At 72.0% G+C, this 57,340-nt stretch carries 51 protein-coding genes and 1 pseudogene (1 of these 52 cut by a window edge); 26 read left to right on the top strand and 26 right to left on the bottom strand.

The window, feature by feature from the left end; translation table 11 throughout:
* On the top strand, positions 1-571 hold the 3' portion of the coding sequence (locus Actob_RS09695; RefSeq protein ID WP_284919724.1) for a hypothetical protein. Its footprint begins 623 nt before the window's first position; the window shows 571 of its 1,194 coding nt (coding positions 624-1,194); its start codon lies off the left edge, out of view; its stop codon occupies positions 569-571.
* Between the two features lie 281 nt (positions 572-852).
* Here Actob_RS09695 and Actob_RS09700 read toward each other — a convergent pair whose 3' ends face one another.
* Positions 853-2,379: a CocE/NonD family hydrolase gene (locus Actob_RS09700; RefSeq protein WP_284919725.1), complete on the bottom strand. Its 1,527-nt coding sequence runs from the start codon at positions 2,377-2,379 to the stop codon at positions 853-855.
* A 165-nt stretch (positions 2,380-2,544) separates the two neighbouring features.
* Here Actob_RS09700 and Actob_RS09705 point away from each other — a divergent pair, with 165 nt between their 5' ends.
* Positions 2,545-3,117 carry a TetR/AcrR family transcriptional regulator gene (locus tag Actob_RS09705; RefSeq protein WP_284919726.1) on the top strand — a complete coding sequence of 191 codons (573 nt, stop codon included), beginning with the start codon at positions 2,545-2,547 and terminating at the stop codon, positions 3,115-3,117.
* A 328-nt stretch (positions 3,118-3,445) separates the two neighbouring features.
* On the opposite strand, the gene Actob_RS09710 is transcribed toward Actob_RS09705, so the two are convergent.
* Positions 3,446-4,456, bottom strand: coding sequence for a DUF2278 family protein (locus Actob_RS09710; RefSeq protein WP_284919727.1), 1,011 nt, complete (start codon positions 4,454-4,456; stop codon positions 3,446-3,448).
* Positions 4,457-4,614: 158 nt separating this feature from the next.
* On the opposite strand from Actob_RS09710, the gene Actob_RS09715 reads away from it, so the two are divergent.
* The gene (locus tag Actob_RS09715; protein WP_284919728.1) at positions 4,615-5,250 is read left to right on the top strand and encodes a hypothetical protein; all 636 of its coding nucleotides are present in this window, start codon (positions 4,615-4,617) and stop codon (positions 5,248-5,250) included.
* A 27-nt stretch (positions 5,251-5,277) separates the two neighbouring features.
* On the opposite strand, the gene Actob_RS09720 is transcribed toward Actob_RS09715, so the two are convergent.
* Both Actob_RS09720 and Actob_RS09725 read right to left on the bottom strand, forming a co-directional pair.
* Entirely contained in the window at positions 5,278-6,516 is a 1,239-nt protein-coding gene (locus tag Actob_RS09720; RefSeq protein WP_284919729.1) for an SLC13 family permease, read from the bottom strand.
* Positions 6,517-6,530: 14 nt separating this feature from the next.
* Complete coding sequence (locus tag Actob_RS09725; RefSeq protein ID WP_284919730.1) at positions 6,531-7,829, bottom strand: hemolysin family protein; 1,299 nt, start codon at positions 7,827-7,829, stop codon at positions 6,531-6,533.
* A 179-nt stretch (positions 7,830-8,008) separates the two neighbouring features.
* On the opposite strand from Actob_RS09725, the gene Actob_RS09730 reads away from it, so the two are divergent.
* The 6 genes from Actob_RS09730 to Actob_RS09755 all read left to right on the top strand — a co-directional run bounded on the left by Actob_RS09730 (position 8,009) and on the right by Actob_RS09755 (position 14,295).
* Complete coding sequence (locus tag Actob_RS09730; protein ID WP_284919731.1) at positions 8,009-8,968, top strand: hypothetical protein; 960 nt, start codon at positions 8,009-8,011, stop codon at positions 8,966-8,968.
* Positions 8,968-10,581, top strand: a complete 1,614-nt coding sequence (locus Actob_RS09735) for a peptidase M16 family protein (protein WP_284919732.1) — start codon at positions 8,968-8,970, stop codon at positions 10,579-10,581. Before Actob_RS09730 ends, Actob_RS09735 begins: the two co-directional genes overlap by 1 nt.
* A 45-nt stretch (positions 10,582-10,626) precedes the next feature.
* Positions 10,627-11,079: a universal stress protein gene (locus Actob_RS09740; protein WP_284919733.1), complete on the top strand. Its 453-nt coding sequence runs from the start codon at positions 10,627-10,629 to the stop codon at positions 11,077-11,079.
* A 74-nt stretch (positions 11,080-11,153) separates the two neighbouring features.
* Positions 11,154-12,686: a GAF domain-containing protein gene (locus Actob_RS09745; protein WP_284919734.1), complete on the top strand. Its 1,533-nt coding sequence runs from the start codon at positions 11,154-11,156 to the stop codon at positions 12,684-12,686.
* Positions 12,687-12,886: 200 nt separating this feature from the next.
* Entirely contained in the window at positions 12,887-14,002 is a 1,116-nt protein-coding gene (locus Actob_RS09750) for a WD40/YVTN/BNR-like repeat-containing protein (RefSeq protein ID WP_284919735.1), read from the top strand.
* A complete protein-coding gene (locus Actob_RS09755; protein ID WP_284919736.1) occupies positions 13,999-14,295 on the top strand; it encodes a MoaD/ThiS family protein in 297 nt (98 codons plus the stop codon). The genes Actob_RS09750 and Actob_RS09755 overlap by 4 nt, the downstream gene beginning before the upstream one ends.
* A 216-nt stretch (positions 14,296-14,511) precedes the next feature.
* Here Actob_RS09755 and Actob_RS09760 read toward each other — a convergent pair whose 3' ends face one another.
* Entirely contained in the window at positions 14,512-15,060 is a 549-nt protein-coding gene (locus Actob_RS09760) for a pentapeptide repeat-containing protein (RefSeq protein WP_284919737.1), read from the bottom strand.
* A 98-nt stretch (positions 15,061-15,158) separates the two neighbouring features.
* Positions 15,159-15,857, bottom strand: a complete 699-nt coding sequence (locus Actob_RS09765) for a hypothetical protein (protein WP_284919738.1) — start codon at positions 15,855-15,857, stop codon at positions 15,159-15,161.
* 1,206 nt (positions 15,858-17,063) lie between these two features.
* Here Actob_RS09765 and Actob_RS09770 point away from each other — a divergent pair.
* Genes Actob_RS09770 through Actob_RS09780 form a run of 3 tightly spaced genes read left to right on the top strand, consistent with a single transcriptional unit; the run spans position 17,064 to position 21,481 of the window.
* Positions 17,064-17,936, top strand: a complete 873-nt coding sequence (locus tag Actob_RS09770) for an MFS transporter (RefSeq protein WP_284919739.1) — start codon at positions 17,064-17,066, stop codon at positions 17,934-17,936.
* 32 nt (positions 17,937-17,968) lie between these two features.
* Entirely contained in the window at positions 17,969-19,165 is a 1,197-nt protein-coding gene (locus Actob_RS09775) for a hypothetical protein (RefSeq protein ID WP_284919740.1), read from the top strand.
* 51 nt (positions 19,166-19,216) lie between these two features.
* Complete coding sequence (locus tag Actob_RS09780; RefSeq protein WP_284919741.1) at positions 19,217-21,481, top strand: FdhF/YdeP family oxidoreductase; 2,265 nt, start codon at positions 19,217-19,219, stop codon at positions 21,479-21,481.
* Here the strand turns inward: Actob_RS09780 and map are convergent.
* Entirely contained in the window at positions 21,478-22,245 is a 768-nt protein-coding gene (gene map, locus Actob_RS09785) for a type I methionyl aminopeptidase (protein WP_284919742.1), read from the bottom strand. The two genes, Actob_RS09780 and map, sit on opposite strands and share 4 nt — an antisense overlap.
* A gap of 65 nt (positions 22,246-22,310) precedes the next feature.
* Between map and Actob_RS09790 the strand changes: the two genes are divergently transcribed.
* Positions 22,311-22,577, top strand: a complete 267-nt coding sequence (locus Actob_RS09790) for a helix-turn-helix domain-containing protein (RefSeq protein WP_284919743.1) — start codon at positions 22,311-22,313, stop codon at positions 22,575-22,577.
* A gap of 6 nt (positions 22,578-22,583) precedes the next feature.
* Here Actob_RS09790 and Actob_RS09795 read toward each other — a convergent pair whose 3' ends face one another.
* Positions 22,584-23,531 carry a glycosyltransferase gene (locus Actob_RS09795; protein WP_284919744.1) on the bottom strand — a complete coding sequence of 316 codons (948 nt, stop codon included), beginning with the start codon at positions 23,529-23,531 and terminating at the stop codon, positions 22,584-22,586.
* 284 nt (positions 23,532-23,815) lie between these two features.
* On the opposite strand from Actob_RS09795, the gene Actob_RS09800 reads away from it, so the two are divergent.
* The gene (locus tag Actob_RS09800) at positions 23,816-24,385 is read left to right on the top strand and encodes a nucleoside/nucleotide kinase family protein (RefSeq protein WP_284919745.1); all 570 of its coding nucleotides are present in this window, start codon (positions 23,816-23,818) and stop codon (positions 24,383-24,385) included.
* Positions 24,386-24,421: 36 nt separating this feature from the next.
* On the opposite strand, the gene Actob_RS09805 is transcribed toward Actob_RS09800, so the two are convergent.
* The gene (locus Actob_RS09805; RefSeq protein WP_284919746.1) at positions 24,422-25,927 is read right to left on the bottom strand and encodes a substrate-binding domain-containing protein; all 1,506 of its coding nucleotides are present in this window, start codon (positions 25,925-25,927) and stop codon (positions 24,422-24,424) included.
* Between the two features lie 176 nt (positions 25,928-26,103).
* Complete coding sequence (locus tag Actob_RS09810; protein ID WP_284919747.1) at positions 26,104-26,931, bottom strand: SDR family oxidoreductase; 828 nt, start codon at positions 26,929-26,931, stop codon at positions 26,104-26,106.
* A 288-nt stretch (positions 26,932-27,219) separates the two neighbouring features.
* On the opposite strand from Actob_RS09810, the gene Actob_RS09815 reads away from it, so the two are divergent.
* Positions 27,220-27,534 carry a hypothetical protein gene (locus tag Actob_RS09815; protein ID WP_284919748.1) on the top strand — a complete coding sequence of 105 codons (315 nt, stop codon included), beginning with the start codon at positions 27,220-27,222 and terminating at the stop codon, positions 27,532-27,534.
* On the opposite strand, the gene Actob_RS09820 is transcribed toward Actob_RS09815, so the two are convergent.
* The 5 genes from Actob_RS09820 to Actob_RS09840 all read right to left on the bottom strand — a co-directional run bounded on the left by Actob_RS09820 (position 27,531) and on the right by Actob_RS09840 (position 34,509).
* Positions 27,531-29,021 (bottom strand): RICIN domain-containing protein, encoded by a 1,491-nt coding sequence (locus tag Actob_RS09820; RefSeq protein ID WP_284919749.1) that lies wholly within the window; start codon positions 29,019-29,021, stop codon positions 27,531-27,533. The genes Actob_RS09815 and Actob_RS09820 overlap by 4 nt on opposite strands.
* Positions 29,021-29,596, bottom strand: coding sequence for a PilW family protein (locus tag Actob_RS09825; protein WP_284919750.1), 576 nt, complete (start codon positions 29,594-29,596; stop codon positions 29,021-29,023). Before Actob_RS09825 ends, Actob_RS09820 begins: the two co-directional genes overlap by 1 nt.
* The gene (locus tag Actob_RS09830; protein WP_284919751.1) at positions 29,590-31,020 is read right to left on the bottom strand and encodes a PulJ/GspJ family protein; all 1,431 of its coding nucleotides are present in this window, start codon (positions 31,018-31,020) and stop codon (positions 29,590-29,592) included. The genes Actob_RS09825 and Actob_RS09830 overlap by 7 nt, the downstream gene beginning before the upstream one ends.
* Before the next feature lie 93 nt (positions 31,021-31,113).
* Positions 31,114-33,306, bottom strand: a complete 2,193-nt coding sequence (locus Actob_RS09835; protein ID WP_284919752.1) for an ATP-binding protein — start codon at positions 33,304-33,306, stop codon at positions 31,114-31,116.
* Between the two features lie 30 nt (positions 33,307-33,336).
* Positions 33,337-34,509, bottom strand: a complete 1,173-nt coding sequence (locus tag Actob_RS09840; protein WP_284919753.1) for a globin domain-containing protein — start codon at positions 34,507-34,509, stop codon at positions 33,337-33,339.
* A gap of 190 nt (positions 34,510-34,699) precedes the next feature.
* Between Actob_RS09840 and Actob_RS09845 the strand changes: the two genes are divergently transcribed.
* A complete protein-coding gene (locus tag Actob_RS09845; RefSeq protein ID WP_284919754.1) occupies positions 34,700-36,739 on the top strand; it encodes an ATP-binding protein in 2,040 nt (679 codons plus the stop codon).
* 44 nt (positions 36,740-36,783) lie between these two features.
* Positions 36,784-38,010 (top strand): GAF domain-containing sensor histidine kinase, encoded by a 1,227-nt coding sequence (locus Actob_RS09850; RefSeq protein ID WP_284919755.1) that lies wholly within the window; start codon positions 36,784-36,786, stop codon positions 38,008-38,010.
* On the opposite strand, the gene Actob_RS09855 is transcribed toward Actob_RS09850, so the two are convergent.
* Together Actob_RS09855 and Actob_RS09860 are read right to left on the bottom strand one after the other, a co-directional pair.
* Positions 37,998-38,804 (bottom strand): isocitrate lyase/PEP mutase family protein, encoded by an 807-nt coding sequence (locus Actob_RS09855; RefSeq protein ID WP_284919756.1) that lies wholly within the window; start codon positions 38,802-38,804, stop codon positions 37,998-38,000. The two genes, Actob_RS09850 and Actob_RS09855, sit on opposite strands and share 13 nt — an antisense overlap.
* A 9-nt stretch (positions 38,805-38,813) precedes the next feature.
* Positions 38,814-39,785, bottom strand: a complete 972-nt coding sequence (locus tag Actob_RS09860; protein ID WP_284919757.1) for an NAD(P)-dependent alcohol dehydrogenase — start codon at positions 39,783-39,785, stop codon at positions 38,814-38,816.
* Positions 39,786-39,881: 96 nt separating this feature from the next.
* Between Actob_RS09860 and Actob_RS09865 the strand changes: the two genes are divergently transcribed.
* Positions 39,882-40,547, top strand: a complete 666-nt coding sequence (locus tag Actob_RS09865) for a TetR/AcrR family transcriptional regulator (RefSeq protein ID WP_284919758.1) — start codon at positions 39,882-39,884, stop codon at positions 40,545-40,547.
* A gap of 146 nt (positions 40,548-40,693) precedes the next feature.
* Here the strand turns inward: Actob_RS09865 and Actob_RS09870 are convergent, their stop codons facing one another.
* The gene (locus Actob_RS09870; RefSeq protein ID WP_284919759.1) at positions 40,694-40,891 is read right to left on the bottom strand and encodes a hypothetical protein; all 198 of its coding nucleotides are present in this window, start codon (positions 40,889-40,891) and stop codon (positions 40,694-40,696) included.
* A 133-nt stretch (positions 40,892-41,024) separates the two neighbouring features.
* On the opposite strand from Actob_RS09870, the gene Actob_RS09875 reads away from it, so the two are divergent.
* Positions 41,025-41,312 carry a hypothetical protein gene (locus tag Actob_RS09875; protein WP_284919760.1) on the top strand — a complete coding sequence of 96 codons (288 nt, stop codon included), beginning with the start codon at positions 41,025-41,027 and terminating at the stop codon, positions 41,310-41,312.
* Entirely contained in the window at positions 41,309-41,737 is a 429-nt protein-coding gene (locus Actob_RS09880; protein WP_284919761.1) for a PIN domain-containing protein, read from the top strand. The genes Actob_RS09875 and Actob_RS09880 overlap by 4 nt, the downstream gene beginning before the upstream one ends.
* A gap of 10 nt (positions 41,738-41,747) precedes the next feature.
* Here Actob_RS09880 and Actob_RS09885 read toward each other — a convergent pair.
* Positions 41,748-42,397 (bottom strand): annotated as a pseudogene (locus tag Actob_RS09885) (transposase); the annotation flags it as partial.
* Positions 42,398-42,448: 51 nt separating this feature from the next.
* Here Actob_RS09885 and Actob_RS09890 point away from each other — a divergent pair.
* A complete protein-coding gene (locus Actob_RS09890; RefSeq protein ID WP_284919762.1) occupies positions 42,449-42,934 on the top strand; it encodes a hypothetical protein in 486 nt (161 codons plus the stop codon).
* A 676-nt stretch (positions 42,935-43,610) separates the two neighbouring features.
* On the opposite strand, the gene Actob_RS09895 is transcribed toward Actob_RS09890, so the two are convergent.
* A complete protein-coding gene (locus Actob_RS09895; RefSeq protein WP_284919763.1) occupies positions 43,611-44,162 on the bottom strand; it encodes a hypothetical protein in 552 nt (183 codons plus the stop codon).
* A 251-nt stretch (positions 44,163-44,413) separates the two neighbouring features.
* The gene (locus tag Actob_RS09900; RefSeq protein WP_284919764.1) at positions 44,414-44,740 is read right to left on the bottom strand and encodes a hypothetical protein; all 327 of its coding nucleotides are present in this window, start codon (positions 44,738-44,740) and stop codon (positions 44,414-44,416) included.
* Between the two features lie 501 nt (positions 44,741-45,241).
* On the opposite strand from Actob_RS09900, the gene Actob_RS09905 reads away from it, so the two are divergent.
* Positions 45,242-45,460 carry a hypothetical protein gene (locus tag Actob_RS09905; RefSeq protein ID WP_284919765.1) on the top strand — a complete coding sequence of 73 codons (219 nt, stop codon included), beginning with the start codon at positions 45,242-45,244 and terminating at the stop codon, positions 45,458-45,460.
* 447 nt (positions 45,461-45,907) lie between these two features.
* Here the strand turns inward: Actob_RS09905 and Actob_RS09910 are convergent, their stop codons facing one another.
* The 5 genes from Actob_RS09910 to Actob_RS09930 form a co-directional block, all read right to left on the bottom strand.
* Positions 45,908-46,414 carry an FBP domain-containing protein gene (locus Actob_RS09910; protein WP_284919766.1) on the bottom strand — a complete coding sequence of 169 codons (507 nt, stop codon included), beginning with the start codon at positions 46,412-46,414 and terminating at the stop codon, positions 45,908-45,910.
* A 189-nt stretch (positions 46,415-46,603) separates the two neighbouring features.
* Complete coding sequence (locus Actob_RS09915; protein WP_284919767.1) at positions 46,604-48,928, bottom strand: PAS domain S-box protein; 2,325 nt, start codon at positions 48,926-48,928, stop codon at positions 46,604-46,606.
* Between the two features lie 224 nt (positions 48,929-49,152).
* Positions 49,153-49,731 carry a hypothetical protein gene (locus Actob_RS09920; RefSeq protein ID WP_284919768.1) on the bottom strand — a complete coding sequence of 193 codons (579 nt, stop codon included), beginning with the start codon at positions 49,729-49,731 and terminating at the stop codon, positions 49,153-49,155.
* A 19-nt stretch (positions 49,732-49,750) separates the two neighbouring features.
* Positions 49,751-50,944, bottom strand: a complete 1,194-nt coding sequence (locus Actob_RS09925; protein WP_284919769.1) for a GAF domain-containing sensor histidine kinase — start codon at positions 50,942-50,944, stop codon at positions 49,751-49,753.
* Positions 50,945-50,992: 48 nt separating this feature from the next.
* The gene (locus tag Actob_RS09930) at positions 50,993-51,502 is read right to left on the bottom strand and encodes a hypothetical protein (RefSeq protein ID WP_284919770.1); all 510 of its coding nucleotides are present in this window, start codon (positions 51,500-51,502) and stop codon (positions 50,993-50,995) included.
* A gap of 257 nt (positions 51,503-51,759) precedes the next feature.
* On the opposite strand from Actob_RS09930, the gene Actob_RS09935 reads away from it, so the two are divergent.
* From Actob_RS09935 to Actob_RS09950, 4 genes are all read left to right on the top strand, one after another.
* Complete coding sequence (locus Actob_RS09935) at positions 51,760-53,169, top strand: family 2B encapsulin nanocompartment shell protein (protein ID WP_284919771.1); 1,410 nt, start codon at positions 51,760-51,762, stop codon at positions 53,167-53,169.
* Positions 53,169-54,395 (top strand): family 2 encapsulin nanocompartment cargo protein terpene cyclase, encoded by a 1,227-nt coding sequence (locus Actob_RS09940; RefSeq protein ID WP_284919772.1) that lies wholly within the window; start codon positions 53,169-53,171, stop codon positions 54,393-54,395. The genes Actob_RS09935 and Actob_RS09940 overlap by 1 nt, the downstream gene beginning before the upstream one ends.
* A 12-nt stretch (positions 54,396-54,407) precedes the next feature.
* Positions 54,408-55,250: a geranyl diphosphate 2-C-methyltransferase gene (locus Actob_RS09945; protein ID WP_284919773.1), complete on the top strand. Its 843-nt coding sequence runs from the start codon at positions 54,408-54,410 to the stop codon at positions 55,248-55,250.
* Between the two features lie 172 nt (positions 55,251-55,422).
* Positions 55,423-57,222, top strand: coding sequence for a glycoside hydrolase family 15 protein (locus tag Actob_RS09950; RefSeq protein WP_284919774.1), 1,800 nt, complete (start codon positions 55,423-55,425; stop codon positions 57,220-57,222).
* The last annotated feature ends 118 nt before the right edge of the window (positions 57,223-57,340 follow it).

Here is a 57,340-nt window from a genome sequence, read left to right on the forward strand (position 1 = left end):
GTCCGCCGCCTCGCTGGCCGATCAGTTCCGGACGGCCGGCACGCTGCTGGTGGTGGTGGGCACCACCGACCCGGACCGGTACTGGTCGACGGCGGCGGCCGCCACCGGGGGTTTCTTCGCGCCGGCCGGTGACCCGGTGGTGGTGCCGGCGCTGGACCAGGTGGAGACCGCGTTGAGCAGTCGTTGCCTGGTCCGGTTCGCCGGGGTGGTGGAGCCGGGCACCCGGGTGGCGGCGTCGGTGCGGTCCGGAGATCTGGTCCTGTCCGGCGAGACGGTGGCCCGTGCGGCGTCGCCGGGCCGGTCCTCGCTGAGGTACTGGCTGCTCGGGGGCGTGGCGGTGGGCGTACTCCTGGTGGGTTCGACGGTCGTCCTGGTACGCCGCCGGCGGTCGCGGAGCGCGCTGGTCGTGCCCGCCTCGCCCTACGCGGTCCTGCTCGGCGGGCCGCTGCCGCCGGCGGTGTCCCCGCCGACGCCCGGGGCCGATCCGCCGCTGGGTCCGCCCGCTGCCGGGACCATGCGGCCGATGGCCCGCGGTCGCGCGTCGGTCCCCGATCCGCCGACCGACGACTGAAGGCCCGGGCGGATGCTGGAGATCCGCCGGCTCACCCATGCCTCCGGGACAACGTGGCGCTGCCGCTGCGCCGCTGCGGACTGTCCCGGCCGGACCGCCGCGCCGCGGCCCGGTGAGCCGGAAGGCCCGCGCCCTCTCCAGTCGCAGCGGCTCGACGGTGCGGGCGCCGCCTTTCCCTCGCGGGTGGGTCGCTCCAGCCCGCCGGCACCGCCGGACGATCACGAGCGGCAGGCTGAGACGGCGCCGGCTCCTCACCTCGCGACATCGACCTTTTGGGTACGTCAGCCCAGTGGCACGTCCAGGTAGGAACCGCCGGTGACGGTGATCGAGTCGCCGGGTGCGTTCTCGTCGTAGTACAGCGGGTCGGTGGTGTCCACCACCAGCGTGAGCGAGTGCCCGGCCGGCAGGTCGTACGCGGTGGCGAACAGGTCCACGTCGACGCTGCTCGTCGCGTCGAGCCAGCTGACCGGGGCGTGGGTGATCAGCTTGGCGTTGCCGAGGGCGTCCAGGTCGTACAGGTAGGTGACCAGGGTGCCGGTGCGGGCGGCCCCGGACAGCTCCAGGTGCACCTTCGGTACGCCGCGCAGGTGCTGGACGGCCGACGGGCGCTCGGCGGCCCAGACGCCGGCCCGGCCGCGGTCGACGAACGGCAGCCAGATGCTCGGCTGCTCCCCGGTGATCGCCGACGCGCCGTTGGTCAGCAGCACCACGCCGCCGCCGGCCACGGTGTCCTTGTCGGCGGGCAGCCGCTTGGACCAGCCGCCGGAGACCGCCCCGCCGAGCAGGCCGGTGCCGTCCAGCAGGCGGATCCGGCCGAGCCCGTAACGGCGGTTGGTGCCGGTCAGCGCGGACCAGTCCGGATACGACTCGGCGGCGGCGTTCAGCGGCTTGACCTGCACTGCCGGCTCGGACTCGACGCCGTTGGACTGGCCGGCCAGGTAGTGGTCGAACCACTCGGACAGGCTGCGCCAGGCGTCGTTGGGCAGGCCGAGCACGCCGGTGAGCTCGGCGATGGCGTGGTCGCCGGGTCGCAGTTCGAGACGTTTCGGCGTGGTCAGCCCGCCGAAGAAGTCGACCAGCTGGTTCGGCGGGAAGAACGAGTCGCCCCAGCCGTTGGCCAGCAGCACGGCCGGCTGGTTCGCGTTGATGGCGGCCAGGTAGGTGCCCGCCGAGCGGATCCGGCCCCAGTCCTTGACCTGCTCGACGTTGCGGTTGCCGGAGAAGTCGCCGAGCATCCGGGTCAGCTCCGGGCTGGGCTTGCCGACCAGCTGCGCGGCCAGCGACAGCAGCCCGGCGGACTGCTGGTGCCGGGTGTCGCCGGAGTAGAGCGAGTAGACCAGGTCGGACCAGCCGCTGAGGGCGGCCACCGCCCGGATCCGCGGGTCCGCGCCGGCGCCGAGCAGGCTGATCCCGGCGCCGTAGGAGATGCCCGCGGCGCCGATCCGGGCCGGGTCGGCGGGGGTGTTGGCGATCGTCCAGTCCAGGACCTTCGACAGGTCGGCCAGGTCCAGCGGGCCGGCCGTGTCGATGGTGCCGCCGGAGAACCACCAGCCGCGCGGGGTGTAGGAGACCACCACGTAGCCCCGGCCGGCCAGGATCTTGGCCTGCGCGATGTACTCCACGTCGTTGAGGCCCCAGCTGGACGGGAAGACGATCACCGGGTGCCTGCCGGGGCCGGCCGGCGCGATCCAGTTGGCCTTGAGCGTCACGCCGCCGGATCCGGATATGTCGACGGCCTGGAAGCCTGTGGTACCTGCTGCCTCGGCGGGCGCGGCGAGGACGACGACCGCGAGGATCAACCCACTCAATACCGAAAAAAGGCGGCGTAGTGCCATAGCACACTCCTGGGGCGAATCGGGTGGTTATGGCGACGCGTCGTGGCGGCAGCGTAGGAAGCCGTACCGAGAAAGTGAAGGTGATGACATTCTCGTTACCGACCGGTAACGTGACTGGTCGGTAAGGGGGTGATCAGGATGCTCTACGGAACCCCGACGGCGCGTCGCCGCGACGCTCAGCGCAACCGTGCGGCCATCGTCGTGGCGGCCAGCGAGGTGCTCACCGAGGCCGACCCGGTCTCCCTGATGCCGGAGATCGCCCGGCGCGCCGGTGTCGGCCAGGCCACGCTCTACCGGCACTTCCCGGACCGGCACGCGCTCACCGTCGCGGTCCTGGACCACCAGCTCGACCGGCTCGAGCAGTCCGCCGCCGAGCTGGCCGGGCACGCCGAGCACTTCCGTCACCTGCTGCGCTCGGTGCTGCACACCCAGATCGCCATGCGCGGGCTGGTGGTGCTGATCCGGCGGCTGGACAGTGCCACCCAGAACCGCTATCTGCAGCGCGCGCTGACCGCCCTGGGCGGCCCGCTGCGCCGGGCCCGTGAGCACGGGCACGTCCGCACCGACCTGGTGCCGGACGATCTGATCCTATTGTTCACCATGGTCCAGGGCGTGGCCGAGGCCACCCCGGACGCGGCCGCCGCCCGGGCCGCCGCCGACCGCGCGGTGGACCTGATGCTCGACGGCGTCTGCCGCGCCGCGCCCGGCTGAGTTCCGCCGGCGGAACTGCCTCCGAGGCCGGGCGGTTGGCCGGCACCGAGCTGGTGGCGCGGCGGGAGGCCGCCCGGCTGTTCACCGGGGCCGGTGGTGTCCCGGGCCCGAAGACCACCGTCGGGACCAGCCAGGTTTCGTGGCTGGTGCTCACGGTGGTGTCCCGGGCCTGGAAGCCACCGTCAGGACCAGCCAGGTTTCGTGGCTGGTGCTCACGGTGGTGTCCCGGGCCTGGAGACCACCGTCAGGGCCAGCCGGGTTTCGTGGCTGGTGCTCACGGTGGTCTCGTGAGGCCGGAGACCACCGTGAGGACCAGCCGGCTCGGGTGTCAGAAGACGATGGTCCAGCCCTCCCGAGCGGCCTGCTCGGCGGTGTAGGCGACGCCGTCCACCTTCAGCCCGTCGGCGTTCAGGACGGTGATCATGCCGCCCCGGTTGCCGAGCGTCACCGGGGCGGTGACCGCCACCCGGAGTGCGGCGCCCGCGGCGAGCACGCCGGTCAGGGGCTGCCGGTTCTTGGCGCGGTCGAGCAGCGCCCAGCCGGTCAGGTCGAGGTCGGCCGGGGACGCGTTGAGCAGCGTCACCGACTCCGGCTCGGGGGCCGGGCCGACCGGGTTGGCCAGCGCGGCGACGATCCGCGCCAGGTGGTCGGGCTCGCCGGGGCCGGGAGTCGGGGCCGGGCCGGGGTCGGGCACCGCCGGCAGCCGGTGGCCGGTGATGTCGTCGGTGTGCCACGCCTGCGACTGGAAGGCCAGGAAGATCGCCACCCACGCGTCGCCGAAGCTCAGCAGCAGGCCGCCGTCCTGATAGACGCCGTCGTCGCCGGAGAATCGACCCTCGTTGCCCTGATTCATGTGAATGTCGTGCACGCCGTTGCCGGGCGAGAAATGGAAAACCTTGTCGGCTTTCGGTTCTGGTCCCCAGGCTTGCCCGAATAGGTAGGCGCGGGCCTCCGGATCGTCCAGCGCGCGGCGTACGTAATGATCGATGAAATCGCCGAGATCGTTCTCCGGGCCGGGCTCGGCGGTCGGCACCGGGCGCATGTCCTGCCGCTGGAACAGGTTGCCCCGGATGTAGTCCAGCGCCGGGCCGCCGGGGTGGCTCTCCAGCTCGGTGAACCCGTCCGGCAGGGTGCGCAGCAGGTCCAGCACCGGGTGCGCGAACGCGTCCACGGCCAGGTAGAGCAGCTCGGGCGGGGACTGCTGGGAGCGCACGTTGACAGCGGCCCGGTAATCGACGCCGGCCGCGCGCAGATGAATCTGATAATGCGGCGTGTCAGTCGTTTCGATCTTTCGATCGACGACGGCGGCACGCAGCACGCCGTACCGTTTGATCGGCATGCCGGGAAGTCAACTCCCACCCTTGTGTAGTGTCAATCGGACGATCTATCCATTGTGCCCCAGGTCGCCTTCCGGACACTTTGTATTCATTGACTCGCATACCTCACGGGTCTAATGTCGCCTCAATTTTCCGCATTCGATGGTGCCCGGAGGCCGGCATGTCCCTGTCGTCGATGGCCGAGGACAGCGCCCTGCGCCTGCGCGGCACCCCGGGCGCCTCCCCGCGGAGCGCGGCCGCCACCGCCGCCGCGGTCACCGCCGATCAGATGGCCAAGGGCGCCCTGCCCGACGACGCCAAGCTCGCCGGGGAACTCGCCGCGCGGAGCACCGCCGGCACCAGCGTCGCCGGGTCGGTCCTCACCCAGCTGGTCAAGTACGTGCCGACCGAGACCATCTCGATCTACCTGGCCGTGCAGGCGGCGCTCGGCACGGTCAGCGTCCCGGCCGGCGCCCGCGAGTGCGACGCCGGCTACACCTCCCGCTGGACCTGGCTGATCCTGCTCGGCGTGACGACGGTGCTGCTCACGCTGGGGCTGGCCTACCGCAGCCAGAAGCAGGTCGCGCCGGACGAGCGGTTCAAGATCCCGCTGGTCGAGCCGGTCGCCGCGACCGCCGCGTACCTGGTGTGGTCGCTGTCGCTGCCGACCACGCCGCTGAAGGACTTCTGCTCCTACGACGCCCGGGCGTGGGGGCCGGTGATCCTGCTCGCCGGCACCACCGTCATCGCCACCACGGCGTACGTCTTCGGCAAGACGGTCACCTGGCAGAAGGTGCTGCAGGACGCCGAGCGCTGACGGCGTACCGAAAAATGCCGTGCCGCTCTAGGCGACGCCGCCCACCCGCAAACCGGCCCAGAGCGCCAGCACGGCCGCGACCAGGCACAACGGGACGGTTGCCAGGCCCAGCAGGAGGAATTCGGCGGTACGCGGCGCCGCGTCCCGGGCGTGCAGGATCCGCCGCCACAGCAGCGTGGCGAGCGACCCCACATAGGTCAGGTTCGGTCCCACGTTCACCCCGATCAGCACCGCCAGCAGCAGCCCCGGCGAGTGCGCGGCGGCCGGCAGCAGCACCAGGGTGGCCGGCAGGTTGTTCAGCACGTTGGCCAGCAGCGCCGCCAGCCCGGCCACGGCCAGCAGCCCGAGCAGGTCGGCGTGCCCCGGCACCAGGGCGTCGATCCGGTCGCCGAGCCCGTGCGACCGGACCGCGAGCACCACCACGCCGAGCGCCAGCACGAACGCGCAGAACAGCGGGTTCGCCTCGTCGAGCAGGGTGCCGAGCCGCTCCTCGCCGCGCCGCACCAGCGGCACCGCCAGGGCGACCGCGCCGGCCGCCGCCACCCAGGCCGGCTCCACGCCCAACGGCTGCGCGCCGGCGAACCCGGCCAGCGTCGCGGCCAGCACCACCAGGGCGTAGCGCGGGGCCGGGCCGGGCGGGTCCGGTTCCGCCGCCCGGCCGACCAGGTCGCCGCGGAAGAAGAGCCGGAAGACCAGGTACTCGGCGGCGATCACCACCAGCCACGGGACCGCCATCAGCGCGGCGAACCCGGCGAAGCTCAGCCCGCTGGCCGCGAACGCCAGCAGGTTGGTCAGGTTCGACACCGGCAGCAGCAGCGAGGCCGAGTTCGCCAGGTGGGTGCAGGCGTAGACGTGCGGCCGGGGCGCCACCCCGGCGCGGGCGGCAACGGTCAGCACCACCGGGGTGAGCAGCACGACGGTGGCGTCCAGGCTGAGGATCGCGGTGGTCACCGCGGCTGTCGCGAAGACGGCGGTGAGCAGCCGTCGCGGGCGGCCCCGGCCGAACCGGGCGACGACCGCCCCGGCGTACCCGAACACCCCGTGCCGCTCGGCCAGGTAGGCCAGCACCAGCACGGCGGCGAGGAACAGCACGGTGGGCAGCAGCTCGGTCACCTGGTGGCCGGCCGCCGACGGCGTGACCAGGCCGGACACGACGCAGAGCAGGGCGGCCGGGATCGCGGCGGCCGCCTCGGGCAGGCCGCGCGGCCGGGCCACGGCGAAGCCGAGGACCGCGCCCAGCAGCACGAGCGCGAAGATGGTGGGCATCGCGGGCGGGACGGTCAGGCGACCGGTGCCGTCTCGGTTCTCGGCACCGCCCGCAACCGCAGCCGGGTGATCGCCCGGCCGGTGACCTCCACCACCTCGGCGGTGTGCCCGTCGATCTCCACCGTCTCGCCCGGCGCTTCCGGGATGTGCCCGAGCCGGGCCAGCACCAGGCCGGCCACCGTGGTGTAGTCGCCCTCGTCGGCCTCCTCGATCTCCACGCCGATGTCCGGCAGGTCGTGGATCGGGAAGGTGCCGGGCAGCAGCATCCCGCCGTCGTCCTCGTGCACCACCGACTGCACGTCCCGGTCGGTCTCGTCGTAGATCTCGCCGACCACCTCCTCGACCAGGTCCTCCATCGTGACGATCCCGTCGATCGCCCCGCGCTCGTCCACCACCAGGGCGAACTGCTGGCGCTGGGTGCGCAGCTGGCGCATCGCGTCGGCGATCTTCAATGTCTCGGGCAGGAAGAGCGGGGTGTACACGTGATCGATGACGTGCCCGTCGGAGCCGATCAGGTCCCGCAGGTGCACCACGCCGAGCACGTCGTCCAGACCCAGCGGGCCGGTCACCGGCGCCCGCGAGTGGCCGCCCTCGACCAGGCGCTGCAGTGCCTCCGCGGACTTCGTCACGGCCGGCAGGATCAGCACGTCCCGCCGCGGCACCAGGATCTCCCGCAGGGTCCGGTCGGCGATCTCGAACGCGCCGCTGATGATGGTCCGCTGTTGCGGGGTGAACTCCTGCTGCTGGGCGACCATGTCGCGGATCTCCTCGGCGGAGACCTCCTCCCGGCCGGCGTCCGGGTCGCCCCCGGCCATCCGCACCACCAGGTCGGTGGCCTTGCCGAGGAACCAGACCACCGGCCGGGACAGCGTCGCCAGCACGTCCAGCGGACGGGCCACCACCAGCGCCCAGCCCTCGGCCCGCTGCATCGCTATCCGTTTCGGCGCGAGCTCCCCGAGGACCAGGGTGAAGAAGGTCAGCAGGATGGTGACGAGCACGATCGCGACGGGTTCCGCGGCGGTGCCGAGGAAGCCGAGCGGCCCGATCAGCGGCTGGGCCAGCGAGACGGCGGCCGCCGCCGACGCCAGGAAGCCGGCCAGCGTGATGCCGATCTGGATGGTGGCGAGGAACCGGTTCGGATCCCTGGCCAGCCGGGCGAGGGTGCGCCCGGCGCGGGACTGCCGCTCCAGACGCTGCAGCTGGCTCTCCCGCAGCGAGATCAGCGCCATCTCACTGCCGGAGAAGGCCGCGTTGAGCAGCACCAGCACCCCGACGAGGACAACTTGCCACCCATATCCGCCCACGGCGGACATCAACTCCCTCACAGTGTGCGACTCGGGTGCCGGATCCTGGCACCCGAGTCAGTCAAGGTACCCAGCGAACCTGAATGACACTCCCCGAAAACACCGATCCGTCCGACGCTCACGGCCCGCTGTCGCCCGGCCCCGTTTCCGGTACGCCGTCCAGCGCGCCACTGATCTATGCTCCGCGCGTGCCTGAAGATCAACTTGTCACCGACGGGGCGGCGATCTATCCCGAGGTGGCGGCGCTTCGCGCGGGACTGGCCGCCCGGGACTGGGCGGCCTGCCGGGCGGTGCTCGACCACGTGGCGCCGGGTGTCCGGTCGGATCTGCTGGCCGGTGGGTCCGGCGTGGATCCGGAGTTCCTCACCGCCGTGCTGCGGTACGCCCCGGACGACGCGGACGCGGCGGTGCTGCTCGCCTGGCACCACATCACCGAGGGCTGGCGGGTCCGGGGCGAATCGTTCGCCGCGTATGTCGACCCGGCCGCCTGGCCGGTGTTCCACGACCGGCTCCGCCGCGCCGAGCTGGTGCTGATGGAGGCGGCGGCCCGGCATCCGGGTGATCCGGCGGTGTGGCGGTCCCGGCTGACCACCGGTCGCGGCCTGGGCGTCGGGCCGGGCGAGATCCGGCGACGGTACGCACGACTGAGCGCCATCGATCCGCATCACCTGGGCGGGCAGCGGGACCTGCTGCAGTCGCTCTGCCCCAAGTGGGGCGGCTCGTGGGACGAGGCCAGCCGGTTCGCGCTCGACGCGATGCGCGCCGCGCCCGCCGGCGGGCAGCACGGGACGCTGGTGGCAGAGCTGCACCTGGAGCGCTGGCTGGACCTGATCGCGGACGGTGCCGGACCGGAGTCGGACCGGGCGATCGGTTACCTGATCAGCGGGCCGGTGCTGGGTGACCTGAAGGAGGCCGCCCAGCGGTCCGTCCTGCACCCGGACTACCGGCGTGACTTCGGGTGGGTGCACGCGATGTCGCTCTTCGCGATGTTGTTCAGCCTGACCGGGAACGCGCCGGCGGCGGCCCGGCTCTTCACCGAGCTGGGGCCGTACGCGAGCCGATCACCGTGGGACAGGTTGGGGCCGGTGGTGGAGACCACCGTGCGGGAGCGGCGGGCCCGGGCGTTCGCGGAGGCGGGGATCGCGTGATGATCGAACAGCTGACGGTGGACCGGGTGCCGGTCCTCTTCACGAGGACGGCCGGGCCGATACGGGCCGGGCTGGTCTTCCGGGTCGGCGTGGCCGACGAGACGGCGGCGCAGCGCGGCGTCACTCGGCTGGTCGAGCGGCTGGTCCGGCAGCGGGCGCGATGTGACGCGGAGACCGGGACCGAGTACGTCAGCTTCCACGCGTCCGGCTCCACCGACTTCCTGGCCGAGGTGTGCGCCGCGCTGCGCGACCTGCCGGTCGCCGGGCTCGCCGCCGAGACGGCCGCCATGCGGAGCGAGGCCGCCGGGCAACCCGCACCGCTCACCGGCGCGATGCCGCTGTGGCGGTACGGCGCCCGTGGTCACGGCCTGCCCGCGCTGCCGGAGTGGGGGCTGGGCACCCTCACCGCCGACCACCTGCGGTCCTGGGCCTCGACGCGGTTCACCAGGCAGAACGCGGTGCTCTGGATCGCCGGTGACGAGGTGCCGGCGGGGCTGCGGCTGAACCTGCCCGACGGCGCCCGGTGGCCGGCGCCGGTTCCGTGGGCGGGACTGCCGGTCACCCCCGCCTGGTTCGCCGGCGGTGCCGACGGCCTGGCCTGGGACACGGTGGTGCCGGACGACGCGACCGGCCGGATCCTGACCGAGCTGCTGGAGCGGCGGCTGGAGCGGGACCTGGCGGCCCGCCCGCAAGTCGCCTACCAGGCACGAGCGGACGGCACGGCGCTGCTCACCGTGGCCGCCTCGACCGGCGGGCCGGGGGACGCGCTGCTCGGCGGGTTCCTGGACGGCCTGGCCGGGCTCCGGTTCGGGCACCTCACGGCCGACGACGTGGCGGCGGCCGCCACGGCGTGGAGCGAGCGGGTCCGGGCGGGCGAGGGGGACGGCAGCTGGGTGGCCGGGCAGGCGCGGCGGGTGCTCGCCGGGCTGCCGGTGGTGCAGGCCGGGGACGCGGTGGCGGCGGGGCAGGCGGTCGGCACCGGTGACGTCGCCGCGGGGTTCGCCCGGGCGCTGGCCGGCGGACTGCTGATGACGCCGGCCGGGAGCGACGCGGGCTGGGCCTCGTACGCGCTGGCGCCGGCCAGTTCGGCGGTGGTGGTCGACGGTGCCGAGCTGACCATGCCCGGGCGGCCCGGGCACCGGCTCGTTCTCGGCGAGAGCGGCGTCAGCATGGTCGACCAGGGGACCGTGCTGACTGTCCGCTTCGCGGACTGCGTCGCCCTGCTGAGGTGGCCGGACGGCGGTCGCCGGGTGGTCGGCGCCGACGGCATCTCGGTGGACGTCGAACCGGCCCTCTACCCGGCGGGCGAGAGTGCCGTCGCCTGGGTGGACTCCCGCGTGCCGGGCGGAACGCACGTGCCCCTGCCGGCGCGGGACGCCGCGGACATCCCCCGGCCGCCGGCTCGCCCGGCGGCCGCCGAGGTGCTGCGGGCACGCGCCGGACGGATCCTGCGGCGGCTGCGGGACCTGCGGAAACCGGCCGTGCTGGCGGGCGTCGGCCTGCTGCTCGGGTCGATCGCGGCGCGCGGCAACGGCGGGCTTCTCTTCGCCCTGCCGGGTGCCTTCTGCCTGGTCTACGGATATTTGCTGCTACGCCAGGAGCTGCGCAAGTAGGCGCACCGGTGGCGGACGGCAGCGGCGGCTGACAGCCTTCACCCCATGGACGTGCTGGTGTGGGTGCGCGAGGGGGTCTGGCCGGCGGCGGTCGACGCGGCCCGGGAGGTCGCCGGGCCGCCGGACGCGGTGACGTTCGTGCACGTGCTGGACCCGGCGATCGCGGCCGGGGCGCACGGGGCGTACGCCGGGCTGCTCGGCCGCGGCGGGTGGCCGCACCGGGGACACCCGGATCCGGGCGACGCGGTCGAGGCGGCCGAGGCGGCGGCGGAGGCCGAGCTGATGGCGGCGGCCGTGCGGCGGTTCGGACGGGATGCGCGGACCGTGTTCCGGCGCGGGCGGGTGGAGCACGAGGTGGTCGCCGCCTGCGCCGGGATGGACCTGCTGGTGCTGGCCCGCGACGGCGAGACCGGCCGGGCCGGTCCGAGGAGTCTGGGGCCGGCCGCCCGTTTCGTGGTCGACCACGCCCCGTGCCGGGTGCTGCTCGTCTGGCCGTGATCTTTTGCTACATCTCCGCGGGAACAGGCCGATTCATCGGATGACGGCCGGTTCTTTCGGTGAGGAGAAGCAGCGTGCGGTTGTTCGGTTCCCGGCAGGCGAGCCCGGAGGTCACGCGTCCGATCCCGCGCGACGTCGAAGCCCTGGAAGAGCTGGTGCTGGCCCTCGAGTCGGCGATCGACGAGACCACCGCCTGGCGGATCACGGTGGCCAGCACCGTCGAGTCCTACGACTTCGGGTACGGCGCCGTCTGGCTCCCGGAGGGCGGCCAGCTGCGGCTGCTGCACGAGGTCGGCCGGATCACCTCGCAGGTCCAGGCGGCCGGCGCCGGCACCACGGTACGGCCGGACACCGGGCTGATCGGCCGCGCCTACCGGACCCGGCAGCCCGCCGTCGCCGAGTCGCCCGCCGAGTGCGCGGGCTGCCGGCGCTGCGAGGCGGCGATGCGCGCCGGGATGGCCACCGGTGTGGCGCTGCCGGTCACCCGCGGCAACGAGGTGCTCGCCGTGCTGGAGTACTACGCGGCCACCCCGCTCTATCTCGACGCCGCCCGGCGGGAGAAGTTCGCCGCGATCGCCCGGATCGCCGAACGGGCCCGCAGCAGCGCGGTGGTCGCCGCCGAACTGCGCGAGGCGGCTGACGACCGGGTAGCGGTCACCACGGTGGTCAACCGGCTGGGCGCCGCGCCGGACAGCCAGAGCGCGCTGCGGGCGGCGCTGGACGCGGTGCGCTCGGCGTTCGGCTGGGTGTACGGGTCGTACTGGGAGGTCGACCCGGACGAGAACGTGCTCAAGTTCCAGGTCGAGTCCGGCTCGGCCGGCGACGAGTTCCGCCGGGTCACGCTCGCCGCCACGGTCGCCGAGGGGGCCGGGCTCGCCGGGCGCGCCTGGCGCACCCGCGACCTGGTCTTCGTGAAGGACCTGGCCGAGCTGACCGACTGCGTGCGGGCCTCCGCGGCCGGCCGCGCCGGATTCCGTTCCGGGGTCTGCTTCCCGGTCATGAGCGGGGACCGGGTGGTCGGCACCATGGATTTCTTCACCACCGAGTACATCGACCTGTCCGAGTCCCGGGCGGCCGCCCTGCGCAACGTGCAGCAGCTGGTCAACCAGCGGCTCGACGTGCTGCGGGCCGGGGAGCGGGCGGCCGTCAACGCGCGGGCCCTGCTGGACACCGTCGAACGGCTGCGCAGCGCCAGCGGTGACGCCACCGAGGTCGCCGAACAGGCGGTCTCCCGGGCCTCGGCGATGACCGCCGAGGTCGCCGCGCTGGGCCAGGCGTCCACCGCGATCGGCGACGTCATCAAGATCATTGAGTCGATCGCCGAGCAGACCAACCTGCTCGCCCTGAACGCCACCATCGAGGCGGCCCGCGCCGGGGAGGCCGGCAAGGGCTTCGCGGTGGTCGCCGGCGAGGTCAAGGACCTGGCCCGGGAGACCGCCGAGGCGACCCAGAAGGTGGCCGAGCAGATCGCCGGGATCCAGGCCAGCGCCGAGACCGTGGCGGCCGGCATCCACACCACCAGCGAGACCATCGGCAAGATGGACGCGGTCCAGGTGCGGATGAACGAGGTGCTGGCCGAACAGGCCGAGATGGCTCGGGCGCTGTGACATGGCCTCGCTTCGCTCGGCGGGCATTTCGCCCCTTTGAGTCGTTGACGAGAGCACCGGAAAACAACTGCGCTTCGATGGTTGTTTTCCGGCGCTCTCGTCAACGACGGGCGAAATGCGTGTCGGGGCACCGTTAGACCATCCGGGTCTTCTTCGTTTCGGGGCGGACGCTTGCCGTGCTGATTTGGCAAGGTGAGGGCATGACTGGCGTTCGGCTATTGGTAGGCACGCGCAAAGGTGCGTTCGTCCTGACCTCGGACGGTACGCGCAAGGACTGGCAGATCGACGGACCGCACTTCGCGGGCTGGGAGATCTACCACCTCAACGGGTCGCCGGTTGATCCGGACCGGATCTGGGCCTCCCAGACCTCCGGCTGGTTCGGCCAGGTCATGCAACGGTCCGACGACGGCGGGAAGAACTGGCAGGCGGTCGGCAACGACTTCGCCTACGCCCCACCGGTCGGCGACCACCTCTGGTACGACGGCACGCCCCGCCCCTGGGAGTTCAAGCGCATCTGGCACCTGGAGCCGTCCCGTACCGACCCGGACACCGTCTGGGCCGGCGCCGAGGACGCCGCGCTCTACAAGTCCACCGACGGCGGGCAGAAGTGGGAGGAGCTGACCGCGCTCCGCCAGCACCGCACCGGCCCGCAGTGGCAGCCCGGGGCCGGCGGCATGTGCCTGCACACCATCGTGCTGCACCCCACCGACCCGGACCGGATGTACATCGCGATCTCGGCGGCCGGCGCGTTCCGGACCGACGACGGCGGTGCCACCTGGCAGCCGATCAACGCCGGGCTCCGCTCCCAGGGCATCCCGGACGAGGACGCCGAGGTGGGGCACTGCGTGCACCGGCTGGCCATGCACCCGTCCCGGCCGGACACGCTCTTCATGCAGAAACACTGGGACGTGATGCGCACCGACGACGCCGGCGGCCGGTGGCGCGAGATCAGCGGCGACCTGCCCACCGACTTCGGCTTCCCGATCGCGGTGCACGCGCACGAGCCGGAGACCGTCTACGTCGTCCCGATCACCAGCGACTCGCTGCACTACGTGATGGACGGCAAGCTGCGCGTCTACCGCAGCCGTACCGGCGGTGCGGAGTGGGAGCCGCTGAGCGCGGGACTGCCCCAGTCGCACTGCTACGTGAACGTGCTCCGCGACGCGATGGCGGTGGACACCCTCGACGAGTGCGGTGTCTACTTCGGCACCAGCGGCGGCCAGGTCTACGCGTCCGCCGACAGCGGCGACACCTGGACCGCTATCGTCCGCGACCTGCCCCCGGTCCTCTCGGTGGAAGCCCAGGTCCTGCCGTGATCCGGGTGATCCTGCCGGTCCACCTGCGTACCCTGGCCCACAGCGGCAAGGAGGTCCGGGTCGAGGTGCCGGCACCGGTCACTCAGCGCGGCGTGCTCGACGCGGTGGAGCGCGAGTTCCCGATGCTGGTCGGCACGATCCGGGACCGGGAGACCGGGCGGCGGCGACCGCTGGTCCGCTTCTTCGCCTGCGAGGAGGACCTGTCCAACGAGTCGCCGGACACCCCGCTGCCGGATCGGGTGGTGCGCGGGGAGGAGCCGTTCATGGTGGTCGGCGCGATGGCCGGAGGATGATGCCCATTCAAGGTCAAATGCTTGCTGACTCGGATCGCGCTGATCACTGATCGTCGCTCCCGCCAGGGACCCTTCCGGGCCGGGCTGGCCGCTGCGCGTCCAGAACGCCCGGCCCTCCAGGGCGACGCCCGCGGGTGGTCACGACGAGCCAACCGCCGAAGTCCCGGCCGGCGGCAGCCGCCGGCCGGACCGTTCCCCCCGGCGGGCCCGGGTCGGTCAGTCGTGGGCGGCTTTCGGAGGCGCGGCCGGTCGGCCCACCGGAATCGTGATCGCGCCGTCCGGGCCGTTGAAGTTCATCACCCGCGGCAGCTCGGCCGCCGTCGGCAGGTGTCCGCGCAGTCCGCTGAACGGCCACCCCGTGAAGTCCCCGCCGCCGAACGGCCCGCCCGTGAAGTCCGTTCCGCTGAATGGCCAGCCCGTGAAGTCCGCTCCGGTGAACGGCCCGCCCGTGAAGTCCGCTCCGGTGAACGGCCAGCCCGTGAAGTCCACGCCCGTGCCGGTGCGGACGGTCGTGTGACTCGTGGTCCGCGCCCCGTTCCGGCTGTGCCGGACGACCGTCACCGAGTCGTGCTGGTCGGCCCGCCACGACGAACAGTCGTAGTGATCCCAGAGCCCGAACCGGGCTCCCACCCGATTGAACGTCTCGCAGCCGGCCTTCACGCCGTCCGGATCCCCCGGCGGCTGTGCCTGGGCCGGCCCGGCCGTCATGGCCAGCGCGGCGAGCAGTCCGCCGCCGGCCACGGCCAGTCTCATCGTGGTTCGCATGTCTCATCCCTCCCTCGCTCGTGCGTCATGCCAGATCCCAGCTGAACGCCGCAGGCGGCCGCTTCCGCCGGCTCGGCGGAAGCGGCCGCTACCGCCGGTCAGCGGAGGGACGGGGTGCTCGGCCCCGAACCGCTGCCCGCACCGTTCGCGGAGCTGCCAGCCGTGTTCATGCCGCTGGCGCCGGTGTCCGTCGTGCTGCCGGTGCCACTCGCACCGGCGGTACCGGCGCCGGACATGGCGTTGACGTCAGCCGTGCCGCTGGTGTTGGTGGTCACGCCGGTGATGGACATGGCGCCGACGTCAGCGGAGCCGGTGTTCGGCGCGCTGATGCCGGCCGCCGCCGCGGTCACCGGCTGGGCCGGCTCGGTACCGGGCGTGCCAGGAGCCGGCTCGGTGGTGGCTGCCGGGGTCGGCTCTGTCGTGCCGGCCGGAGCGGGGCCGGTGGTGCCCGTGGTCGGCTCGGTGGTCGCGCCCGGGGTGGGTTCGGTGGTGGCTGCCGGGGTCGGCTCTGTCGTGCCGGCCGGAGCGGGGCCGGTGGTGCCCGCGGTCGGCTCGGTGGTCGCGCCCTGAGTCGGCTCGGTGGTCGCTGCCGGGGTGGGCTCGGTGGTCGCTGCCGGGGTGGGCTCGGTGGTCGCGGCCGGGGTCGGCTCGGTGGTGGCTGCTGGGGCCGGGCCGGTGGTGCTCGGGGTCGGTTCGGTGGTCGCGGCCGGGGTCGGCTCTGTCGTGCCGGCCGGAGCCGGGCCGGTAGTGCTCGGGGTGGGCTCGGTGGTGGCTGCCGGGGTCGGTTCGGTGGTCACCGACGGGCTGGGCTGCGGTGTGGCGTTGGGCTCCGGGGTCGCGGGTCCACCGGCCGGGCCCTGCGGTCCGGGCGTCGGAGCTCCCGAACTCGGCGAAGCCGAACCGGGCCCGCCGTTCGCACCAGCGTTCTGGTCACACGGACAAGGCGTGGGGTTCTGACCACTCGGGGCACTCGGTTGGCCATTCGTGTCGTTGGCGGCCGGGCCGCCCTGCCCGCCGTTGGCGGCCGGACCGCCCTGCCCGCCGTTGGCGGCCGGACCGCCCTGCCCGCCGTTGGCGGCCGGGCCGCCCTGCCCGGCGTCGGCCGCCGGGCCGCCCTGCCCGCCGGTCGACACGGGACCGGCTTGTCCACCGGTGGTCGCGGGCCCGCCCAGTCCGGGTAGTTCGGGCCAGGCCGGCCATGCCGGTTGCCCGTTCTGGTCGAAGTCGACAACCAGCACGAATATTCGCCGGATTCCGTGGAATGCCTGCTGACAATCGGGGTTGTCCCAGGCTCCGACCGCGGCGCCGATGCGGCTGATCTGTTCGCAGGCGGCCTTCGTATCGTAGGAACCGACCACGCCATCCGGGCGGTGACCCTGTGTCTGACCCGCCATGCCGCTGCTGTCCGGCCCGGTGGCCGGTGCCGCCTGCGCGGGACCTGCCAACCAGGCACCAGCCAGGAGACCCGCTCCGGCGATGGTCAGGCCTCGTGTCGTCTTGCTCATCTCATTCCTTTCTGGCAGTTGCCGTCTCGGGAAAGCTGACCACGAAGACGCCCGCCTCTTCACCTGATCAGACGAATCAGCGGGATATTTCCGAAAATGAGGGGTCTGATGCGCTATAAGCGGTGCCCGCCCTACCGTGCCCAGCCCCGGAACCCGATACATCCGGCGTCGTGAAACCGTTGCGAAGACGGTGGCGTGGGAAGGAAGCGCGCGATGGTGAGGCGTTCGAAGCACCAGCGCGTCGACGGCGGCCTGCGGGAGCTGCCCCTGGCGGAGCGCGCCCAGCTGCCGCAGCCCGCGCACCGGCGCCAGCCGGGACTCGTCGAAGGCGCCGCCCTCGGAGAGCAGGCCGCGCAGCGCCGGACCGCCCTCGGGGCGCGCCCGCCAGTCACCGACCGTGCTGCCGGCGGTCAACGGCTCCGGGCGTACCGAAAGAATGTCCTGGGGACAGTGGGCGAAAGCGGTCCGTGACCGACAGCGGCCCGGAAGACTGTCGGCATGACCAGCGGTGACCTCGCCGCGGTGGTGAGCCGGCGTCGGACCAACGTCGTCTTCACGGCGATCCTGCTCGCCGCGCTGGACCAGACGATCGTCTCCACCGCGCTGCCGACGATCGTGGCGGACCTCGGCGGGGCCCTGTTCAGCGACAAGCTGGCCACCTTCCCGGCGATCGCGAATCCGGCGGCGGCCAGCCCGGCGGCCCTGCATCGCCTCGATGCCGCGGTGGCCGAACCGATCATCCAGGCCTACGCGGACACCATCGCCTACGTCTTCCGCTGGGTCGTCCCGGTCGCCGTGCTCGGCTTCCTGGTCGCCTGGTTCCTCAAGGAGCTGCCGCTGCGTGACGGTGCCCGCTCGCACGCCACCGACGTCGGCGAGGGCTTCCCGTCGCCGGCCCCGACCGATCGGGTCACCCAACTGGAACGGGCGATCAGTGACACCATGCGCAAAGCCGGACATGACCGTACGGTCCTCGACGAAATCCTGGCCGACTCGGGCGGCCGGCTGAGCCCGGGACAGGCCTGGGCGATGGGCCAGACGCATCTGCACACCCGGGCCCGCGGCGCCGCCGAACTGCCCGCGATCGCCCGCTCCCACCGGCTGCCGGCGGAGGTTCTGCGGCCCACGTTCACCGACCTCTGCCAGGCCGGATACGCGCACCTGGACGGCGACGTCGTGCGGCTCACCCCGGCCGGGCAGGAGCAGTTCGACAGGGTCCGGCGCGCCTGGCGGGACTGGCTGGAGGCCCGGCTGGAGGACTTCACGATGACCGATCCCGGCGACCGGGCGCTGCTCGATCAGGCGCTCAGTACCATCGCCACCCGGCTGGTCGACGAGCCCGCGCCGGCCGGTTCCCCCGGCCGAGCCTGATCCCGGTACTCCGGGTCGGTTAGGGTTCCGCCGTGGGATTGCTCGACCGGTTCGTGTCGCCCCGGCGCCGATTCGCGGCGCTGGCCCTCCGCGTCGCCCGGCGGACGCCGGGGGTGGAGCGCGCGGTGCACCGGCCGGAGGACTTCGCCATCGCGATCTATCGCACCGGCGCGTCCGGCCCGGCACACCTCTACCTGGCCAACATCTTCCGGGAGACCGCCGACATCCCGGCGGCCGAGCGCCGGGAGCGGCTGGCCAAACTGGTGCGGATCATGGCAGCGCCGCCGACCCAGGACACCTGGGAGGAGGTGCGGCCCAAGCTGCGCCCGGTGCTGCGCCCGGTCACCTTCGGCTCGGCCGGGCCACCCGGGATGCGCCCGCCGATCTCGCGCCCCGCGCTGCCGTACCTCAAGGAGCTGGTGGTGGTGGACCAGCCGGAGGCGATGGCCTACGTCGTGCCGGACCGGGTGGACGAGTGGGGGGTCTCCGCCGACGAGGTGTTCAGCACCGCCCGCGCCAACCTGGCCGAGATGGCCCGCACCTCGCTGGAGCACCCGTGGCCCAGCGGGCAGCCGCTGATCAGCATGCTCGACGACGGCGACGCGTACTTCACCTCGCTGCTGCTGGCGCCCGGCTGGCTGGCCGAGGTGGGCGAGCGGCTCGGCGGGCCGGTGCTGGCGTTCGCCCCGGACAACAACACGTTGCTGCTCTGCCCGCTGCCGGAGAGCACCGCCGAGCCGTTCTACGCGCTTGTCGACCAGCATTTCAAGGAGGCGCCGCGGAGCCTGTCGCCGGTCGGTTACGTGGCCGGGCCGCAGGGCCGGGCGGTCTCGTACAACCCGCCGCCGGGCCACCCGCACCACCTCTCCGCCCGGCGCGCCGAGACCCTGCTCGCCCTGACCGAGTACCACGGCCAGACCAACTGGCTGGCCGAGCAGTACGCGCAGGCCGGCGTGGAGGTGCACGTCGGCGGCCTGCTCGCGGCGGAACCGGTGGGCGGCCCGCCGGAGACCATCGCGGTGTGGACCGCCGGGGTGAGCACGCTGCTGCCCAAGGCGGACACCATCGCGTTCGTGCACCCGGACGCCGGCCCGCAGTTCCGGGCGCCGTGGGACGCGGTGGCCGAGCGGGTCGGCCTGCAGGCGGAGCCGCTGCTCGCCCCGGCCCGGTACCGGGTCGACGACTGGCCGCCGGCCGAGGTGCTGAACGAGCTCCGGATGAACGCCTAGCTCGCCGATCCCGCCGTACCCCGCCGCGGGGGTGGCAGGCAGACTGGCCGGGTGTCGCCTATCGATGACGAAGAACGCCGGCTCCGGGTGGGTCCGCCGGCCGACCACGCCGCGGGGCTCGAGGCCGTCCGGCTCAGCCTGACCAACGCCGTGCGGCAGATGGGCGTCCGCAAGACCGTACGCAACCTGCGCCCGCTCAACCAGCACGACGGCGTCGACTGCATGAGCTGCGCCTGGCCGGACCCGGCGGGTCACCGGCACACCGCCGAGTTCTGCGAGAACGGGGCGAAGGCGGTCTCCTGGGAGGGCACCCGGGCCACCGTGGGCCCGGAGTTCTTCGCCACCCACGCGATCGCCGACCTGGCCGCCCGCACCGACCACTGGCTGGAGAAACAGGGCCGGCTCACGCACCCGATGGTGCGCCGCGAGGGCGGCACCCACTACGAGCCGATCTCCTGGGACGACGCGTTCGCGCTGATCGGCGCCCACTTCCGGCGGTTGACCGATCCGAACCAGGCGGTCTTCTACACCTCCGGCCGGGCCAGCAACGAGGCCGCGTTCGTCTACCAGCTCTTCGCCCGCGCGCTGGGCACCAACAACCTGCCGGACTGCTCGAACATGTGCCACGAGTCGACGGGCACCGCGCTGATGCGCACCATCGGCGTCGGCAAGGGCTCGGTCACCCTCGACGACCTGCACCAGGCCGACCTGATCGTGGTGTCCGGGCAGAACCCGGGCACCAACCACCCGCGGATGCTGACCGCACTGGAGATCGCCAAGCGGGACGGCGCGAAGATCCTGGCGATCAACCCGCTGCCCGAGGCCGGGCTGCTGCGCTTCGACAACCCGCAGACGGCGCGCGGCCTGGCCGGCCGGGGCACCGGGCTGGCCGACCGGCTGCTGCGCGTCCGGTCCAACGGGGACCTCGCCCTCTGGCAGGCGATCGGCAGCCTGCTGCTGGCCAGGGGCGTGGCCGACCGGGAGTTCATCGACTCGTCCACCGTCGGCTTCGCGGCCTGGGCCGAGCACGTCGCCGCCGTCGACCGGGCCGCGGTGCTGGCCGCCACCGGCCTGGACTGGGCGGAGATCGAGGCCGCCGCCGACATGCTGGCCTCCTCGCGACGGATCGTGCACTGCTGGGCGATGGGCATCACCCAGCACCGTAACGCGGTCGCCACGATCAAGGAGTTCGTCAACGTCGCCCTGCTCCAAGGCATGATCGGCAAGCCGGGCGCCGGTCTCTGCCCGGTTCGCGGGCACTCCAACGTGCAGGGCGACCGGAGCATGGGCATCTGGGAGAAACCGCCGGCGGCGTTCCTCGACCGGCTGCGCGACGAGTTCGGCTTCGAACCGCCCCGCGAGCACGGGGTGGACGCCGCCGACGCGGTCCGGGCCTTCCGGGACGGCCGGGCCAAGGTCTTCGTGGCGCTGGGTGGCAACTTCGTGGCCGCGATGTCGGACACCGAGGTGACGGCCGCCGCGATGCGCGGCGCCGAGCTGACCGTGCAGATCTCCACCAAGCTCAACCGCAGCCATCTGGAGGCGGGGCGGACCGCGCTGATCCTGCCCACCCTGGGCCGCACCGAGCGGGACCACACCGGCGGGCGGGTGCAGCGGATCACCGTGGAGGACTCGATGTCGGCGGTGCACGCCTCCCGCGGCCGTTCCGAGCCGGCCGGCCCGCTGCTGCGCTCCGAGGTGGACATCGTCTGCGGGATCGCCGCGGCGGCCCTGGGTGACCGGCACGGCATCCCGTGGGCCGGGTTCGCCGCCGACTACACCCGGATCCGGGAGCGGATCGGCAGGGTGGTGCCGGGCTGCGACGACTACGCCGACCGAGTGGACGGCGGCGGGTTCACCATGCCGCACCCGCCGCGCGACTCGCGGACCTTCCCGACCAGGGAGGGCAAGGCCGTCTTCACGGTCAGCCCGCTCGAGGTGCTGACCGTGCCGGAGGGGCGCCTGGTCCTGCAGACGCTGCGCAGCCACGACCAGTTCAACACCACGATCTACGGGCTCGACGACCGGTACCGCGGCGTCCGCTCCGGCCGCCGGGTGGTCTTCATCAGCGCGGCCGACCTAGCCGAGCTCGGCTTCGCCGACGGCGACCTGGTCGACCTGGTCTCCGAGTGGCGGGACGGCGAGCGCCGGGCCGAGCGCTTCCGGCTGATCGAGTACGACACCCCGAAAGGGTGCGTGGCCGCCTACTACCCGGAGACCAACCCGCTCGTGCCGCTCGACTCGCAGGCCGAGGAGAGCGGCACGCCCACCTCGAAATGGGTGATCGTGCGGCTGGAGCGGCGCGGCGGGCGTTAGGGACGCCCGGTCAGCACCCGCGGGCCGGACTCGGTGATGGCGACCGTGTGCTCGGAGTGCGCGGTCCGGGAGCCGTCCGCCGAGCGGATCGTCCAGCCGTCCTCGTCGAACCGGATCTTGTCGGTGGACTTGCAGAACCACGGCTCGATGGCGATGGTCAGGCCCGGGTCGAGCCGCATGCCGCGGTGCGGGCGGCCGCTGTTGGCGACATGCGGGGCCTCGTGCATGGTCCGGCCGATGCCGTGCCCGCCGAACTCGCCGTTCACCCCGTAGCCGTAGGAGTGGGCGACCTCGCCGATCGCGGCCGAGACGTCACCCATCCGGCCGCCGGGCTGGGCGGCCGCGATGCCGGCGGCCAGGGCCACCTCGGTGGCCTCGATCAGCTTGAGGTCGGTGGGGTCCGGCTCGCCGACGACGACGGAGAGCGCCGAGTCGGCGACCCAGCCGTCGATGCCGACCGCCATGTCGATGCTGACCAGGTCGCCGTCGCGCAGCACGTAGTCGTGCGGCAGGCCGTGCAGCACCGCGTCGTTCACCGACAGGCAAAGCACGTTGCGGAACGGGCCGCGCCCGAAGGACGGCGCGTAGTCCCAGTAGCAGGACTCGGCGCCGCGTTCCTTGATCCGGCGGCGGGCGTGGTGTTCGAGGTCCATCAGGTTGACGCCGACGGCTGCCACCCGGCTCAGCTCGGCGAGCAGCTCGCCGACGAACTGGCCGGTCACCGCCATCAGGTCGATCTCCTCGGCGGACTTGAGCTCGATCACGACAGCCTCCCTCTCCGGTGCGGTATTTTTATACCACGCGGGGTGGAAGGGGATATCCTGCTCCCATGGTTCGCCAGCCGCTCACCGCCGCCCAGATCGCCGCGGGCCGGCGTCTCGGGGCCGCCCTGCGTGCCGCCCGGTCCGGCCGCAGTCTCGTCGAGGTGGCACTGGCGGCCGGCATCTCGCCCGAGACGCTGCGCAAGATCGAGGCGGGCCGGCTGCCGGCGCCGGCGTTCGGCACCGTGGTCTGCCTGAGCCGGGCCCTCGGCGTCCCGCTCGGTGACCTGGCCGACGTCTGGCTGGCCGACGCCGCCGTCGAGCGGGCGTCCTGAGCGGGCTCAGTCGGTGGCCGGCTCCAGCGCGCCGGCGATCGTCTCCACCCCGCCACCCCACGCCGCGGCGAGCACCGCGGCCATCACCGTCACGGCGCGCAGCGCGTGGAAACCGCCCCGGCCCATCAGCGCGTGCAGCAGTCCCCGGCCGAACGCCAGCGGCAGGGTGCGCTTGAGGTAATCCGCCTCGGCGCCGAGCTTCTGGTCCTTCGGCAGCAGCCCGGCCATCTGCACCTTGCCGCGGCCCTCGTGGTAACAGCGCGACATCAGGAACTTGAAGGTGGACCGGGACATCGGCACCTCGTGGTCGATCACCGCGTCCGGCACGTACATCCAGTGGCCGCCGTTCACCGCGCTCATCCGCAGGCAGAGTTCGGTGTCCTCGGGCCGGTTCTGGTCACCGAGCTTGCCGAACCCGGTGCGGAAGCCACCGACCGCCAGGAACGCGTCCCGGCGCACGATCATGCTGGCCGACCAGACGTTGCGGATCGGCGCCGTGGTGGTCGGCATCCCGGTGTACGACACCCCGACCGCCCAGAGCAGCTCGTCCGGCCACCAGCGCGGGCGGGTGCCCTCCCAGTTCGGGATGATGCCGCCGCCGGCCCCCACCACCCGCGGGTCCCGGAACGGCGGGATCAGGCCCTGCAGCCAGGTCGGCGCGGCCACCGTGTCGTCGTCCAGGAAGGCGATCAGCGGGGTGCGGGTGTGGAACGCGCCGGTGTTCCGGTTGCCCGAGGCCCCCCGGGCGTACGCGTTCTCCAGCACCGTGATCCCGGGGAACTCCTGCCGGACCCGGGCGGCCATGGCCGGGTTGTGGTCCACCACGACCACGATCTCCCACGCCGGGTAGGTCTGGTCCTGCGCCGACCGGATGGTCCTGGACAGCGACGCCCACCGTCGTTCGGTGTGGGTGGGGATGACGATGCTGACGGCGGGGTTGCCGAAAGGCTCCAAGGCTGGCTGCTCCTCAGTCAACTGCAGGGGGCGCAGTCATGCGGGCGGGGGTGGGCGGCTATTACGCTACGTAGCCGTTTCTGGAAAGTGGAATTGTTGGAACGGGGGACCGGAACTCCTCCAAAAGGGTGAAGTTATGCGTTCGGTGACCGGGCGTTCCCGCACGGTGCACATTCCGCCTTCCGCTGGCCTCGAATGTCGCCTTTCCCGCTGTGCGAACGCTGTGTCCGGGCCCTGACAATGGGGGCGATCTTCCTCACGCGGGGCGTGTGAGAATGGGGATGATGAATCAGAAAAGCCGCGCGGAGTGCGATCGGTGGCCCACCGCCGTCGCGGACCGGGTCGTCGCGTGGACGGGTGGCCACCGGCCGTCCGCCGGCGGGCGCCGGGTGCTCGCCGTCGAGGGCCGCTCCGGCTCCGGCAAGAGCAGCCTGGCCGGCGCGGTCGCCGACCGGCTCGGCGCGCCGCTGATCCGGATGGACGACCTGTACGCCGGCTGGGACGGCCTGTCCCAGGGCGTCGTCGCGCTGCGTGACTGGGTGCTCCGGCCGCTGGCCGAGGGCCGCCCGGCGATCTGGCGGCGGTGGGACTGGGCGGCCGGCGAGTACGCCGAGGAGCACCCGGTGCCGGACGCGGACTGGCTGGTGGTAGAGGGGGTCGGGGCGGGCGCGCACCGGGCGTACCTCAGTGGGGTCGTCTGGTTGAACAGCCCCGCGGCGGTCCGCAAGCGGCGGGCCCTCGACCGGGATGGGGAGACCTATGAGCCGCACTGGGACCGGTGGGCGCGGCAGGAGGACGCGTTCTACGCGGCCGAGCCGGTCCGCGAGCGGGCCGGCCTCGTGATCGACAACTAGGCCGCGCCCCGCACTCGGCCGGACTCCGGAAGACGCCTAGGCCGGCTGGCAGCGGGCCGGATCGGCCAGCTCGGCGCAGGGCCGCAGGCCGTGCGCGCGCAGGATGTCCGCGCCGGTCTGGGTAGTGAGGAAGCGCAGGAAGCTGGCGGACAGCGACCGGGCGGCCGGCTCCCCGCCGGTGTAGGCGTACTCGGTCTCCCAGAACGGGTAGAGGTGCGCGTCCGCCGCCTCCACCGTCGGCGGGTGATCGTCGATCCGGACCGTGCGCACGCCCTCGGTGGCGGCCGCCGCGCCGGCCTCCCCGTAACCCAGCGCGCCGCTCGTGCCCGCGACCGTGGTCAGCAGTTTCCCGGTGTCGCCGACCTCGCAGACGAACGGCTGGCGGCCGCTGTCGTGCGGGCAGACGTCGACGGTCGGCGGCGCCTCGGCGGTGGTGCCGAGCACCCGCTCCTTGAACGCGGCCCGGGTGCCGGAGCCGCGGTGCCGGGTGATCAGCCGGATCGGCAGGTCGTTGCCGCCGACGGCCGCCCAGTTGGCGACCTTGCCGGCGTAGATGTCCCGGACCTGGCTCAGGGTCAGGTCCCGCACGCCCGCGTCCGGGTTGGCCACCAGGGCGAACAGGAAGAAGCTGATCGGCCGGCCGGTCAGCCCGGGCATCCCCGCCGCCTTGCGCCCGTCGGAGAACGCGATGAACTCGCCCTTGTCGTGCGCCCGGACCCGGTCGTCGAGCGCCGCGACGCCCTCGCCGCTGCCCTCCATGGTGAACGCGAACGACGCGCCCGGGCACAGGTCCCGGTAGGCGCCGGCGGCCTCGGCGACGATCGGCTCGAACGCCGTCGAGCCGTAGACCGCGAGGTGCCCGGTGGTGCAGTCCAGCGGCGCCCCGCTGTTGCCGCGCAGGAAGACCACCAGCTGCGCGACGATCAGCAGCACCAGGAAGCCGACCAGGGTGATGACGCGCTTCGGGGTGTTGGTGCGGCTCTGCGTCTCCTGGATCCGGCCGTCCTTGATCTCGCCCTCCAGGGTGGGCGGAGCCGGCTCGCCGGTCACCCCCGCCACCCGTTCCAGGGCGGCCAGCACCTTGTAGTGGGCGTTCCGGTTCATCGGGACCTTGGGCAGCTCGATGACGCCGCCGGCCGGCCGCCTGTCGGTCTCCTCCCGGAAGCTGGTCCGCAGGTCCCGGAAGTTGGCCCGCAACGAGTCGTTGCTCAGCTCGGTGATGACGGTGCCGACGACCTTCCGGTTCGGGAAGAAGAATCGGATGCCGACACGATCGTCGTCGAGCGCCACGTAATCGTGGGTGTCGATGTAGGTGAATCCGTTGTTCTCCACGCGCAACAGCACGAGTGAGGCATGCCGCAGCGGGACGCCGTGGTTCTGCAATTCCAGCAGCGCGCCGGGCAGTTCCGCATCGGTTTCCGCCACATTGGTCGTGGTGGTGTCCATCTGGATCCGGTAACCGAGCCGTTTCCGTCCTTTGAGCACGAACTCGTAGAACGCCGCGACACTGGGAACGACAATACCGAGCGTCGCGAGCGCCACGCTCCACCAGAATTCGATGACCGCCTCCGCATCACAGGAAGACTCTCGATGCTATGTCGGTCGATGCGCTTTCTCGACGCCCGCGAACACCCTTCAACAAACGTTCATCCCGCCGGTCACGGCCCGCTTGCCGCGCGGTCCGCCGCTTTCCGGTACGGCAGCGGCCCGGGCACCCGTCAGTCCCTCCCGGACAGCAACGTGGCCACCGAGGTCGCCGGGCGGCCGGTGAGGGTGGCGACGTCCGTCGTCACGCCGGCCAGCTCACCGGCGGCGATCGCGGTGTAGGTCGACACCCACGCGTCGAGCTGCCATTTCGGGGCGCCGTAGGACTCTCGGGAGGCGTACGCCTGCTCGATCGTCTCCGGGTGGTACTCGGCCCCGACGATGCCGGCGATCTCGGCCAGGGTGAGTGCCTCCGGCCCGGTCAGCGCGTAGGTCCGCCCGGCGTGCGCGGCCGGCTCGTGGAGCACCGTCACCGCGGCGTCGGCGATGTCGTCCTGCGCCACCGCCGCGACCCGCCCGTCGCCGGCCGGCCCGCGGATCACCCGGTCCGCGCCGGCCAGCATCGGCAGGAAGTCCGCGTACAGGTTGTCCCGCAGGAACGTCGCGGCCAGCCCGCGCGAGCGGATGTGCTGCTCGGTGGCCCAGTGGTCGCGGGCCAGGGTGAAGGTGGCGTCCGGTGCCGCGCCATAGAACGAGATGTAGACCAGGTGCCGGACCCCGGCGTCGGCCGCCGCGTCGACGAACGTGCGGTGCTGCTCGACCCGGTCCGGCGTCTCCGACGCCGACACCATCAGGACGGTCCGCAGCCCGGTGAGCGCCTGCCGGCAGGCGTCCCGGTCGTGGAAGGGCGCCAGGCCCGCGACCGCTCCCGGCAGGCGCGGCGCGCGCGCCACGTCCCGCACCAGCAATGTCTGGGGTACGCCCAGCGCCGCCAGCCGCGCCGCCACCCGCCCGCCGAGCTGCCCGGTCGCCCCGGTGACCCCGATCCGCTGCTCCGTCATCCCCCGATGGTGCCCCATCGGCGGCCCGCCGGCCCCGGGGTTGGCGCCCGAGCGGGGCACGTGGGCGTCCTCGCCTGCCGGACCACCGTGACGCTGTGTGAGGGAGTGGGAGAGTCGGCCCGGGGACCGTCCGGCCGGCGGCCGGCGGATCGGCGTGAGGGGGTGGATGCGGAGCGTGGCCAGGGTGAAAAAGCGGCGGGATCCGACCGTGTCGAGTGATCGACGGGAAGGCACGAGGGGTCGTATGGTGGTCCGGCGGTTGAACGCAAGGTAACGGAGGGTGCTCCGATGCTTGGTTCTGTCCTGGAGATCAGCACCGCCGACGACGGCAGCGTGATCATCTGTCCGCACGGGTCCGCCGACGGCGGCGCCGAGCTGCGGCTCGCGCTGGTGCATCTGTTGCGGCGGGTGCGGCCGCAGATCCTGATCGTGGATCTCCGGGACCTGCCGGAGCCGGACCCCATCTACGTCGGCTCGGTGGCCGCCGCGTGCTGCCTGGGCGACGACCACCAGGTGCTGGTCGTGGTGCGCAGCCCGAGCGGTGCGGTGACCGACCGGCTGACCGCCGCCGGCGTGCCCCGGCAGCGGGTCAACACGGGCTAGCGTTCCTGGACGTTGGTGAGGCCGGTGCCGGCCGCGATCACCGCGTTCCACTTCTGCAGCAGGTTGGCGCCGTCGCACTTGCCGACCTTCAGCGCGCCGATCTTGTCGCCGGCCCGGGTGTAGAGCTCCGTCTCGCTGGGCTGCAGGCAGTACCCGGCCGAGTCGACCAGGGTGTACGCCTTGGTGTTGTCCTTGTGCGCGAGGTACCGCGTCCAGGTCACCTCCGCGGCGAGCGCGCCGCTGCACAGGGTCACCGTGACGAACCTTCCGGTGTCCGGCGAGAGCGGGCTGCGCAGGCAGTACGTCTTGCCGTACCCGGCGGTGTTCTTCTTGCCCGAGACGGTGGTGACCTGGCCGGTGCCGCCGGTCCTGGTGGTGGTCACCGCGGGCATCGTCCAGCGCTCGTTCCAGGAGATGTTGGCCGGGTCCGGGTTCGCCGTGCACGGCCAGGCGATCAGGTACGCGTAGTCGACCTTCCCCTCGGTCACGTCCAGGCACCTGCCGAACTGCTTGTAGTTCACCAGCTGCCCGGTGCTCTCCCCGGCCGCGCCCGCGCCGACGCTGGGCTCCAGCGCCAGCGAGTCCGCGGCGTTGTACGGGTTGGCCGGGGTGCTGGGACAGGCGGTGTAGATCAGCCGGGTGCCCGCCACCCCGGGGCTCTGCTGCGCGACGCACCAGTCGTTGAGCGTCTTGCCGTCGTCGGTGCCGGCGAACGCCGCATAGCTGGCGTGCAGACTCCAGAGCTGGCGCGGCGGCGACTGGGTGGTGGCGTCGTCCAGCGCCACCGCGCACGGCTGGAAGGTCACGTAGCTGTAGGTGCCGGTGGCCGGCCGGGTGGCGTCCAGGCACATGTCGGTGCCGGTGGACCCGCTCGGCCGGGGATGCGCGACGGCCATGCTCTTGACGTACGCGAACATCTGGTGCCGCGGACGCTGCGCGTCGCAGGCGGTCATGAGGACCGGATCGCCGGCGACCGGCTGGTCCTTGACGGCGTCCATGCACAGCGTGCCGTCCGGGTAATTGCGGATCAGCCCCATCGGGACCTGGGCGACCGGCACCCGGAACGGGTAGGTCGCCTCGAGCGTGCGGGCCCGGGTCCCCGCCGCCCCGCTGACCACCGACTTGAGTACGGCGGTGGCCGGCGTCGCCGTGGGCGGGCAGGTCAGCGACGCCCCGGCGGCGTTGCGATAGGTCACCTGGACCCGGTACGCACCACCGGCCGCACCGGAGGCGGCGCCCTCGATCGTCCCGCACGGCAGCCTGGCCAGGCTGCCCTTGCCGTCGGTGCCCACGGCGGCCCGGATCGAGCCCATCGCCGCCTGCAGCCCGGCCTCCGCGGAGGCGAGCACGACGCCGCGCTCGGCGGTCCGGCGCACGTTCCGCACCTGGCCGATCAGGGCCGAGGAGAGCAGGCCACTGACCGTCAGCCCGACCAGCGCGATGAGCATCGCCAGTGGCAGGGAGCCGCGTTCGTCCCGGTCGTTCATCAGTGGTTCCGGCCTTCCCCGCACACGGTGTCGTTGGTCCGGCTCGCTGTCGCGTCCGAGTTCAGTGCGGTGAACTGGAACGACGTCTCGTGGCCGGGGACGTTCGCGGCGAACTGGACGCTCATCGTGACGGTCAGCTGCTGCCGCTGGTCGGCCCGGTTCGTCCGGTCGAACGTGCCGCCGGTGACCCCGGCGGCGAGCGTCCGCCAGGTGCTGCCCGGGGTGGCGCCGCCGGTCCAGGCGCGGCGCTGCAGCGCGCCGTCCCGGAGACGGAGCTCGGTGCAGGTCTGGGTGGCGCCGTCGACGTTGAGGTACTCCACGTACGTCCCGGCGCCGGTGCTGTCGGTGCCCGGCAGGCTGATCGCCCTGGCGTACCGGACCTCGTCGTCGAGGCGTTCGAAGGCCAGGTCGAGGTCGGCCTGCATGACCTGGGTGGCCTCGGCCCGGCCGGCGGTGCGGTACATCTGCACGATGCCGGTCGTGAAGATGGCCATGAACACCGACATCAGCGACATGCTGACCATCAGGTCGACCAGGCTGATGCCGGCGTCGTCCCGGTCCCGCCCGCTCAGCACGTGCTGTCCGTGGTGATGGTGATCGAGGAGCCGCGGATCTGGGCGGTGTCGCCGAGGATCCCGCACTGGAACGTGCTGTACGAGCCGAGCAGGTACACCCCGCCGGCGAGCGCCTGGACGTTGCCGTAGACGGCCGCGTACGAGCCGGCGATCTGGATGGCCGGTACCGCAGACGAGCCGCTGACCAGGCCGGTCGATCGCGGGTTCGCCTTGTTGCCGATCGTCACGCTGGACGAGTTGACGGTGATCGTGCCGGTGGCGACCAGCAGTGGGCTGACGTTCGTGGTCACGGACACCGAGCACGGTACGTAGACCACGGTGGCGGTGGCCGGCACCGAGCCGGCCGCGTAGGTCCAGGTGCCCGAGGCGCAGGCGCCGGCCGGGACGGCGTAGTAGCCGCTGCCCGCGGCGGTGGCGGCACTGCCGCCCGGCGCGTAGTCGCCGACCACCCGGGCCCAGCTGGGCGTGCCGGCGGCGACCGGGACCGGGGTGGGCAGGGTGCTGTCGCTGACGTACTGGCTGGAGACGTATTCGATCCGGGGCGAGACGGCCAGGCTGCTGCCCTCGATGCGCAGGTCGGAGTTCGAGTGCACCAGGCCGTTGACGGTCAGGCCGGCCGAGGAGACCCACATGGCGGCCGGGTTGACGTACCCGCTGGTGTGGTTGACCCAGATGGCCGCCGGCGCGCCACCGGCCGGCGACGCCGAGGGGGTCGGCGAGACCGAGGGGGTCGCCGAAGCCGCCGGTGTCGGGGAGACCGACGGGGCCGGCGAGACCGGCGGGCCTGCCGAAGCCGAGGCGGACGGCGCCGGTGTCGCGGCGGTGGACGGGGTGGCGGTGGCCGGCAGCGGGAAGATCGGGTCGTCGGCCGGGCTGATCAGGGTGGCCAGGAAGTAGGCGCAGCGGCCGTCCGGGCAGCCCCGGTCGCTCCACTGCACGGCCACCACGACCCGGAGGAACTCCGTCCGGCCACCGGCCGAGGCGTTCGCCAGGTTGCAGGTGCCGCCCGAGGCGACCAGCCAGCAGCGCCGGACGTACCAGTTCTGGGTGTAGGCGACGGCGTTGAGCACCACCACGGCCGGGGCGACCGGCAGCGGCGCGGTGGCGCGGTCGGCGGCGTCCGCGTCGGCGTCCCAGGCCTGCTCGCTGTCGGCCAGGTACGGCTCGGCGCCGGGGACCACCGCCTGGGCCAGCACGCCGGCCTGGTCGCGGCCGGTGAGCACGGCGTCGCCGCCGAGGCCGCCGGCCCGTTCCAGGGCGGTGGTGGCCACCCGGACGCCGTCCTGCCGGCCGGCGTAGTGCTCGCCGAGGATCTGCCCGCGGACGAAGAACGCGGTCATCGAGGTGAGCACGATGCTGACCAGGGCGATCGAGACGATCACCTCGACCAGCGTGAATCCGTCGTCGTCGGCGGACCGGTGCACGCTGGTCACCCCCTTCTGGCGCTGGCACGTAGACGTCTCCGGGTCTCGATCGGCAGCACGGGTGTGGTCCTGAGCGGGCGCGGTGCCGGCCCCCTAGTCGGCCGTCATCGTCTTGCGGACCCGGGTCACCTGCTCCGATCCGGCGCCGGCGGCGCCGGGCAGCGTGAACGAGAAGATCGTCCCGCCGCCCGGGTTCGGGCTCGCGTCGATGTGCCCGCCGTGCCGCTCCACGATCCGCCGGCAGATGGCCAGGCCGAGCCCGGTCCCCGGATGCGCGGTGCCGTTGCTGGCCCGGTGGAAGCTGTCGAAGACCGCGGCGTGCTCGCCGTCCGGGATGCCGATGCCGCGGTCGGCGATCCGCACCCGGACCCCGCCGTCCTCGCCGGTACGCGCGGTGACGTCGATCCGCGCCGCCTGACCCGGTGGGGTGTACTTGATCGCGTTGCCGATCAGGTTGTCGATCACCTGGCGCAGCAGCACCGGGTCGGCGTGGACGTCCGGCAGCGGGCCGACGAAGACGTCCGGCCGGGAGTGCGGCTCGTGCTCCGGCGCGTCGGTCCGGGTGATGACCACGTCGTCGACCAGGGCGCGCAGGCTGACCCGCTCGAGGCGCAGGGTAGCGTCCCGGGCCGCGGTGTAGTCCAGCAGCTCGTTGATCAGCCGCTGCATCCGGCCGGCGCCGTGCAGCACCTTGGCGGTACCCCGGCGGGCCCGGTCCAGAGCATCGCCGGCGACGCTCCCGGCCAGCTCGTCGAGGGCCTCGGTGGCCAGCTCGGCGTACGCGCTGACCAGGGTCAGCGGTGCCTTCAGGTCGTGCGCCACGACACCGGCGAAGCCGCGCAGCTCGGTCTCCACCCGTTTGCGCTCGGTGATGTCGTGGAACACCGCCACCGCGCCGCGCCGGCCCCGCGCGGTGTCGATCGGGCGAGCCGACACGCTGATCACCCGCCCGTCCGGGTAGGTGGCGTTGCAGACCATCATCTCCACGAAGTCGGCCGACTCCCCGGCCAGTGCCCGCACCAGGGGCAGCTCCTCGGCCGGGAACGGCGTGACACCGTCCGGGAGGTACAAGCCGAAGTGCTGTTGCCAGGTCTCCGGTTCACCGGCCGGCGCCTCGGCCCGGCCGAGGATGGCGCGCGCCGCCGGGTTGTCCATCAGGAACCGGCCGTCCGGGCCGACCACGGCGACCCCGTCACTGATGCTGTCCAGCACCGCCTGCACCATCCTGGCCTGCCGGCCGGCCTCGGTCTGCTCGGCGACCAGCTCGGCGGTGGCCGACTCGACCCGGGCCTGCGCCCGCTCCCGGCCGGTGGCCAGCACCCAGACCAGCACGGTGAGCAGCGCGGTGAGGCAGACGCCGCCACCGGCCACGGCGGCCGGCAGCGCGGTCCGTCCGCCGGGCAGGTCCCGGCGGGCGGCGCTCAGCCGCAGCGTCCACAGCGAGTCGGCCACCGGGATGGTCGCCGCCCGCTGCAGGTCCGGCCGGTGCCCGGTGGTGCCGTGGATGGCGGCCACCGTGACCACCCGGCCACCCGGCTCGTCGGCCTCCAGCCGCAGGTCGGCCAGCTCGGTGCCGGCCGCTCGCAGGGTGCCGCCCATGAAGTCCTGGCCGTGGATGCCGAGCAGCAGCCAGCCCAGGAAGCTCTGCCCGACGCCCTGGTAGATCGGGGCGGTCAGGACGAACGAGTTCTGCCGCCGCTCGGGTGCCAGGTCCCGGTCGACGAGTAGTTGGTAGGTGTCCGAGACGGCGACCTGCCCGCTGCGGCGCGACTCGGCCAGCGCGGCGGCCGGGGCGGCGGCCTGCATCAGGTCCAGCCCGGTCTGCCCCGCGCCGCCGTTCAGCGAGGCGGCCAGGACCGAGAAGGCGTGCTGGCCGGTGCCGCGCGGGGTCAGCGTGAGATCCGTCGCGCCGCGGTCCCGCCAGGTGCGCTGGACCCGGCTCACCTCGCCGTCGGTGGCCGGCACCACCAGGACGATCGAGGTGGCGCCGGCCAGCCGCAACTGGTGCAGCGGGGCGGTCAGCGTGGCGTACTCGGTGGCGGTCAGCTCCTGCTGGGCGCCGACCGCGGCGGCGGCGGTGCGCAGCGTGTCGACGTACCGGCGGGTCTCGGCCTGGACCGCCGCGGCCGCGGCGGCGGTGTGCCGGTCCATCTGCCGCGCGCCGCCGGTCTGCTCGGCGCGGCGCAGCAGCGCGCCGACGCCCAGTGACACGACGCAGCCGACCAGGGCGACCAGCGCGCTGACCGCCACGGCCCGGCGCCCGGGTCCACCACGCCGTCGACTCACCTAAGACTTATCGGAGCGCGCACCGGATCGCTAAGCGCGCCACTGCTCCGAGCCGAACACCTCGTAGCGGATCCGCTCGTCCGGGACGCCGCGCCGGTGCAGGCCGGCCCGCACCTCCCGCATGAACGGGACCGGGCCACACAGGTAGACCTCGGCCTCCGCGGGCAGCGGGATCTCGTCGACGTCGATCCGGCCGGTGCTGTCCTCGTACCAGACCCGGCTGGTGAACGAGCGCAGCCGGGCGCCGTTGACGCTCATGTCGGCGCGCAGCGGGTGCCGGTCCGGGGTCCGGTCGGCGTGCACCGCCACCACCTCGCGGGCCGGCGTGGTCCGCGCCACGTGGTCCAGGATGGCGGCCATCGGGGTGATCCCGACGCCGGCGCTGACCAGCAGCAGCGGAGTGTCCCCGGGGCGCAGCACGAGATCGCCGTACGGCTGGCTGAGCCGCAGCTTGTCGCCCGCCTCGACCTGGTCGTGCAGGAATCCGGAGATCAGCCCGTCCGGGGCGCCGTCCCGCCCGCGCACCCGGCGCACCGTGATCCGCAGCGCGCCGCCACCGGGAGCCTGGGAGAGCGAGTACTGCCGGAGCTGGCGGGAGCCGTCCGGCAGGTCCACCGCGATCGTCACGTACTGCCCCGGCAGGAACGGCGGGGCGGGCTCCCCGTCGACCGGCGCGAGCAGCAGCGACACCGTGTCGTCGGCCTCGGCGACCTTGTTGATCACCAGGTAGTCCCGCCACGGGTCGGTGTCGTCCACCCCGGCCTGCGCGTAGATCCGCGCCTCCCGGCCGATCAGACGCGCGGCGAACAGCCAGTACACCTCGTCCCAGGCGGCTGCGATCTCCGGCGTGACAGCGTCACCGAGCACCGTGCCGACCGCTCGGAGCAGGTACTTCCCGACCGTCGTGTACTGCTCGGGGCGGATGCCGAGCGCGCAGTGCCGGTGCGCGATCCGGTCGATGATGTGCTCGAAGACGACCGGGTCCGGGCCGGCGCCGATCAGGTGCGTGGCGAACGCGGCGACCGCCCCGGCCAGGGCCTGCCGCTGCTCGCCGGTGGCCTGCGCGCTGCGGCTGAACAGGTTGGTCAGCTCCGGGTTCTCGGTCAGCATGGACTCGTAGAACACGCTGGTGATGGCGTCGAGGTGCGCGCCGACGACCGGCAGGGTCGCCTCGACCACCGGAACGCTGGTTGCGGACAGCATCGTTACGACCTCCTGGGGATGTGCCGAGCGGCGTCACGACGAGTCGACCACCTGGAATGCGCCCTGGACACCTCTTTGAGAGGCCCCTCACGGTCCCGGAAATGCAGGCCTTTGTGCCCTGTTGTTCAGCCTTTCGCCGTTGCTGCCGAACTGGTCGTCAGAGCCGGCCACCGACACGAGGCGGTCCCTGATGAGTCTTCGGATGTTGCCCAGCACCGTGCGTTTCGCGGCGCTCTACCTGGTGGCGATCCTGGCGGGCCAGCTCACCACGCTCGGCAAGCCGGATGCCCTGCCGGTGATCTGGCCGGCCACCGCTGTCGCCGCCGTCTGGCTGGTCAACCGCAACGACTCCCGCTGGCGCTGGGCGGACGCCGGAGTGCTCGGCCTGCTCACCGCGCTCGCCCTCGCGGTCACCGGCACCGCGCTCGGGCCGGCCCTGGTGCACGGCGGCGCCGCGGTGCTGGAGGCGCTGGTCTTCGCGGTCGCCGCGACCCGCTGGCTGCCCGGCGTCTGGGCTGGCGACCACGGCCGGCCGCTGCGGACGCTCCTCGACCTGCTCCGGGTGCTGCTGGTGGCGGCGGCCGGCGCGCTCTGCGGCGGAGTGCTGGGCGGCCTCGGCGACCGGTTGATCACCCATGACCACTCGATCACCGCGATCGCCATCTGGGTGGTCCGGGACGTGGTCAGCGTGCTGCTGTTCGGGGCGGCCGCGCGACGGCTGCGGGACCTGCCCCGCGGCCAGGAGGCCTGGATGGAGGCGGTGATCGTCTACTTCCTCTCGGCGGCCGCCTACTTCTACGTGTTCGCCGTCAACACCGACCTGCCGATCGGCTTCGCGCTGCTGGCCATCACGGTCTGGGTGGGCCTGCGACTGCCCACCGTGCTGGCGATCGGGCACACCATGGCGTTCGGCACCGCGGCGGCGGTCTTCACCCTGCACGGCAGCGGCCCCTACGCGATGAGCGGGGAGGCCGGCACCCGCGCCCTGGTCGTCCAGCTCTACATCGGGATCCTCGCGCTGGTCGGCCTGGCCCTGTCGTTCAGCCGGGACGAGCGCACCGCGCTGATCGAGCGCCTCCGGTCGTCGGAGCACGAGGCCACCGAGAAGGCCGAGCTGATGACCACGATCATCAACTCGATGACCGAGGGGCTGGCCATCCTCGACCAGAGCGGCCGGCTGGTGCTCCGCAACCCGGCCGCCGGCCGCCTGCTGGGCAGCACCAACACGGTGGCCGGCGGCGCCGCGCTGGGCAGCGACTACGGCTTCTTCCACCCGGACGGCGCCCCGCTCGCCGACGCCGAACTGCCCTACCAGCGGGCCCTGGCCGGCGAGGACGTGCAGCCGATGGACGTGCTGGTCCGCAACGCGGCGGTGCCCGAGGGCCGGATCGTCAGATTCAACGTGGCCCGGCTGGCCAGCCCGAGCGGCCAGCAGCACGTGGTGGTGGTCTTCCACGACGTCACCGCGGACCGCCGGCACCGCGACGAGCTGATGTCGTTCGCCGGGGTGGTCGCGCACGACCTGCTCAACCCGCTCACCACCATCGAGGGCTGGGCCGAGGTCCTGGAGACCGAGCTGGCCGGATACAAGCCGGCCGAGCGGGTCAGCCGGATCCAGCGGGCCGCGGCCCGGATGCGTACCTTTTTGAACGGCCTGCTCGCCTACACCGCGGCCCGCGACGGCAAGCTGATGCCGACCACGATCAACCTGCAACTGCTGCTCACCGACATCGCCAACAGCCGGTACGACCAGGCCGAGTCGGCCGGCGTGCACCCGCCGCAGTTCGCCTTCGGCCAGCTCGACGCGGTCGAGGCCGACCCGGTGCTGACCCGGCAGCTGCTGGAGAACCTGATCGACAACGCGCTGGAGCAGACCATGCCGGGTGTGCCGCCGGTGGTCAGCGTGGCCGCCCAGCCGGCGCCGAACGGCATGCTGCGCATCGACATCCTGGACAACGGCCGGGGCATCCCGCCCGGCCTGCGCCAGGCCGTCTTCACCAACTTCCACCGGGGCGAGGGCGGCAGCGGGTCCGGGCTGGAGCTGGCCGTCTGCAAGCGGATCGTGGAACGGCACGGCGGCACGATCGAGGCGATGGCCAACCCGTACGGCAACGGCACCCGGATGACGTTCACGCTGCCGGCCGGACGGTCCGCGTACGCCCGCACCCTGGAAAGCCAGTGGCAGCATCGCCCCGCAACCGCGGTAGGTCTCAATCCCGGCAGCCGCTGACCGAACAACAGCGGTAGGGAAAGACCACCTCGAAGGGGATGCCGATGGCGGCCACGCGGAATGCCGGCGAGATGCTGGAGCAGGAGCGCCTTGCCGCCCTCCACGGCTACGAGATCCTGGACACCCCGGACGAGGGCGACTTCGACGACATCGTGAAGCTCGCCGCGCAGCTCTGCGACAAGCCGATCGCCATGATCACCCTGGTCGACCGGGACCGGCAGTGGTTCAAGGCGCGGGTCGGCACCGACCTCTGCGGCAGCGCGCGTGACGACTCGATCTGCGCGCACGCCATGTACGGCGACGACGTGATGCAGGTGCCGGACGCCCGGCTGGACGCCCGGTTCGCCGAGATCCCGACGGTGGCCGGTCCGCCGTTCATCAGGTTCTACGCCGGGGCGCCACTGGTCACGCCGTACGGCCGGCCGCTCGGCACGCTCTGCGTCGCGGACGCCGAGCCCGGCCTGCTCACCCCGGCCCAGCAGCACGGCCTGCGCGCCCTGGCCCGGCACGTGGTCAACCAGCTCGAGCTGCGTAAATACGCCCGGGACATGCGCGGCCTCTACGAACGGCTGCGGGACGCGGAGCGGATCAAGGACGAGTTCATCGCGCGGGTCAACCACGAGTTGCGTACGCCGATCACCTCGATCCACGGGTACCTGGAGGTGCTCGGCGACCCGGAGCTGCCGTCCCAGGCCCGGGAGGGCTTCCTGCAACGGGTGCAGCGCAACTCCGACCGGCTGCTCGCGCTGGTCGACGACATGCTGCTGGCCGCACAGGTCAGCGCGGGCAGCCGGGACTTCGACCGGGTGCCGGCCGACCTGGCCGTGCTGGCCCGCGGGGTGGTCGACGCGAACCGGCCGCTCGCCGAGGCGAAGGGGCTGGACATCACTGCCGACACCGGCGGGCCGGTCTTCGCCGACGTGGACCTGCGCCGGATGGGTCAGGCACTGGAACGCCTGGTGCTGAACGCCGTCAAGTTCACCACCACCGGCGCCATCACGGTGACCGCCAGGACCCGGGACGGGCACGCGGTGCTGCGGGTCCGGGACACCGGGATGGGGATCAGCGAGGCGGACCAGCAGCGGGTGCTGGCGCCGTTCCGCCGCTCCGCGGACGCCGAGCGGGCCGAGGTGCAGGGGCTCGGGCTGGGCCTGAGCATCGTCAAGGCGATCGCCGAGGGACACGACGGCGCTGTCACCATCGACAGCAGCCCCGGCCGGGGCAGCACGGTCGGCATCGTGATACCGGCGTCCGGTCCTTACGCCGGCTGATCGTCGCCGAACGCCGCGGCGATCTCCTCCGCGCGCAAGGCGCGCGATCGGAACGTCGTGGTCCCGGCGGTCAGCAACTCACTCGCCGCGTCGCGCAGGGCCCCATAGGCCGCCCAGGCGAGCGAGCCTCCCGTGGAGATCCGCCGCACGCCGAGCGAGGCCATTTCCGGTACGGCGGGGGCGCCCGGGACAGCCAGCACGTTGACCGGAGCGGCCACCCCGTCGACCACCCGGCTGATCTCCGCGGGCGTGCGCACTCCCGGCGCGAAGACGACGTCCGCGCCGGCAGCCTGGTAGGCCCGCAACCGGGCGACGGTGTCGTCCAGGTCGTCGTGCCCGTAGAGCAGGTTCTCCGCGCGGGCGGTGAGCACGATGCCGTGCCGGGCGCAGGCCTTGGCCGCCGCGGCCACCCGCTCGGCCCCGGTCTCCAGCGTCTCGATCCGGCCGGCGACCGGGTCGTAGTCCTCGATCGAGATGCCGGACGCGCCGGCGGCGGCGAGCAGCTCCACCGTCTCACCGATGCCGGCGGCGGTGTCGGCGAAACAGCGCTCGGCGTCCACGTTGAGCGGGATGTCGAGCACGGCGGTCAGCGTGGCCACGTGCGCGACCAGCTCGTCCCGGGTGACGTGCTGGTCCCGCCGGCCCAGGGTGGCCGCGAAACCGGAGGACGTGGTCGCCAGCGCCGGGAAGCCGAGACTCGCCAGCAGCCGGGCCGAGCCGGCATCCCACGGGTTCGGCATCAGGAACGTGCCGCTCTCGTGCAACTCCCGGAACCGCTCACGCGCCGTCGTCATGGCTCGACCCTAGACGGTCAGCACGACCTTGGCGCGGGCGTGTTCGGTCTCCAGGTAGCGCATCGCGTCGGCGGCCTCGTGCAGCGGATAGCCGCGGTCGATCACCGGGGTGATCCGGCCGGACTCGGTCAGCTCGCGAAGTGTGTCCAGGGTGGCGCGGCTCGGCGGGGGAGCGGGCAGGAAGATCCGCTGCCTGGTCCAGGGCGCCGTCACCATGGCGCGGACGACCAGCGGGAACGGGCCCAGCAGGCTGCCGCCGGTGGAGGTGCCGCCGCCGGAGAGGGCGATGGTGCCGCCGAGCCGGCGCAGCTCGGGCAGGGTCCGGTTGCCGACCAGGTCCAGCACCACATCGAATCCGCCCGGATCCTTCGTGAAGTCCTCCTGCCGGTAATCGATCACGCGATCCGCGCCGAGCCCGGTGACCAGCTCAACGTTGCGGGTGCCGCAGACGGCGGTCACCTCGGCTCCCAGGGACTTCGCGATCTGCACCGCGAACGTGCCGACCCCGCCGGACGCCCCGTTGATCAGGATGCGCTGGCCGGCGGCCAGCGCGGACTCGCGCAGGCAGCCGAGGGCCGTGCCGGCGGCGAGCGGCAGGGCGGCAGCCTCGGCGAAGCTCAGATTCGCCGGCTTCGGCGCGACCAGGTGCTGCGGCGCGCTGACGAACTCGGCGAACGCCGCCTGCGCCGGGCCGAGATCGGCGAAGACCGGGTCGCCCACCCGGAAGCCGGTCACGCCGGCGCCGAGGGCCACGATCTCGCCGGCGACGTCCCGGCCGCGGATCCGGCCCCTCGGCCGGGTGAGGTTTCCGGGGAGCCGCATCACGTAGGGGTCGCCGCGCATGAAGTGCCAGTCCCACGCGTTGAGCGATGCGGCCCGGGTCCGGATCAGCACCTCGCCGTGGCCCGGTTCCGGAGTCGCCACCTCGGTCCACCGCAGCCGCTCCGGGCCGCCGTACCGGTCCTGCACGATCGCCTTCATCTCGAGCCCTTCCCTCGGGTGTACGACGTACACCTTCCGGTGTCGAGAGTAGGTGTACGGCGTACACCCGTCAATCGCCGGTATTAGGGTTGGCACGTGGATGTTGCCGAGCAGCGGGTTCCGCTCAACCGCGAACGCGTGCTGACCGCCGCCGTCGGCCTGGCCGACCGCACCGGCCTCGACGCGCTGAGCATGCGCAACCTGGCTCAGGAGCTGGGGGTGGTGCCGATGGCGCTGTACAAGCACGTGGCCAACAAGGACGAACTGCTGGACGGCATGGTGGACACCGTCGTTGCCGGTATCCCCGCGGTCGCACCGACCGGCGACTGGAAGACCGCGGTCCGCGCCCGCATCCTCGGTGCCCGCCAGGTCCTGCTCCGCCATCCGTGGGCCTGGCAGGTGATCAACTCGCGTACCGACCCGACCCCGGCGATGCTCGCCTACCTGGACGCGGTCGTCGGCCTCTTCCTGGCCGGTGGCTTCACCCCCGACCAGGTCCACCACATGATTCACACACTGGGCACCCGGCTGCTCGGCTACACCTCGGAGCTGTTCGACGACTCCGCTCCGCTCCCGCCGGAGGCCCAGCTGGAGATGGCCCGCGCGATGGCCCCCCGGTTTCCCAACCTCGCCCTGATGGCCATGGCCGCCGCCCACGACTCGTCCTCGGTGGTCGGCGCGGGCTGCGACGACCAGTTCGAGTTCGAGTTCGCCCTCAACCTATTGCTCGACGGCTTCGACCGCCTTCCCCGTTCCGCCTGAGCCGAGCTTCTTCCGCTCGCGGCCCGAGGCTCCCGGATCCGGCCCGAGCCATCTCCGCATCCGGCCGCCGACCTCCTGGCCGCCGACCTCCTGGCCGCCGACCTCCTGGCCGCCGACCTCCTGGCCGGCGGTCTTCTGGCCGGCGGTCAGTTGCCGGTGACGTCGCCCTGGTCGGGGCAGTCGTCGGAGGGCGTGCCGCCCGCTGTCGGCTGCGCGCAGACCGGCTCCGACCCGCTCGACGACGGACACCCGCCCAGCGTCAGGCCCACGACCACCGCCACCCCGGCAGCCACCGCGGTCCGCCCGATCCGCCCGATCCGCCCGGGAACTCTCCACATCCGCATGCCCGCATTGTCGAACGCCGGCGCCCACCCGATAAACCCCCGCGCGTCGCGTTCTGGGCCCGGCTGTGGACGAGTTGTCCACAGCCCGGCGTAACCCCCTTGTCCCGCGACACCGGATCCCTACGCTGAATCCATGACCGCTGACGCGAACCCCAGCCCTGACCAAGCGACCGAGAGCGAGGTGACCATCCAGGTGACCCTGCCCGCCGCCCTCTGGCGCCGCGTGGCCGAGGAGGAGCACGACTGGCACACCCCCATCGACGAGATGATCCGCGAGGGTCTCGACACCGTGCTGCGCCGGCGTGCCGGCCTGCGCGCGGTCGCCGAGTGGGAGGAGGAGAACGGTGCGATAACCGACGAGGAGCTCGCTGCCGCGGGCCGCAGACTCTTCGGCGAGGCCAATGCCGGGCAGACGGCATGACCACGGCGGCCGGCAGGGCTGGGGCGGACAGCGCGACCCCGGCGAACGGCCTGGTTTACGACACCGGAGCCCTGGTGGCGGCCGAGAGGGGCGACCGCGATCTGTGGACCATGCACAAGGCCGCGCTGGCGATGGACGCCACGATTCTCGTCCCGACGGTGGTGTATGCGCAGGCGTGGCGCGGCGGCCGCCGTTCGGCCAACATCGGCCGCCTGGTCAAGGCCTGCACCCTGCGTGATCTCGATCCGGAGACCGCCAGGCGGGCGGGCGAGTTGTGCGGCGCCGCCGGCACCGACGACATCGTCGACGCCACGGTGGTCACCACCGCCAAGCGCGCCGGTGCCGTCGTCGTCACCAGCGACCCGGGCGACATCTCGAAACTCGCCGGTGCCACCAACCTGCGCTTGGAGATCCGCATCGTCTGAGCTTTAACCACAGGATCAGCCGCGTCCACCGGTCGGCTGCGGCGGGCTCACGCAGCTGTGGGACGGTCCAGCCGAGGGTCTGCTTGAGCAGGCGGAAGGTGTGTTCGATGTCGAAGCGGCGCAGAAACGCCTGCCAGCACCGGTCGACATCAGCATCGGTGGCGTCGACCTTGGACCACCACAGCCAGAGCGGCTTCGGCTCCCCGCGGCTGGGTAGATGCTCGACGGTGAGCCGGATGACCGTGCCGGCGATGATCGGTAACGGCTGGTCGTGGCCGACCCAGGCGGCTCGGCGGGTCAGTCGCGGGTGCAGCCAGTCCTGGGCCTGTGCCTGAACTCGGCCGTAGAGGCGGGTGTCAGTGTGGGTGACCGCGTGCTCGGCGTCCCAGGTGGCGGGGCCGCCGAAGACGAACTCGCCGCCGTGCCTGTCCGGCCGACCACCCAAGGGCTGGTAGACGCGTGGCGGGTCGGACGGCGCAGCACCCGGTCGGAGCGCATCCGGCCAAGAATTTCCACCGGCATGTCACGCAGCAACCAGGCGACACGCGGGGCCTCGTAGCCGGCGTCGAGCACGATGAGGATGTCGCGGTCTCCGGGCTGCCACTGGCCTGCGTCGGTCAGCCGGTCGACGAGCTGTCGGATCTGCGCGCAGATTATTGTTAGGGGTGTGGATTGCAACCGCAGGGCCGAGTGGTGGATGATTGAATCGACGTGAATCTTCTGCAATTTGAAATCCCTGAAAATGAACCTGCACTATTCGACACTTGGCCGCTTGCGGATCAGCGCGATGCGGGCTCTGTTACTGACGTGGACCTCTACTACAGGCTCTTCCTGGTGCGCGCGAGGTTCGTCGCTTCCGGCGTGGAGTTCATCTCGCCTACGGGTACGGTGACACTGTTTAGTCTCGCTTCCTCGGCAGTGGGGTCCGTTCTGCGTCTCAGAGACGGGCTGAGCGGAGGATTGGGATTACCGGAGTCCCCGGAGGTCATTGAATTCCGACCGGACGGGGCGGAGGTGGTGATCAGATCGTCGCTGCTGCCTCTCACTGCCGTGGTGGGAAGGACCGAGCTGATTGCCTGCCTTATTGCCTTCGTTAATGAGGCGCATCGAGCAATTGTTTCACACTGGGCAGCATTGGCTGAAAATGAAGATGTGGCCGGACTCAAGAAGGATGTAGCTGAATTCGAAATCGGCTGAGCGGGCGATAGAAATTAGCAAGCCGGTCCTATCAACAGAAACATGCCCGCGACGTTTACTCTCATGTCGCTGAGCGGGCCGGAGCCGCGTCGCCGAAGTCATCTGGCTTCGATGGGGCATGATGGCGGCAAGGGTTGGGCGGTTGAGCCCAGGACCTGCAACGGCTTACCCGCAGGAGGCATGGTGACTCAGCGCTCGGGGCAACGGCGAGGCCATTGGCTTCCAGTGAGGCTGTATCCCTTCGCGTGCGGTCGGTGACTCTAACGTCAAATGGGCTATATTCATTGCTTCCAAATGACGCCACAAAACCAGCACTCGCCAAAATTCGCCACAATGCCTCGCCCATCATGGACTGCACATCAATATCGAAGCTGACCACGGGATCCTTTACTACAAGTAACGGGTCCCCGCCGCCTTCGGGAAACAGCTGAAGGTGCCTCCGCCGCTCTTGCCGGAAGCGCTCCAGTGCTGCCTCACTTAAGGTTTTCGAAGGCCTCCACCGTACCCACAAGGATCCCGCTGATTCATCCGTAAGGTCAAGTTGCACGTCGACGCCGGGATGGGCATCAAACGGGCCTACCATCTGAGGGTTGAAGCCAGGCAAGGGTCAGGGCGCCACATACTTCCTTCGCCAGATTTTCCAGGAACTCGCTAGGTTCGGCGCTCAAGGTTCCCTCTATGCCAGCGGGCGGAGCTTCTGGATTCTCTCATCGGAGTCCATCGCAGCCTCAGTAGCCTCGAAATTGCGCTCCCAGGCTGCAATTTGTTCCTCCGATGGCTCCGCGACGAAATACTCATAGGGACCTACCGAGACGCCTTCGCAAACGGATTGCGACACGCCCTCCACGGCATTTAGGCCGAGATCCCCGGCCGTACGCGATCCCACTGAGAAGAGGACGAAGCCCGCCTCGAACAAGAAGCTCGACGGCTCGTTCTGTTCGTATCGGTAGCCCTTCGCGGCTAGGTCCGCAACCACGTCATCCAGCAAACGCCAGGTCAACTGCACGCCGTCGAAAAACGCCTCATCACCCCGGCCCGCATCATGCGGAAGCTCAACGAGTTCCACGAGATCGTCGCCGGTATAGGAGATCACTAGCAGCCGACTGATTTCGTAGACCGCCCTGCTCTCCTTCCCGGGATGGATCGGAGGTCCGAGCCGGCTCTCCACTGCTTCCCGAGTCTCGCCGATTCGTGCCGCAGCTACACCCTTACCGGGTTGGATCTCCATGGGGCGATGGTGCCAGAACCTCGCCACAAGCATCCGCCCGGGAAGGTGATCCATGAGTGTGGTCAAGGAGTGGCGCTTCGACGTACTGGTCTGTCGCTGTCCGTGCTCCGGCCGGCAGCGATACGTCGGGCTCCGTGAAGCAGGCCGATCAGCGCCTTGATCTGCCGAGAACAGCTCGGTTTGAAGCGGCATCGGCCGCCACATGCGTCCGAGTGTCTCAAATTGCTGCCATCCTGCGCCTTCTCAAGCGCCTACTTTCCAGCTGGTAATGATGACGTCGGCGCGATGATGGCGTAGGCAGTGAGGATGTCGGACTGGTCCCCTTGAAGGTAGACGACGGTTTGCTCGGTGGGCAGCGTGCCCAAGCCATTCACTGTCACCGTTCCATCGCAGGGAATCACAGCGGTGGCAACCGGATCGGCAGAAGCGCCGGGTTTGCCGCTACGTACCTCGACTGACAGCGTCTTTCCCGAGGTCACCGCTGTGCAGGCGGCTTGCACCCCGTATTGCTGGCCGGTACGTGCACTGCGGCGCAGGGTGGTCTCACCGGCTGGGTGGCCACCCTTCTGGGTGAGCACTCTTCGAGACAGCTCACCCACAACGACGGGAGGCGGGTCCAAACGCATCAGCGGTGTAGTGCTGGTAGCAGCCGACGGCATTTGGGACGGTCGGCTCTCATTGTCCGGTGACGCGGACGGTTTTGGTCCCGGAGTCGGGCCGCTTGTGCATCCCGCGAGAGCGACAACTGCTGTTATCGCGGTAAGCAGGGCCTTTGTCGGCGATCGTGGCATACGCTCATCATTCCAAGCTGACAGCGAACCGGTGACGAGCAAACTGATCTGCCGCCGACCGTGCGCACCGGCCGACTTCCTTCCCTGCCTTCAGTGACCGGCACTTTCGTGGATTGACGTCCTGCCGTGCCCGGTGCAGTGGGCCTAGGCTCCTGGACGTAGTCGAGAAGCGGAGTGTCATTCAGCATGGAGCAGGACCGGCTGACGGCCGTAGCGCAACTGTGGAAGGCGCACCGTGAGGCGGCTTTCCCTAGTCGGTTGAGGGGTGCCGACATAGTAGGCGTTGAAATGGTCCTGCTCGATTCGGACGTCGCCGGCTGTATCGGCACCTGGCTGGACAACGGCGGCGCAATTGAAGGCCCGTGGTGGGATGTCCTCTCGACCTGCGAGCAGCAACTCGAGCGTGTGGTGCCGGAGTTGTCCGGATACGAAGCGAGCTACTGCAGGAGGTTGCTGGATATGACGGCATTGGTCCTGGAGGCGCCGAGCGGTTCGTCATCCAGCTGAGACGGCCGCACATGTCGCCGATACGCGGGTATGGCCCGGTCTCTACCGCTGGCCCTGCGAGTGGCCGACACTGGCAGTGATCGACGCTGACGAGCCAGTGGGCTGCCCCGCCGGGGCCAGGTGGGGGTCGGAGGTCAAGCGGCAAGCTGAGAGCGGCGACATGCCCACCTCGGCCACTGACCGCGAGGGGCTACCTCAGCCGGGCGCGGCCTGGCGGCTCGCCTGGGACTGCTGACCGTGAGGAGTCGCCTGAGCCCGGTGCGGGTCTGCCGGTCCGCGTGGGGCTGCTGACTGTGAGGGGCCGGCTGAGCCCGGTGCGGACCTCGCGGCCGCCCGTGACCGCTGGCCGTGAGGGGCCGCATCAGCCCGGCGCGGCCTCGTGGCCCGGACGGGCAGCGGAGCGGGCGCTCAGCCACGGGACCTTGCCCAGGTCGTACCGGAAAGGGGTCAAGCGGCAGCGATCCGGGAGGTGAAGGCGGACAGTTTGGTCAGCGCTCGGTCGATCTTCTCCGGGAGGGTGAGCGTTTCCTCGAAGCGGACCAGGCGCAGCTTCGGGTGCTTCTTGCCGCGGAGGTAGAGCGAGCAGGCCAGGTCGGCGCAGAGATATTCGCCGACCGAGTTGCCGTTGCGGCCGGCGGCACCGGCCAGCGGGGCGGTGAACAGGCTGACGCCGCCGGCCGCGTGGTCGGTGAGGCAGACCTGGCACATGCTGGAGCGGGCGGCGCTCGCGTTGCTGCCGCGTTCGGCCTTGCGGAGCAGGACGGCGACCGGGCCTTCCGCGCGGGGGAGCAGGATGGCGGCTCGTTGCGGGGCGGCGGGGTCCACCCAGCCGTAGAAGTCGAGATCGGCCCACGGGGTGTCGCGGAAATCGGCGGGCAGCTTGATCCGGGAAGCCTCGCCCTTGCTGCAGTTGATGAACGAGGCTCGGATCGTTGCCTCGCTGATCGGTTCCATGAGGTCGGACCCTCGCACATGCCGGGACGGCCGTCACCCGATTTCCGGCACCCGCGAGTCACGCGTCACACGGTCCCGGCGGCCGGGCTGTCTCGATCCGCGAGGGCCGGGCCGAGGGCGCAGCCGGGGTTGAGCGGAGGGCTCGGGCCGGGGCTGGGCGGAGGGCTCGGGCCGGACCGGGCGGAGGGCTCAGGCGGTCTCCAGGTGGAGGGTGAAGACGCTCCCGGTCGGGGTGCCGGGGCGGTACGAGACGCGCCCGCCGTTCGCCTCGGCGAGGCTGGCGACGATGTGCAGGCCCAGGCCGTGCCCCTCGGCGGCCGAGTCGGCGGCCCGGGTGTACCGCTCGAAGAGGTGCTCGCGCAGCGACTCCGGGACGCCGGCGCCCTCGTCGTGCACGGCGATCGCCACCTCGCCGTCGCCGCCGGACACGGTCAGGTGGGTCGCCCCGCCACCGTACTTCCGGGCGTTCGTCAGGAAGTTCACGACTATCTGGCGCAGGTGCGCGGGATTGGCGAGCACCGTCGAGCCCGGCGGGCAGTCGATCGGCACCACGGTGTCGGCGGCGTCGGCGGCGTCGCGCAGTGCCGTGCTCAGCGCGACCGGCTGGCGGACCGTGGTCAGTTCGCCGGCGTCCAGTTTGCACATGGCCAGCACGTTGTGCCGCAGCTCGTCGATCCGGTGCGCCCCGGTCATGATCCGCGCCGCCACCCCGCCGAGCATCCCGGGCAGTTCCGCGTCGGTGAGCAGCTCGCCGTAGCCCATGATCGCGGTGAGCGGCGTGCCGATGTCGTGCGAGAGCATCCCCATCAGGTCGAGTTTCAGCTGGTTGGCGCGTTGCAGCTGCTCGTTGCGCTCGGCCAGGACGAGTTGCGCGGCGTCCCGTTCGCGGCGGGCCCGGTTCTGCTCGGTGATGTCCTGCACCACGCCGATCAGGTGCAGCGGGCGGCCGTCGGCGTCCCGGACCAGGCGTACCCCGGTCTGCACGTCGACCAGGTGCCCGTCGGCGTGCAGCAGGCGCTTGGTCCGCTCGTACGAGTCGCCCTCCCCGGCGAACAGCCCGGCCAGCGCCTCGGTGTCCCCGGCCCGGTCGTCGGGGTGGGTCAGCAGCACCACGCCGTATCCGCACAACTCGGCCGCCGATCGCCCGACCATCCGCGCGTACGCGTCGTTGACGTGCAGGATCGTCCCGTCCAGCCGCACCATCACCTGCCCGATCGTGGACTGGTGGAACTGCACCCGGAAACGCCGCTCGCTCTCCTGGCGGGCCTCCTCGGCACGCCGCCGCTCGGTGATGTCGGTGTTCGTCTCGATGATCTCGTAGCCGGAACCGTCGGCGGCCGGGCGTCGCACGTGCCGGCTGAGCGCCACGAGGACCCGGCCGTCGGCCCGCCGGTGCACGAGTTCGCCCTGCCAGGCGCCGGTCTCCTCGAGGGCCCGCTCGACCTCCGGCAGCCGGGCGGGGAAGACGGTGGCGAGCAGCCGGTGGATGTTGCGGCCGACGGCGGCGGTGGCCGGCCAGCCGTACATCTGCTCGGCGCCCTGGTTCCAGAACCGGATGGTCCCGTCCGGGTCGCGCACGATGACGGCCGCCGGCGCCGCGTCGATCAGCTCGGCCTGCCGGCGCAGCTGCTCCTCGGCGGCCCGCCGGGCACTGATGTCGTGCAGGAACGCGTGGAACACCGGCCGCCCGCCGCCCACGTTGGTGGCCTGCAGGGTGAACTCGACGGGGAAGACCCGGCCGCTCCGGTCCACGGCTGTCACCTCCAGCCGCTGCCCGGCCAGCGCCGACCGCCCGGTGTCGCGTACCCGGTCCAGGCCGCGCCGGTGCGCCTCACGGTGCTGCTCGGGCACGATCAGCTTGCTCAGGTCCATGCCGAGCGCCTCGTCCCGGGCCCAGCCGAAGAGTCGTTCGGCGGCCGGGTTCCACTCCGTGACCAGGCCGTCCGCGTCGATCGACACGTAGGCGTCCTGCGACACCTCGAGGATCCGCCGGACCAGCGCGGACCCCTGCTCGGCGTGCTGCGCCGCCCGCGCCAGCTCGATCTCGGACGCGACGGCGGCGGCCAGGTCCTCCAGGACTGCCAGGTCGTCCGCCGACCAGGCGTGCGGCACACTGTCGATCGCGCAGAACGCGCCGAGCGTCTGCCCGTCCACCCGGATCGGCATCCCGGCGTAGGCGACCGCCCCCATCTCGTCGATCGCCCGGTTGTCCCACAGCAGCGGGTGCTCCCGCGCGTCGGTCACCACGAGTGGCTCGTCGCCGTCCACCACGTGCTGGCAGAACGAGTGCGTCAGCGGCGTCTGCCCCAGCCGCGCCCACGGCTCCGGCAGCCCGAGCTGACTGGCGAACACCTGCCGGTCGTCGGTCACCAGCGACACCAGCGCGGTCGGCGCCGCGAGCAGCCGCGCCGCGAGCCGGGTCAGCCGGCGCAGCCCCGGCGCCTCCGGTTGCTCCAGCAGCCCGGTCGCCCGCACGGCAGCCACCCGCTCCGGCCAGTCCACCCGACGCACCATGTCCGAAAGATCGGCACCGCGAGCACCCGGTTAAGGCCGCTTCGCCAAGTCAAACCCAGATTTCGTACGCCTGGCAAAGGTCCCGTGGCCAAGCGCCCGGTGCGCCGTCCGTCCGGACCGCGAGGCACCGCCGGGCTGATGCGTCCCCGCACGGTACGACCACCCACCACCGGGTCGGTGCGAGTCGGCTGCGGCCGGCCGCCGCGCGGACCCGGCCGCGGGGGTCAGGGGACCGCGCCGAGCATCGTCAGGATGTCGGTGAACATGGTGGTGGTGGCCACCGGATCGAGGTGCTCGGCCTGCCAGCCACGGGTGCGCACGCCCTGCAGCACGCCGATCATGGTGGTCCGCACGGTGCGCAGGGTGGCCGGGGAGAGCAGCACCGCCGAGGTGCCGTCGGCGTGCGCGGCGCGGGAGGCCGCACCGAGGGCGACCAGCACCGCCGCCGACCCGTTCAGGATCTGCGCCACGTGCAGGCGGTCCCGGTCCAGGTTGAAGGCGGCGACGTGGACGGCCAGCCCCAGCCCGGCCAGCAGCCGCCCGGTCTCCTCGCCGCTGAGCACCGCCGGCATCGTCGCCGAGTCGTCCTCGACCGCCGTGGTCCCGTCACCGAACCCGGTCACCAGCTCGGCCGCCACCTCGGCCGGCACCCGCAGCTCGGCCAGCGGCGTCTCCGGGAACCGGCGGCGCAGCGCGGCCTCGACAGCGTCCCGGATCACGTAACCGGGCACCACCCGGTGCTGCTCGGTGAGGCGCCGCATGATCACCGCGACGACGTCGTCGGGGGTCATCGGCCGCTCCATGCACCTACCGTATCGGGGCTCAGGCCACGGCGGGCAGGGTCACCCGGGCAGTGGTGCCGGCCGGGCCGCTGGTCAGGGTGAGTTCACCGAGGTGTGCGGCGATCGCGGCGCGGGCGATCGTCAGGCCCAGGCCGACGCCGGGAATCGCCTGCTCGCGCGCGTGCCGGCCACGGTAGAAGCGGTCGAAGACGTAGGCCAGCTCGTCGTCCGGGATGCCGACGCCGTGGTCGGTGATCTCGACAGTGGGGCGCGGCTCGGCGGTGACCCGGACGGTGACCGGCCGGTCGGCCGGGGTGAACAGCAGCGCGTTGCGCACCACCTGTTCGATGGCGTGGGCCAGCCGGGCCAGGTCGGCGCGCACCACGATCGGCGGACCGGGCCGCACGTCGACAGGCGCGGCGCGCTGCGCGACGAGCGCCCGGCAGCCGGTCAGCGCGGCGGCCACCACGGTGTTCAGGTCGACCGGGCCGACCGGGGCGGGCAGCGGCGCGTCGGCCGGCCGGGTGCCGGACAGGATGTGGTCGACCATCGTGACCAGCCGCTGCCCGTTGCGCTGGATCGGTTCGATCAACTTCCGGTACGCGGCCAGCTCCTCGTTCTCGCTGAGCAGCTCCAGGTACCCCTGGATGCTGGTCACCGGGGTACGCAGCTCGTGCGTGATCGTGGCGACCAGGTCGTCCTCGCGCTGCGCCGCCCGGGCCAGGTGATCGCCGAGGTCGGCCAGCCGCATCCGGTTGCGGATCGCCGCCAGCTGCGTGGCGGCCTGTCCGGCGAACGTGCTGAGCGCCTCCACCTGCCGGTCGCTGACCTGCCGCGGCACGTCGTCGATCACGCACATCGCGCCGAGCACGTGCCCGTCCTCGTCGATCACCGGGGCGCCGGCGTAGAACCTGATGCTCGGTGCGTCGAGCACGTTGCGGTACCCGGAGAACAGCGGGTGCGCGGTGGCGTCCGGGACGATCAGCGGCCGCCGGGCCGGGATCACCTGGGCACAGAACGACACGTCGAGCGGGGTCTGCGCGTCGGCCAGCCCGACACGGCCGGCGAACCACTGCCGATCCCGGTCGATCAGCGAGATCGCCGCCATCGGGGTGTCGAACATGGTGGCCGCCAGCCGGGTGAGGTCGTCGAGCACCGCCGGCCGTGGCTCGTCCAGCACCCGGTAGGAGCGCAGCGCGGCGAGCCGGGCGTCGTCGTCGACCTCGTCGTTCATAGCCTGACCATCGGCGTGACATCGGCGTTCCTGAGGCTCGTCGAGCGGTCACCCGGTGAACCAGAGACGCATCCGGTCGGTGTGCCCGGACCAGGTGAGGGTGAGGTCCCAGCAGCCCGGCTCGGGGATCTTCACCGACGACGGGCCGGCGCCGTTCGGCAGCTCCTGGGTGGCGGTGCGACCGTCCAGCCGGACACCGCTGATGGTCAGCGGGGCGGCCGTCTCGACGGGCAGCCGGGACACCCAGAGGATCTTGGTGCCGTCCACCGGGTCGGCTCTCGGCGGGGCGAACAGGATCGCCATCAGGCCGCCCTCGTCGCCGAGACGGTGCGGGACCCCCGATCCGTCGGAGGAGAAGCCGTCCCGCGCCCACACCGGGAGGGCACCGGTGCTGATCCCGGCGTTGCAGTCGGCCGAGGAGACGGCGGCCCGCGCGACCACCGTCGTGGGGGCGGCCGGCGTGGCCGCGGGACCGGCACCGGTGCGGGGCGGGGCGGTGCAGGCGCCGGCGAGCAGGGTGAGCAGCGCTGCGGTGGTGCGGGCGATTGTCGTACGCAAGGGAAACCACCTCCCGCCTGGGACTGTGGCAGCCACCGGGACCGGGCGGCCACCCCGGGCGCCGGGAGGCGCGCCATCTGACTGCCGGCGGGAAACCGGGAACCGGACGGGTGCCGGCGGACGTGCCCACGCTTCGGAACGAAATCCCTGGTCAGAGCATGCGTGCAAGATCCGTGAAACCCGACAAACACGTCGGATATGCGATACAACGACCATAAGTAGGCACGCAGGAAACCGACGAAACGGGGTTACGAACGGTGGCTACCCCCACGCAGGCCGAGATCCGGGACGACGAGCAGGAACAGCGACGGCGGAGCCTGAGCACGGCGGCGGCGCGGAACCTGACGACCACCACCAAGACGGTCCCGCAGATGCAGGAGATCACGTCGCGGTGGCTGCTGCGGAAGCTGCCCTGGGTCCAGGTCTCCGGCGGCGCCTACCGGGTCAACCGCCGGATGACCTACCGGATCGGCGACGGCCGGCTCAGCTTCACCAACGTCGGGGCACAGGTCCGGGTGGTCCCGGGCGAGCTGCGCGAGCTCTCGGTGCTCAGCGAGTTCGACGACGCCGAGGTGCTGGCCGCGATGGCGGACAAGTTCGTGCAGCAGGAGTACCAGCCGGGCCAGGCGATAGTCGAGTTCGGCTCGGTGGCCGACCGGGTCTACCTGATCGCCCACGGCAAGGTGGACAAGGTCGGCGTCGGCACCTACGGCGACCCGGTCAACCTGGGCGTGCTGGCCGACGGGGAGGCGTTCGGCGAGCAGTCGCTGACCGAGGAGGGCCGGATCTGGGACTACACCGCCAAGGCGATGACGGCGGTGACGGTGCTGACCATGCCGCGGTCGGCGTTCACCGAGCTGCTCGGCCAGAGCGACAGCTTGCGGGCGCACGTCGACAGGTACCGGGCCAAGAACCGCCGGCCGCAGAACAAGCACGGCGAGGCGGCGATCGCGGTGGCGGCCGGGCACACCGGCGAGCCGCAGCTGGCCGGCACCTACGTGGACTACGAGCAGACGCCCCGGGAGTACGAGCTGAGCGTCGCGCAGACCATCCTGCGGGTGCACACCCGGGTCGCCGACCTCTACAACGAACCGATGAACCAGCTCGAGCAGCAGCTCCGGCTGACCGTCGAGGCGCTGCGCGAGCGCCAGGAGTACGAGATCGTCAACAACCGTGAGTTCGGCCTGCTGCACAGCGCCGACCTGCGGCAGCGCATACACACCCGGAGCGGGCCGCCCACCCCTGACGACCTGGACGAGCTGCTCAGCATGCGGCGGTCCACCAAGATGTTCGTGGCGCATCCGCAGGCGATCGCGGCGTTCGGGCGGGAGTGCACCAAGCGGGGGATCTACCCGCCGATGGTGGAGCAGGACGGTGGCAAGTTCCTGTCCTGGCGGGGCGTGCCGATCCTGCCCTGCGGCAAGATCCCGGTGACCGAGACGCACACCACGTCGATCCTGGCGATGCGGACCGGGGAGGCCGACCAGGGTGTGGTCGGGCTGCACCAGACCGGGATCCCGGACGAGTACCAGCCGAGCCTGTCGGTGCGGTTCATGGGGATCGACGAGCGGGCCATCATGTCCTATCTGGTCAGCGCGTACTACTCGGCGGCGGTGCTGGTGCCGGACGCGCTGGGCATCCTGGACCACGTCGAGTTGTCGCACTGATGCCGCTCGCATCCGATCTCGGCAGGGCGATCCTGCGCGACCGCGGTGGGGCACCGTCCGGCGATCTCGGGGCGGTGCTGGGCGGCGTACCGAAAATGATCGGTCTTGGGCCGAGCGGACTCGGCACCTCCGCCGCGCGCGCCTTCCTGCCGTCCGCGTCGAGGCCGTCGCTGTCCTCGTCGACACCGGGTCCGTCCTCGGTGAGGCCGCCGCTGTCCGCGTCGAGGCCGTCTCCGTCGGGGCCGTCCGCGGCGACGGTGCCGCCGCCGGGGACCGATGGGCCGCGGCTCAACTGTCCCGGCCCGCTGCGCGACGACCCGGCCCTGGGGGAGTGGGTCAACGAGGCAGTCGTCCGCTGGGCCGGCGAGGTCGGCATCTACCCGGGCCGCCTCGACACGCTGCGGTCGGCGAACTTCGGCCGCTTCATGATGCTCGCCCACCCGGCCACCAGCGATCCGGACCGGCTGCTCGCCGCGACGAAGTGCCTGGTCGCGGAGTGGGCGGCGGACGACTACTACGTGGACGAGGTGTCGCTGGGCGCGGACCCGATGGTGCTCGGTTCCCGGCTGGCCAACCTGCTCGCGGTGGTCGATCCGGTGTCGATGGTGCCGCGGTACCGGGCCGGCTACGAGGCGTACCACCGGCTCCAGCCGATCTCGGTGGCGTTCCGCAGCGCCATGGCACACCTGGCCGAGTACGCGAGCGTCGCGCAGCTGGGCCGGTTCCAGCACCAGATGGCGATCCTCTTCCTGGCCTGGACGCAGGAGGCGGACTGGCACGCGAACCGGCGCACGCCGCCGGTCTGGGAGTACCTCGTGCAGCGGCATCTCAACAGCTACCTGCCACCGATGATCCTGATCGACGTGCTGGCCGGCTACGAGCTGCCGGCGGACGAGTTCCACCACCCCGACGTGCGGCGGGCGTTCACCACGGCCGGTAACGCCGCGGTGCTGATCAACGACCTGTACTCCGGCAAGAACGAGTCCGAGAACGACCACAACCTGCCGAGCGTGCTGATGGCCGATGAGGGACTCGGCCACCGGGCGGCGGTGCTGCGGACCGTCGAGATCCACAACGAGCTGATGGACGACTTCGTCCGGCTGGCCGGGGCGCTGAGCGTGGCCGGTTCGCCTCAGTTGCGCCGGTTCCTGGCGGACACCTGGGCGTGGCTGGGCGGGAGTCGGGAGTGGCATGCCACGAGCGGCCGGTACCACTCGTCCGATTAAGGGGGAAATTTCGTGACCACTACCGCTGTCTCGCCGCTGCGTACCGACTTCGAACGCTCGGTCGCCGACTACTGGAACACCAACCGCGTGGACCCGGTCAACCTGCGTCTCGGCGAGGTCGACGGGCTCTACCACCACCACTACGGCGTCGGTGAGCCGGACTGGAGCGTGCTCGACGGCCCCGGCCAGGGCGTCATCGCCGAGCTGCACCGACTGGAGAGCGCGCAGGCCGACCTGCTGCTCGATCATCTCGGGCCAGTCCAGCCGGGCGACGCGGTGCTGGACGGCGGATCCGGGCGCGGCGGGACCAGCATCATGGCCAACGCCCGGTTCGGCTGCCGGGTCGACGGGGTGTCGATCTCGGAATACCAGGTGGACTTCGCGAACGAGCAGGCCGCCCGGCGCGGGGTCGCCGATCAGGTGCGGTTCCACTTCCGGAACATGCTGGCGTCCGGCTTCGGCGACGGTTCGCGGCGGGCCATCTGGACGAACGAGACGACGATGTACGTCGACCTGTTCGACCTCTACGCGGAGTTCGCCCGGATGCTCCGGTTCGGCGGCCGGTACGTCTGCATCACCGGCTGCGCGAACGACGTGACCGGCCGGCGCGCCAAGTCGGTCAGCCGGATCAACGAGCACTACACCTGCGACATCCATCCGCGCAGCGAGTACTTCAAGGCGCTCGCGGCGAACGGGCTGGTGCCGATCAACGTGGTCGACCTGACCGCGGCGACGATCCCGTACTGGGAGCTCCGGGCCAAGTCGGAGGTGGCCACCGGGATCGAGGAGGCTTTTCTCACGGCGTATCGGGAAGGCAGTTTTCACTACCTCCTGATCGCCGCCGACCGGGTCTGACCAGCCCGGCCGGATGTGCCGCCGCCGGGGGCTCCGCGCCCCCGGCGGCGGTCTGTCTTTCCCGGCTGTTCCTGGCCGCGCCGGCGGGGTCGTTCTCCGCTGCCCGAGGGGTTGTTTTCCGCTGTGTCCGGGTGGTTGTTTTCCGCTGTGCCCGCGGGGTACAGGAGCTGGTATGGCGTTGCCGATCGAGGACTACGCGATCATCGCGGACACCCAGACCGCCGCGCTGGTCGGCCGCAACGGGTCCATCGACTGGCTGTGCGTGCCCCGCTTCGACTCCGGGGCGATCTTCGCGGCGCTGCTCGGGTCGGCCGAGAACGGTCACTGGACTCTCTCTGCGGCCGGCGTCGTCACCACGCGGCGCCGCTATCGGGACGAGACCCTGGTGCTGGAGACCGAGTTCGAGACCGCGGACGGGGTGGCCCGGCTCATCGACTTCATGCCGCCGCGGACCGAGTCGCCCTCGGTGGTCCGGATCATCGAGGGCGTCCGGGGGCGGGTCGACTTCAGCATGGAGTTGCGGCTGCGCTTCGACTATGGGCACGTCGTCCCGTGGGTGTATCGCGAGGGCGAGGCACTGGTGGCGGTGGCCGGTCCGGATGCGGCCTGGCTGCGCACCCCCGTCGAGTTGCGCGGCGAGAACCTGACCACAAAAGCCGATTTTTCGGTACGCGCCGGTGAGCGCGTGCCGTTCGTGCTGACCTGGCGTCCCTCGCATCTGCCCCCGCCCGAGCCGCTCGACCCGGCCCACGAGCTCGGCGTCACCGAGGGTTACTGGCGCGGCTGGGTGTCCGCCTGCACCTACGAGGGCGAGTGGCGCGACGCCGTGGTCCGCTCGCTGCTCACCCTGAAGGCGCTGACCTACGCCCCGACCGGCGGCATCGTCGCGGCCGCCACCACCAGCCTGCCGGAGAAACTCGGTGGGGTCCGCAACTGGGACTACCGGTTCTGCTGGCTGCGCGATGCCACCATCACCCTGCAGGCACTGCTCTTCTCCGGCTTCCAGAGCGAGGCGATCGCCTGGCGCAAATGGCTGCTGCGGGCCATCGCCGGCAACCCCGAGGAACTGCAGATCATGTACGGCGTGGCCGGTGAGCGCCGCCTCGACGAGTACCTAGCCGACTGGCTCACCGGGTACGACGGCAACCCGGTGCGGATCGGCAACGCCGCCGCCGAGCAGTTCCAGCTCGACGTCTACGGCGAGGTGATGGACGCGCTGCACCAGGGGCGGCGGGCCGGGCTCAAGGCCGACGACCCGGCGTGGGGGTTGCAGGTCAAGCTGATGGAGTTCGTCGAGGAGCACTGGCAGGACCCGGACGAGGGCATCTGGGAGGTGCGCGGCGGCCCGAAACAGTTCACCCACTCCAAGCTGATGGCCTGGGTGGCGGCCGACCGCGCGGTCAAGGCGATCGAGGAGTTCGGCCTGCCCGGCCCGCTGGAGCGGTGGACCCGGCTGCGCTCCCGGATCTGCGACGACATCCTGGCGAACGGGTACGACCCGGTGCGCAAGACGTTCACCCAGTACTACGGCTCCGAGGAACTGGACGCCGCGATGCTGATGGTCCCGCTGGTCGGTTTCCTCCCCGCCGACGACGAGCGGGTGGCCGGCACCGTCGCCGCGATCGAGAAACACCTGCTCGTCGATGGTTTCGTGCAGCGTTACACCCAGCACCCGGACACCGACGTGGACGGTCTGCCGCCCGGCGAGGGCGCGTTCCTGGCCTGCACGTTCTGGCTGGCCGACAACTATGCCCTGATGGGCCGGCACGACGAGGCCCGCGAGACGTTCGCCCGGCTGCTGGCCCTGCGCAACGACGTCGGCCTGCTGTCCGAGGAGTACGACACGGCCGCGGGCCGGCTGGTCGGCAACTTCCCGCAGGCCTTCAGCCACGTCCCGCTGATCGACACCGCCCGCACGCTGACCAGCGCCTTGGCCCCGACCGAGGTCCGCGCCAAGGAGGGCCTCAAGTAAACCCCGCGGCTGGTCGTGGTGGTGGTCTCCCGCCCCGGGATACCACCGTGAGCGCCAGCCGTGGGTTTGGCGGCTGGTCGTAGTGGTGGTGTCCGGTCTCGGGATACCACTGTGAGCG

This window comes from Actinoplanes oblitus, from assembly GCF_030252345.1.
Lineage (GTDB): Bacteria > Actinomycetota > Actinomycetes > Mycobacteriales > Micromonosporaceae > Actinoplanes > Actinoplanes oblitus.

Coding starts and splice junctions, on each gene's coding strand:
- Actob_RS09705 (WP_284919726.1), top strand. CDS start 2,545: ATGCTCTACGGAACCCCGACGGCGCGTCGCCGCGACGCTCAGCGCAAC.
- Actob_RS09710 (WP_284919727.1), bottom strand. CDS start 4,456: ATGCCGATCAAACGGTACGGCGTGCTGCGTGCCGCCGTCGTCGATCGA.
- Actob_RS09715 (WP_284919728.1), top strand. CDS start 4,615: ATGTCCCTGTCGTCGATGGCCGAGGACAGCGCCCTGCGCCTGCGCGGC.
- Actob_RS09720 (WP_284919729.1), bottom strand. CDS start 6,516: ATGCCCACCATCTTCGCGCTCGTGCTGCTGGGCGCGGTCCTCGGCTTC.
- Actob_RS09725 (WP_284919730.1), bottom strand. CDS start 7,829: ATGTCCGCCGTGGGCGGATATGGGTGGCAAGTTGTCCTCGTCGGGGTG.
- Actob_RS09735 (WP_284919732.1), top strand. CDS start 8,968: ATGATCGAACAGCTGACGGTGGACCGGGTGCCGGTCCTCTTCACGAGG.
- Actob_RS09740 (WP_284919733.1), top strand. CDS start 10,627: ATGGACGTGCTGGTGTGGGTGCGCGAGGGGGTCTGGCCGGCGGCGGTC.
- Actob_RS09750 (WP_284919735.1), top strand. CDS start 12,887: ATGACTGGCGTTCGGCTATTGGTAGGCACGCGCAAAGGTGCGTTCGTC.
- Actob_RS09760 (WP_284919737.1), bottom strand. CDS start 15,060: ATGCGAACCACGATGAGACTGGCCGTGGCCGGCGGCGGACTGCTCGCC.
- Actob_RS09770 (WP_284919739.1), top strand. CDS start 17,064: ATGACCAGCGGTGACCTCGCCGCGGTGGTGAGCCGGCGTCGGACCAAC.
- Actob_RS09790 (WP_284919743.1), top strand. CDS start 22,311: ATGGTTCGCCAGCCGCTCACCGCCGCCCAGATCGCCGCGGGCCGGCGT.
- Actob_RS09800 (WP_284919745.1), top strand. CDS start 23,816: ATGAATCAGAAAAGCCGCGCGGAGTGCGATCGGTGGCCCACCGCCGTC.
- Actob_RS09810 (WP_284919747.1), bottom strand. CDS start 26,931: ATGACGGAGCAGCGGATCGGGGTCACCGGGGCGACCGGGCAGCTCGGC.
- Actob_RS09815 (WP_284919748.1), top strand. CDS start 27,220: ATGCTTGGTTCTGTCCTGGAGATCAGCACCGCCGACGACGGCAGCGTG.
- Actob_RS09820 (WP_284919749.1), bottom strand. CDS start 29,021: ATGAACGACCGGGACGAACGCGGCTCCCTGCCACTGGCGATGCTCATC.
- Actob_RS09840 (WP_284919753.1), bottom strand. CDS start 34,509: ATGCTGTCCGCAACCAGCGTTCCGGTGGTCGAGGCGACCCTGCCGGTC.
- Actob_RS09845 (WP_284919754.1), top strand. CDS start 34,700: ATGAGTCTTCGGATGTTGCCCAGCACCGTGCGTTTCGCGGCGCTCTAC.
- Actob_RS09850 (WP_284919755.1), top strand. CDS start 36,784: ATGGCGGCCACGCGGAATGCCGGCGAGATGCTGGAGCAGGAGCGCCTT.
- Actob_RS09855 (WP_284919756.1), bottom strand. CDS start 38,804: ATGACGACGGCGCGTGAGCGGTTCCGGGAGTTGCACGAGAGCGGCACG.
- Actob_RS09860 (WP_284919757.1), bottom strand. CDS start 39,785: ATGAAGGCGATCGTGCAGGACCGGTACGGCGGCCCGGAGCGGCTGCGG.
- Actob_RS09870 (WP_284919759.1), bottom strand. CDS start 40,891: ATGCGGATGTGGAGAGTTCCCGGGCGGATCGGGCGGATCGGGCGGACC.
- Actob_RS09875 (WP_284919760.1), top strand. CDS start 41,025: ATGACCGCTGACGCGAACCCCAGCCCTGACCAAGCGACCGAGAGCGAG.
- Actob_RS09880 (WP_284919761.1), top strand. CDS start 41,309: ATGACCACGGCGGCCGGCAGGGCTGGGGCGGACAGCGCGACCCCGGCG.
- Actob_RS09895 (WP_284919763.1), bottom strand. CDS start 44,162: ATGGAGATCCAACCCGGTAAGGGTGTAGCTGCGGCACGAATCGGCGAG.
- Actob_RS09905 (WP_284919765.1), top strand. CDS start 45,242: ATGGTCCTGCTCGATTCGGACGTCGCCGGCTGTATCGGCACCTGGCTG.
- Actob_RS09910 (WP_284919766.1), bottom strand. CDS start 46,414: ATGGAACCGATCAGCGAGGCAACGATCCGAGCCTCGTTCATCAACTGC.
- Actob_RS09915 (WP_284919767.1), bottom strand. CDS start 48,928: ATGGTGCGTCGGGTGGACTGGCCGGAGCGGGTGGCTGCCGTGCGGGCG.
- Actob_RS09920 (WP_284919768.1), bottom strand. CDS start 49,731: ATGGAGCGGCCGATGACCCCCGACGACGTCGTCGCGGTGATCATGCGG.
- Actob_RS09925 (WP_284919769.1), bottom strand. CDS start 50,944: ATGAACGACGAGGTCGACGACGACGCCCGGCTCGCCGCGCTGCGCTCC.
- Actob_RS09940 (WP_284919772.1), top strand. CDS start 53,169: ATGCCGCTCGCATCCGATCTCGGCAGGGCGATCCTGCGCGACCGCGGT.
- Actob_RS09950 (WP_284919774.1), top strand. CDS start 55,423: ATGGCGTTGCCGATCGAGGACTACGCGATCATCGCGGACACCCAGACC.